Here is a 57671-nt window from a genome sequence, read left to right as displayed (position 1 = left end):
CGGCATTCGCTCTTCGCCGATACGCTGGAAGGGATTTCGGACGTCGTTTCCGAAGCCGGTCTCGGCCTCTTCGTATCGTCGAGCGCCTACCGGTCCGATGTCGAGGAAAGCCAGATACGCTCGATCCTCGAACGACGCCCGGATGCGCTGATGCTGACCGGCCTCACCCACACCAAGGCCGCACGCGATCTCCTGCGCGGCTTTGGCATACCGGTCGTCGAGACCTGGGAGACGGGCGACGATCCGGTCGACATGGCCGTTGGCTACTCGAACCGCGAGGCGGCGCACGCCATGACGGCGGAACTCATCCGGTCCGGCTATCGCCGCATCGCCTTCGTCAACGGCCCCGCCGAAAACAACGAACGAGCCCGCCATCGCGCCGAAGGCTATCTTGCAGCGATGAAGGAGGCCGGCCTGTCGGCTCCGCCCATCCATGTCGTTCACGACGAGGCGGCGATCCGGCCGGAGACAGGAGCAAAGGCAATCAGGGTTCTGCGCCAGCAGAGCGACATCGATGCGGTGTTCTTCACCAGCGACATCTTCGCCGTCGGCGCCATCCTCGCTTGCCGGGAGCTCGGCATAGACGTGCCCGCCCAGCTCGGCATTGCCGGCTTTCACGACCTTGACGTCGGGCGCGTCGTGTCCCCTACGCTGACGACCGTCCAGGTGCCGGCCATGGAGATGGGCCGCAAGGCCGGCCACATGATCCTCGCCCGCCTCGCCGGCAAACGCCTGGCGACGCACCGACAGGATCTGGGCTTCAGCATCATCTCGCGCGAAAGCACGCGACGCCCGCACTGAACAGGCCGCGACCCGTCGGCAAGCGTCGTGGTCAGCTTGACAGTCAATCTAGTTACCGGTAACATTCCTCATCCGATACTGCCATCGGGAGCGCGCCGTCGTTCGGCGCTTATGGGAGGAAGCCAATGTTCAGAAAATCGTTCCTGGCAGCCGCAGGGGCGGCTGTTTTCGTGACGACGTGCGCGATCGCGCAGGATAAGCCGACCATCGGTCTGATCCAGATCGACCTTTCCAACCCGTTTCATCTTGGTGAGGTGGAAGGCGCCAAGGAGGCTGCACGCCGTGCCGGCTTCGAACTGGTTATCACCAGCGGCGAAGGCGACGTGACCAAGCAGATCCAGGCGATGGAGAATCTCATCAACCAGGGCGTCGACGCCATCTCCATCAACTTCATCGATGCCGCCGCATTCGGGCCGACCATGGCGAAGGCCGCCACAGCCGAAATCCCGGTGATCTGCCTTCACTCCAAGATCGACGGTTGCGCCGCGACCCTCGGCTTCGACGAGCGCTACACCGGCAAGATCGTCGGCGAATACGCCGTCGAGTTGCTGAAGCAGCGCTACAATGGCGAGGCCAAGGGCGAGGTCGCAAACCTTCAGGGCCTGCTCGGCCAGGGCCTCAACACCGACCGCTCCGGCGGTTTCACCGACGTCATGGCCGCATATCCCGACATAAAAGTCGTCGCGCAGGAGCCGACCGGTTGGGACCCGACCAAGGCCGTCTCCATCACCGAGAACTGGATGACCGCCTATCCGAGCCTCGATCTCATCTACGGCAACAGCGACAGCCTCACCGTTCCGGCCGCCGGCGTCATCGAACGCGTCGGCAAGCAGGACCAGGTGATGCTCGTCTCCGTCGACGGGACCGAGCCTGGCCTGAAAGCCGTCAAGGACGGCGTGATGAAGAGCACCGTGCTGCTGGCGCCGCAATATTCGGGCTTCTGGAAGGCATATTTCCCCTTCCTCGTCGCCACCAAGGCCGACGACCGCAAGGAAGTGCTGATCCAGGGCGTTCTGGTGACTGGCGACAATGTCGACGCAGCGCTGAAGCTCGCGGCCGACCAGGTATCCTCGATGCAGACCTTCCCCTTCGAGAAGCCGCTGGCGGAAATCGTCTCGACCTATTGATCCACTCCGGGCGCCTGCGGACTCCGACAGTCCGTGGGCGCCCGATCAGACGCAGCCAGACATGACAACGAACAGTGCACCGACCAAAGACGCAGCGCCGCCGCTCCTCGGAATACGCGGGCTCGAAAAGCGTTTTCCCGGCGTCGTCGCGCTTGACGATGTGTCGCTGGATCTCGCCGCCGGCGAGGTTCACGGGTTGATCGGTCAGAATGGCGCCGGCAAATCGACCCTCATCAACATCCTGTCTGGAATGCTGCCGGCGGACGCGGGTACCGTGCGCCTCGACGGCGCACCGGTGACGATCCGCGATCCTCGTCATGCGCTCTCGCTGGGCGTTGCCACCGTCTACCAGGAACTCAGCCTCCTGCCCAATCTGACCGTCGCGCAGAACCTCGTGCTGGGACGCGAGCCTTCCAGGCGTGGCCTGCTCGATGCCGGGGAGATGAAGGCGCGAACGCAAGAGGCTCTCGGCCGCCTCGGGCTGGACATCGCGCCGCAAACGATCGTCAGCAACCTGTCGCTCGCCGAGCGGCAGATGATCGAGATCGCCAAGGCGCTCGCCTCGAACCCCAAGATCCTCATCCTCGATGAACCGACCGCACCGCTCGGCCAGCGTGAATCGGAACAACTCTTCACGGCAATCAGGCGCCTGCGAAAGCAGGGCGTCGCGCTTCTCTACGTCTCGCATCGTTTCGCCGAGGTGCTCGAACTCTGCGATGTCGCGACCGTGCTGCGCAACGGCCGCAAGATCGTCACGACCAGCCTGGCGGGCTGGTCGGAGGCGAGGCTTACAGACGCCATGATCGGCGCGCAGACCGAACGATACGTCGCATCGGCGCGGACGACGGCCCAAACCGCGCTCGCAGCCGACAATCTCCGCCTTGGGCACCGCGTGCGCGGCGTCTCGCTTGACGTGCGCCGGGGCGAGATCGTCGCGCTGACCGGCTTGCTCGGCGCCGGCCAGAACGAGATCGCCCGCATCCTCGGCGGCGATCTGCGCGCCGATGGCGGCACGCTTCTGAAGGACGGAAAGCCGATCGCGCTGCGCAACCCGAGCGATGCGGTCGCCGCGAAAATCGCCCTGCTTACCGACGAACGGAAGCACGAGGGCATCCTGCCCAACCTGCCGCTGCGCGAGAACATCGCCGTGGCCTCGCTCGGCGATCGCCGTGGACCGGCCGGGGTGGTCGATGCCGCCAGGGAGCGCCGCGAGGTGCAGCGCGTGGTCAGTGATTTCGGCGTCGTCGCCACATCGATCGAAGTTCCCATTCGTACGCTTTCCGGCGGCAACCAGCAGAAGGCACTGATCGCGCGCTGGGATCTCGCCGACGCCGACGTGTTCGTGCTCATCGAGCCGACGCGCGGCGTCGATGTCGGCGCCCGTGCGGACATCTACCGCCGCCTCGATACGCTCGCGCGCAGCGGCAAGGCGGTCATCGTCGTCTCCAGCGACGTTCCGGAAGTGCTCACGCTGGCCGATCGCATCCTGGTGGTGCGCGATGGTGTCATCGCCGCCGAAACAATGCCGGCCGCTGTCGACGAGGAACGGCTCAATCTGATGATCCAGGGAGCGGCAGCGGCATGACGGCTTCGCTCACCAGCCGGGCAAACGCCGACAAGGCAAGCGCCGGCAAAAAACCACCCTCCTGGGGATCCTTCTTTGCCCGCAACGCGATGCTCGTCGCGGCAATCATTCTGTTCCTCGCCTTCGTCGCGACCTCGCCCGTCTTCGGCACATCCGGAAATGCGGCGAACATACTGAGACAATCGGCTTCCGTGCTCGTCCTCGGCCTCGCCATGACGATAGTCGTCCTCATCGGCGGGATCGATCTTTCGGTCGGCTCGGTGGTGCTGGCATCGGCGACGATCGCCGGCATCGTGCTCGCCGAAGGGCTGCATCCGGTGTTTGCCATCGTCGCCGGCATCGGCGTCGGCGCGATTGTCGGCGCCATCAACGCCGCGATGATCGAAGGGCTGCGCATAAGTCCGGTCATCGTCACGCTGGGCACCATGATCGCCGTGCGCGGGTTCAGCCTTGTCTGGCTTGGCCGCTACAATTCCTGGGTCGAGATCAAGGGACCGCTGTTCTCCGATCTCGCGCGACGCACCGTGATGGGCGTGCCGCTCGATGCACTGCTGGCGTTGGCGCTGGCGGCAACCGTCTGGTTCGTTCTGACCCGCACGACACTCGGCCGCGCCTGGCATGCTACCGGAGACGCGCCGGTCGCCGCGCGCCTCGCCGGCCTGCGCGTCCGCTGGCTGCGCACCGGCGCCTATGTGGCATGCGGCGCGCTCGCGGGTGCGGCCGGCGTGCTCGTTGCAGCACGCACCGGCCTCATCAGCCCCTCGATCGGCCAGGGACTGGAATTCTTCGCCATCGCCGTCGTGGCGCTCGGCGCGGGCGGACTTCCTGCCGGCCGCGTTCGGGTGTCCCAGACCGTGATCGGCACGCTCATCCTGATCATGATCTTCAACTACATGACCATTCGCGGCGTGCCGGGCACATGGCAGACGACCGTGACCGGCTTGCTGCTCCTCGGCGCAATGGTCGCCGGCCGCTTCCTGCAGCGCGATGCAGCCAGCGACGTCGCCACCGGCGAGGCCATCTCGGACGAATATGCCCGCATGTCGCCGACAGGCGCATGGCTGACGCGCAGTGCGCTCGCCATAGCGACCATCGTGCTCGCCATAGTCTTCGCGCTCATCAATCCGCGCTTCGCCATCTGGCCCAACGTCGTCGCCATCGTCGAGCAGAACGCGACGCTCGCAATCGTGGCGGTCGGCGCGATGATCGGCATCGTATCGCGTTCGGTGGACATCTCGCCGGGTTCGGTGATCGCGCTCGGCGCCGTGGCGGCGGCACTCGCCGCGCAAGCCGGAGTGCCGCTACCGCTCGCCCTTCTTGCCGGCATCCTCACCTGCCTCGCGGTCTATGCGCTGAATGGCGTCATCGTCGGCCGCCTGGGTCTCGATCCCCTGATCGTGACGCTTGCCGCATGGATCTGGGCGCGCGGCCTCGCCGTATCGCTGACCGACGCCACGACCATCGGCTTCGACATGCGCTTCGTGATGCTGATGAACACGCCGCTGGCATTCGGCTTCACCCTATCAGTGCCGCTGATCGGGCTTGCCTTCCTCGCCGGCTGGATCATCCTGAGGCGCATGCCGCTCGGCATCCGCATCTATGCTGCGGGTGGCGATCCGCGCATGCTGCGGCAGGCCGGCGTCAACGAGAGCCGTCTGCGCGTCACCATTCTCCTAGCCATGGGCTTCTTCACCGCCGCGGGCATGCTGGTAATGCTCGGCCGTCTCGGCGCGGCTGCACCAACCGCAGGCTTCGGACTGGAACTCGACGCGATTGTTGCCGTCATCCTCGGCGGCGCTTCGTTCCGCGGCGGCACGGGGCGGCTGCGCGATACGGCGATCGGCGTGCTCTTCCTCGCCATCCTCAACAACGGCCTCTCCGGCCTGCAGATGGGGGACGCACAATTCTTCCTGATCAAGGGCACGATCATTCTCGCCGCCCTTACCCTGCGTGCGGCGGCGCAAGGCTTCTTCTCGCGGAGGGCGTTGGCATGAAGAGCTGGCCCGCCATCGATTTCGGCCACACATCCTATGACGCGGCCTTCACGCGCGGCGACGTCTACGGCGTCGTGCCGGATGCGGAACGCGCAAAAAGGCGTCCACTCACCGTCGCTGTTGCCGGTGCAGGCGGGGTGGCGCAGGCGAAATGGATCCCCGCCATCCGCCACCTGCAGACCAAAGGAGAGCCTGTCGCGGTGACGGCGATCGCCGATCCACGCGCCGAGGTCGCCGAAAAAGCGGCAGCACTCGCAGGTTCCGCCGCGTTCGCCGATGTCGCGGCAATGCTCGACGCCAGGCGACCAGACATCCTACTGGTGCTGGCTACCGACGCCGCGCATGTGCCGATCGCCACCCAGGCGATCGAGCTTGGCATTCCCTGCTTGATCGAGAAGCCGCTGGCGCGCAACTTCACGGAGGCGACAGACCTGGTGCGCAACGCGGAGCAGGCAGGTGTGCTGCTCGCTTCGGTCGCCAACAAGCGCTTCTCGCCACCCTATGCAATGGCAAAGGCCCTGATCGAGGCCGGCGCGCTGAAATCGACGCCAAGCGTCTTCACCGGGAAATTCACGCTCGGCTATCCCTATGTCGATCTTCTCGAGGGCGGTACGGTCCACCTCCTCGATCTCGTGCAGTGGTTCATGGGACCGGTGTCGAAGCTGCACGCCCGCGGCATCCGCTGCGACGATGGCGGTCTGCTCAGCGCCGTCGTGTCCTTCGCCTTCGCGTCGGGAGCGATCGGCTCGCTGACGACGAGCGCGGCCGCCATGAGCTTCAAGCCTTGGGAGCGCGTCGAGATCATCGGCCGCAACGCCTTCCTGGTCGTCGACGACCAGATCGAGACGACGCTCTACGATGACGAGACAGGCCCCGCCAAGAGTTGGCGGCCGGTCGTGCCTAACACCTTGATGTTCGACGAGGCATTCGGCGGCTACGCCGGGCTGTTGGAAAACGTGCTCGATGCGGTGCGCGGCCTCGCCCCGCTTGCCACGCCGGCGAAAGACGGCGCCGCGGCCGTCGGACTGATCGAGGCCATCCGCCGGTCGCTCGCCGAGGACCGCGACGTCGATATTGCTGCTGAAGGGCTGGCGCCATGAAGATCAAGAAGCTCGAGACATTCCTGGCGAATGCCGGCCAACGGAACTATCTCTTCGTCCGGCTCACCACCGACACCGGAATTACCGGTATCGGCGAGGCCACGCTTGAATGGCAGGAGAAGGCCGTCGAGGTGCTGGTCAACGAATGGGTCGCCTCGCGCATCATCGGCAAGGACCCCTTCGACATCGAGCAGGTCGTCGGCGACATGATCCGCGACCAGTACCAGGGCGGCTCGACCGTGATGACGGCGATCTCCGCCGCCGAGATCGCCATGTGGGACATCATCGGCAAGGCGACCGGCCAGCCGGTCTATCGCCTGATCGGCGGATGCGCCAAACGCGAGCTCCATGCCTATGCCAACGGCTGGTACGGCGGCTGCGAGACGCCGGCCGACTTCGCTGCCCGTGCGAGCCAGGTCGCGGCGCGCGGCTACGGCGCCATGAAGTTCGATCCTTTCGCGACGGCATGGAAGCAGCTCGACCGAAACGAGGAAGAACACGCGGTGGCCGTCGTCGAGGCAGTCGCCGGCGCGATCGGGCCCGATGTCGGAATGATGATCGAGATCCACGGCCGCCTCGGCGTCAGCGACGCGGTGCGCTTCATCGATCGCCTGAACGGCAAGCGGATCTTGTGGTGCGAGGAGCCGGTGGCGCCGGAGAGCGTCGAACTGCTGCGCGAAGTGAAGGAGCGCACCCGCCTGCCGATCTCCTCAGGCGAACGGCTATACACGCTCGCCGACTTCGCCCGGCTCATCAATCTGCGCGCCGTCGACGTCGTGCAGATGGACGTCGCCCATTGCGGCGGCATCACCATGGCGAAAAAGATCGCGGCGATGGCCGCCGCGCAGGATATTGGCATCTCGCCGCACAGCTCGGTCGGCCCGGTCGCCTTCGCGGCAGCGCTGCATGTCGCCTGGTCTACGCCGAACATGCTCATGCTGGAGAGTTTCGGTGAGTTCGACGTCGACTGGCGCAGCGATCTCGTCAGCGGCTGGAACCCGCTGCAGAACGGCAGGCTTTCGCTGCCTGAAGCGCCCGGCCTCGGCATCGAGCTCGACGAGCGAGCGATCGCGGAACATCCCTACAGGCCGCTGGCGTTTCCTTCGCTTTGGGACGCCTCATGGCGCGACGAATTCACCGGCACCGCCAAGCTTGCCCGCATCAAGTGACCGCAGGACAGACATGACAGAGAGAAACGAACAAAGGACGGCGCTCGTCACCGGCGCAGGCGGCGGCATGGGGCGCGAGATCGCCCATCAACTCATCGCGCGCGGAGTGCGTGTAGCCATCGCCGATATCAATGCCGCCGGCCTCGCCGAGACTGCCGCGGCTGGCGACGGCGTTGCGCATCTTCCCGGCGACCTGACCAGGGAAGGCGCAGCAGAAACGGCCGTCAGCGCCGTCGCCGAGCGCTGGGGCAGGATCGACATCCTCGTCAACAATGCCGGCTACGGCGTCATCGAGCCGTTCCTCGAGATGACGCTCAAATCATGGGAGCGGACGCTGGGCATCAACGTCACGGCGCTCGCCATGCTGACCGTCGCCGCCGGGAACGCGATGAAAGCGGCCGGCCGCGGCCGCATCGTCAACATCACCTCGCCTGCCTCGCGCATGGCGCTGCCCAACTACGCCGCCTATTCGGCGAGCAAGGCCGCCGTCGATTCCATTACGCGGGCCGCTGCGGTGGCGCTGGCGCCACACGGCGTGCTCGTCAACTCGCTCGCACCGGGCATGATGGACACGGAGATGCAGCGTTCGACCGAAGCAACGATGGCGCGCATGGAGGGCCGCGACGATTTCGAGACCTTCCTCGCGGAGCGCACGCGGCGCATTCCGCTCGGCCGTCGCGCCGAGATCGCGGAGGTTGCCGCGGCGGTGGTTTGGCTGGCGCTCGATGCTCCCGATTATCTGGTTGCCGAGCGGCTCAACATGAGCGGCGGCCTGGACAAGGACTGATTATGACACGCATTCCCAACCATCCACCGGCCAAGGCCGACATCGCCGCCCTGAAGGCGCGCGCCAAGCACATGAGGAACCACATGCTGGTCATGGCGCGCGGGCCGGGCCAGGGCTATATCGGGCAAGGTCTCGGCATAGCCGACGTTCTCGCCGCGATCTATTTCCACGAGTTGCGCTGGTCGCCCGAAAACCTCACCGATCCGAACCGCGACCGCTTCCTGCTGTCGACCGGCCACTATTCCATCGCCCTCTGGGCGGCGCTGGCCGAAGCCGGCATCTTTCCGCTCGAGGAGCTGCCGACCTACGGTGCCGACGACAGCCGGCTCCAGATGTCGACGCTCGACACGACGCCCGGCGTCGAGATCATCGGCGGCTCGCTCGGCCACGGTCTCGGCCAGGGCGTCGGCATGGCACTCGGGTTGCGCCTCCAAAACTCTAGCGCACGCATCTTCTGCGAGCTTTCCGATGGCGAGTTGCAGGAAGGCTCAACCTGGGAAGCGGCGATGGCCGGCAGCAACTTCCGACTCGACAACCTCGTCGCGCTGATCGACTGCAACGGCATCCAGGCCGACGGCGCGATCGTCATCGACATCGAGCCGGTCGCCGACAAGTGGCGCGCCTTCGGCTGGCAGGTGCAGGAGATCGACGGCAACGACATGGCCGCTGTCGTCGCCGCCTTGGAGCAAGCGCGGGCGACGGAAGGCAGGCCACACGCGATTGTGCTTCGCACGAAGCCCGGCAAGGGCGTGCCGACATTGGAACAGCGAGAGAAGGCGCATTTCGTGCGCGTCGAGCCGGAGGAATGGGACGCGCTCATCCTCGAACTGGAAGGTCAGCCCTGATGACGACCGCACGTACTTACTCCAAGGCCATGGGCGTCGACGAGGCGCTCGACGCGCGGCCTGTCGTCGACGCACCGTTCGGCACCGCACTGATCGACGTGCAGAAGCACCGCGGCGACATCGTCGGCCTCACCGCCGATCTCGGCAAATACACCGACATCCTGCCGTTTCGCGACGCCTATCCCGACCGCTTCTTCAATGTCGGCATGGCCGAGCAGAACCTCGTCGCGGTCGCGGCGGGGCTTGCTCGCACAGGCACCGTCCCCTTCGCCACCACCTATGGCGTCTTCGCCACCCGTCGCGCCTACGATTTCATCGCGATCGCTTGCGCCCACAGCAATGTCAACGTCAAGATCATCGCCGGTCTGCCCGGCCTGACGACAGGCTATGGTGGCACCCACCAGGCGATCGAGGACACGGCGCTGATGTGCATGATCCCGAACCTGGTGGTCATAGATCCATGCGACGCGACCGACATCTCGCAAATCACCCACGCCATCGCGGATTATGACGGTCCTGTCTATGTGCGGCTCCTGCGCGGCAAGGTTCCCCGGGTGCTCGACCCCAAGACATACAGCTTCGTCATCGGCAAGGCCTCGGTGCTTCGCGAAGGCGCGGATGTCGGCATCATTTCGACCGGCTTGATGACCGAACATGCCATCGACGCGGCCAACGCGCTCAATGCCGAGGACATCTCGGCCGGCGTACTCCACACGCCGACGCTGAAGCCGTTCGATGCCGACTCCGTCGCCGAGTTCGCATCGAAACACGACGCGATCGTCACGGCCGAGAACCATGTCATCACCGGAGGACTGGCGACCCAGGTACGCGAGGCGCTCTACAAGGCCGGCATCGCACGGCCGCTGATGCCGGTCGGCATCGCCGACACGTTCGTCGAACTCGGCGCCTCGCCGACCCTGATGGTACGCAGCGGGCTCACGAGCGACGGCATCGTCGCCCAAGCGCATGCCGCCCTGCGCCTGAAGAGGTCCTGATCCGAGGCCAAAAGAAAGCGCCTGTCCGCTGAGGCGGACAGGCGCGGCTTTCCCGAAAGAAGACGAATATACGATCAGAAGGTGGGCAGAGGCTTCAGGTCATCGCCAGTCCATTTCTGGGCGATGGCGTTGAGTTCGCCATTCGTCTTGATCGAATAGACAAAGGTGTCGAGCCATTGACGCAGGTCTTCCTGGCCGCGCCGCATGCCGATACCGAAATGGTTCTCGACCAGCGTGATCTTGGACTCGAACTCCTTCTCCGCCTTGCCGCGGTTGAGCACGATCAGCGCCGTCGTGCTGCTGCCCAGCGCATCCACCTGACCGGTGACGAGAGCCTGGATTGAGGTCGCTTCGTCGTCGAAGCGCATGATCTCCACGTCGGGCAGCTCTTTCTTCGTCAGCAGTATGTCCGGGATGGTGCCGCGCGGCACGCCGACCTTCAACCCCTTGAGGTCGTCGAAGGAAGCGATCTGCTTGTCCTTGCGTGCAGTGATGATCGTACCGACGCCCGCATAGGGATCGGAGAACCACACCTGCAGCGCGCGCTCCGGCGTGATCGAGAACAGCGAGATCACCAGGTCGACGCGGTTGGTAAGCAGATAGGGAATGCGGTTGGTCGAGGTGACCGGCACCAGCTCGAGCTCGACGCCCATGTATTTCGCCACGAGGCGAGCCACGTCTACGTCATAGCCGTCGGGCTGGCCATCGGTTCCGGTGATCCCGAATGGCGCGCTGGTCGGATCGACGGCGATCGCGATCTTGCCCTTCGAGATGATGTCGTCGACGCTCTGCGCCTGGGCAGCGCCGACCAGGCTCAATGATGCCAATACGAATACTGCCAGCCACTTCATGATTTCCTCCCTATGGGCTTGCCAATGCCCTGGGACTGTGCATGTTATCGGTAACAAGTCAAGATAATGCTTCCTAGGACGAACATTCCGGTGCTGGATTATACGTTCCAGTTTGGCACGGTCTGGCGTGAGTGGCCGTTGCTCGTCGATGGGCTGCTCCTGACCGTCAAACTGTCCATTTTCTCGATGGTGTTCGGGATGATCGTCGCCACGGCCGGCGCCTTCGGCTCGGTCTACGGGCCGCGTCCCCTGAAGGCCGCGATACGGGTCTACGTCGAGTTCATCCGCAACACGCCCTTCCTTGTCCAGGTGTTCGTCGTCTATCTCGGGCTGCCCAGCCTCGGCATCCGGCTGCAGGCAGATCACGCCGCCATCCTCGCCATGACCATCAATGTCGGCGCCTACGGCACCGAGATTATCCGCGCCGGCATAGAATCCATTTCCAAGGGCCAGATAGAAGCGGCCAAGGTGCTTGGGTTGCGACCGTTCCTGATCTTCCGGCTGGTCATCTTCAAGCAGGCGCTGATCGCGATCTATCCGGCGCTGACCAGTCAGTTCATCCTGTTGATGCTTGGCACCAGTATCGTCTCGGCGATCGCAGTCGAGGAACTGACTGCCACCGCCAACACCATCCAGAGCCGCACGTTTCGTACCTTCGAAGTCTATTTCGTCGTCACGCTGATCTACATCGCCCTGTCGCTCGTTTTCCGGACGGCCTTCCACATGATCTATGCGCGCTGGATCCGCGTAAGATGATCCGCGATTTCTCCACCGGGGATCTCGTCCTGCTGCTGCTTGCCGCGCGGTGGACGATCGTGCTTTCGCTGATCGCCTTCGCGGGTGGATCGGTGATGGGGCTGCTGATAGCCCTTGCCCGGACCTCCCGGATGAAAGCGCTGCGTCACGCGGCGAGCGGATACATCGAGCTGTTCCAGGATACGCCACTCCTGATGCAGCTCTTCATCGTCTTCTTCGGCGCCAACATCATCGGCCTGCAGATCAGCGCCTGGACGGCGGCGGCCGTTGGTCTGACGCTCTACGGCAGCGCGTTCCTCGGCGAGATCTGGCGCGGCTGCATAGAGGCCGTTCCCGCGGGGCAGTCGGAGGCGGCAAGGTCGCTGGGGCTCCGTCAATGGCAGACGAACCTGCTCGTCGTGCTACCGCAGGCGTTGCGCCTGGCGATCCCGCCGACCATCGGTTTTCTGGTGCAGTTGATCAAGAACACGTCCCTCGCCTCGATCATCGGCTTCACCGAGCTCACCCGCACCGGACAACTGATCAACAACGCCACCTATCAGCCGCTGACCGTGTTCATCATCGTCTCGCTGATCTATTTCGCACTGTGTTGGCCGTTGTCGCTCGCCAGCCGCCGGCTCGAAATCCGACTTGCCCGACGGGGCTAGCTTGCCCGGAGGCCGGCAGCGCCGGACTATTCAGCCACGCTCAACCTGTTGATCGACATCATCACCGAAATCGGGGGGACTACTATGTCATCGTGGCAGAGAGCCTGGACTCCTCCACCGTGCGCGGCTCGCTCCAATATCCTAAGCTTCGCTACTGATCGACGTCGACGTTTCGTGAGAATGAGACGGCGCCTCTGAAAATCAGACTGTTAGTAGGTGGCCCTGCCGCCTGAAAGATCGAAGACGGAGGCGGTCGTGAAGGAGTTTTCCTTCGAGACCAGCCAGGCCACCATGCCCGCCGCCTCGTCCACCTCGAGAAAACGGCCGCGTGGAATCTTCTGGAGCATGTAGTCGATGTGCTCCTGGCTCATCTGGTCGAAGATCGACGTACGCGCCGCCGCGGGCGTTATGCAGTTGACCGCGATGTCGAAGCCTGCCAGTTCCTTGCCGAGCGACTTGGTCAGGCCGATCACCGCGGCCTTCGAGGCCGAATAGGCTGAGGCGTTTGGGTTACCCTCCTTGCCGGCGATCGAGGCAATATTGACGATGCGGCCGTAGTCGCGTGCCTTCATCCCCGGCACCACGGCGCGGTTTACGTGGAAGGTGCCGTGCAGATTGATGTCGATCACCCGCCGCCAATCGGCGAGCGGATAGGCGTCGAGCGTATGGTTCGGTCCGGCGATGCCTGCGGAGTTGACCAGGATCGAGATCGGCCCGGCCTCTTCCTCGGCCTTGGCGACAGCCTGGATCACCGCGTCCGCGTCCGTGATGTCGACCACGACGCTTGACGCCGACTGCCCAATCGACGCGGCCGCCGCCGCCAGTTCTTTACCGTTGACGTCCCAAAGGCATACCCTTGCGCCCGATGCGGCGATACGTCTGGCGATGGCGAGGCCGAGACCCTGCGCGCCGCCGGTGACGACGGCTGTCTGACCGGTGAGATCGATCTTGTTCATAAGCGATGTTCTTTCCAATTGTCCGACAGGCGCGACGTTTGCCGCACCCGTCCTGTCAACATTGCCTGGTCTCAGGCTGCGGTCATGCCAATCGCTTGCCGCTCTCGGGGTCGAAGAAGTGCAGGTAGTTGCCCGGCAGGCTGACGGATGCGCCATTTGTGGGCAGCGGCACGTCTTCGGGAAACGCCACCGTCATCTCGGTAGCGCCGATACGGCCGTGGATGATCTTCTGGGCGCCCAGTTCTTCCACCAGCACGATCTCGAACGGCAGGCTGTTCTCCGATTTGCTGGCCGAGAGCTTGATGCGTTCGGGGCGTATGCCGAGCACGACATCGCCCTGCAGCTGCCGTTCGACGGATAGGCGGTCGCCCGACGGGAAAACGAGCGCATTGCCGTCCGTCCTGACGCGAACCAGGTTCATCGCAGGCGAGCCAATGAAGGTCGCCACGAAGATGCTGGCAGGCGTTTCGTAGATTTCCAGCGGCTTGCCGATCTGCTCGATCATGCCGTGATTGAGCACCACGATGCGGTCGGACATCGTCATCGCCTCGACCTGGTCGTGGGTGACGTAGAGCGTCGTGATGCCGAGGCGCTGCTGCAACTGCCGGATTTCGACGCGCATGTGGTTGCGCAGCTTGGCGTCGAGGTTGGACAGCGGCTCGTCGAACAGGAACGCCGCCGGCTCGCGCATGATGGCGCGGCCCATCGCGACGCGCTGCTGCTGGCCGCCGGAGAGTTGCGCCGGACGGCGCTGCAGCAGCTGCTGGATCTGCAGAAGCTCCGACACTTCGGTCACGCGCTTGCGGATCTCGTCTTCCGGCCGCTTGCGGATGCGCAGCCCGTAGGCGAGGTTCTCGAAGACGCTCTTGTGCGGGTAGAGAGCGTAGTTCTGGAACACCATCGCGATGTCGCGATCCTTTGGCTCCAGGGCCGTCACGTTGCGTCCGGCGATGACGACGTCGCCGCTGGTGAGTTCCTCCAGCCCGGCGACGATGCGCAGGATGGTCGACTTGCCGCAACCCGACGGACCGAGAAGACTGATGAACTCGCGGTCCTCGGCATGCAGCGAGAAGCCGGGAATGACTTCCAGGTCGCCAAACTTCTTCCTGAGATTCCTGATGTCGATGCTAGCCATGAAACCTAGTCCTTGATGGCGCCCATGGACATGCCACGGACCATGTATCTTTGGGCGAGGAACGAGAAGATCAGCACCGGCATGACCAGGACCATTCCGGCCGCCGCGACGTAGTTCCAGCCGACTTCCGTCCAGGTGATGAATTCGGGAATAGCGACCGGCAGCGTCTTAGCCTGCGACTTGGTGAGGATCAGTGCGAACAGGAACTCGTTCCACGAGAAGATGATGCAGAAGATCGCCACCGCCAGAATGCTCGGCCGCAACACTGGCAGCAGGATGTCGCGGATGGCGCCGAGCTGCGACTGCCCATCGACCATCGCCGCCTCCTCGAGCTGGACAGGCACCGCCTTGATGAAGCCCGTCATCATCCAGACCACGAAAGGCAGGTTGAACGAGGTGTAGGCGATGATCAGGCCGATCTTGCTGTCGAGCAGGTTGAGGTTGTTGAAGATCATGAAGATCGGCAGGGCCGCGACGATCGGCGGAAACATGCGGATCGACAGGATGTAGAACGCCAGGTCGTCGCGGCCGCGGAAGCGATAGCGGGCAAGCGCGTAGGCCGCGATGGTGCCGAAGACGAGCGAGAAGACCGTGCTGCCGACCGACACGATCAGCGTGTTCATCAGCATGTGCAGGATCGGCTTGGTCTCGAAGATGAAGCGGTAGGACTCCAGCGTCGGCGTGAACCAGAAGGTGCTCGAGACGCCGGCATAGATCTGCAGCTGCGTCTTGAAGGAGGACACGACCAGATAGGCGATCGGCAGCAGCGTGAACACGCCGTAGAGCGCGAGGATGAAGTAGCAGACGATCCAGTAGAGGCGGCTTTTCGGGGCCATGCGCGTCAATCCTCCCTGGGGCCGGCCATGAAACGGCCGAGCACCTTCGTCATGATGATGATGATGACGAGCATGGAGAGCGCCACGATCGCTCCCTGATGCATGAAGAAGTATTCGAACGAGGAACGGAAGGCCATCACGGCGAGCGTTTCGGTCACCCGTCCGGGGCCGCCGTTCGTCATGATGTAGATCGTGTCGAAGGTCCGGTTGAAGGCGTCGATCATGCGGATCAGCACGGCGATCACGATGACCGGCTTCATCATGGGCAGCATGATGTCGCGGAAGATCTGGAAGCGGCTGGCGCCATCCACCTGCGCCGCCTCGAACGGAGAAGTGGGCAGCGCCCGCATGCCGGCAAGCATCAGCAACAGCATGAACGGCGTCCACTGCCAGACGTCGGCGATGATGATGCCGACCAACGCGGTCGAGGGCTCGTTGAGGATGGAGTAGTTGACGACGCCCATGGCCTTGAGCAGGCCGGCGATCAGTCCGAACTCACCGTTGAAGAGGAAGCGCCAGATCGTGCCTACCACGACGGGGGTGAGCATCATCGGCATGAGGAAGAACGGGAAGATGAAATCCCGGCCGGTGAAGTTGTTGTAGAAAAAATAGGCCAGCATGAGGCCCAATACGAATTCGATCGACACCACGGTCACCACCAGGATGAGCGTGGTCGCGAACGACTCCCAGTACTCGGGCGATTCCAGGAACACCTCGCGCAGATTGTCCTGCAGCGACCAGCCGGACAGCATCGGATTGGTCAGGATGACGGTGTGGGTCGCGAGATAGAGGGAATAGATGAGGGGAAACAGCGTCACGGAAAGCAGGATGAGCAGCGTCGGCGACAGGAAGTACAGCGGCCTCAATCGGCGGTGCAGCGGCGCGCGGTAGACTTGTTCACCAGACATGGAGCTGTTCCGTTTGATGGACCGCGGACGGACGATCCAGGACTCGACGGTGGAGAGGATCGATCCGGCGCGAACGCCGCGCCGGATCGAAGGGAGGACGCTGCGGCGTCTTAGAGCAGCTCGACCTTCGGAGTGCCCTTGAAGTTCGAGGTGACGGACTTCGGATACTCCTGGTCACCCTTGTAGAAGCCGTACTGGCGCATCAGCTTGGCGACGTCCTTGTCCGCCTTCACGATCGCTTCGTCGACGCCGATCTTGCCGATCATGCAGTCCTGGAAGGCGATGGCGACAGTGTCTTCCCACTGGCGCTCGTTGGCGATCTTCGGAGCGTCCCACAGCTTCTTGCCGACGAGCTTGGTCGACTCCAGCAGGATCGGGAAGTGCCCGTAGCGGTCCGGATATTTCTCCAGAAGGCTGATGCGCGAGGGCGCTGCGTCGCCCATCTGCAGCAGCTTCTCCTGGATCGCCGGCGAGGACAGCCACTGCGAGAACAGATAGGCTGCTTCCTTGTTGGCCGACGACTTGGCCATGCCGAGGCCGAAGGAGGCTAGCCGCGTGTAGCCGCCGGTGACCTCGCCGTTCGGCGCCGGAGTATCGAAGCCCGTCGGCGGCCAGGCATAGGCGTTCTTGCCCGCGACCTTGGACTGCTTGGGGTCTTCCTGGACCGCGAAGATCATCGCCCAGTTGAGGTTCATGGCGATGTTGCCCTGCGAGTAGGCCGCCGAAGCCTCGCCCAGCTCGAAGTCGAGCGAGCCGGGAGGCGTGAGCTTGTTCTGGTAGATGTCGCGGATGAGCTGCATCGCTTTCTTGGCGGCCTCGAAATTCTCCGCAGGCTGCGAGAAGGTCGGATGCAGGTAGTCGTCGAACACGGTGCCGCCCATCGACAGGAAGGGTATGGTCACCATCTCCATCATGGCCGTGCGCTGGCCGTGGATGACGTAGCCGTAGCGGTCATCCTTGGAGAAGTGCGCGGCCTGGTCGTAGAGTTCCTTCCAGGTGGCGGGAGCCTTGAAGCCGGCCTCCTCGTACCAGTCCTTGCGATAAGCCAGGATGGGGAAGGTGTTCATGTTGGAGAACATGTACACTTGGTCGAGGTAGCTGTTCGTCTTCTGGCACTCGGGCGAAAGATCGTTGTAGTTGAAGGTGGGATCCATGAGCTCGGCGTTCGCCATGAACTCCGTCAGCGGCTCCATGTAGGGGGCGTAGCCCGGGAACCAGATCGAATCGATGTTGTAGAGATCGTATTCGTCCGAGCCGGTCGCCAGGAGCTGCATATGCTTGCCTACGGCTTCGCCGTACTGGACCGTGTCGAGATGGACCTTGATGCCGGTTTCCTTCTCGAAGTCCGGAATCAGGTCACGCATGAAGTCGTTGTGCGGATAACCGGCAAGGTTGGAGACGCGCACGGTCGCGCCGGCATAAGGCTTGGCAGCCTCGGCGAGGCTCCAGCCTTCCGCATGGGCGATGCGCGGGCGTACCAGTCCGCCGCCCACGCCGGCCGCGGCAAAGCCGGCCGCAAGCAGCGTCGAATTCCTCAGGAACTCGCGGCGGCTCGTGGACACCTCCTCCACAAAGCCGAGCCTGTTGGCAAGCGACTTGCCAAAGGCGTTCATCATGTCTTTCGCGTCACGATTCATTACTTCCTCCCAGTTAGGTGGTTCAGCCTAGTTCACTCAAAGGTCATGGTGCCGAGGTCGATCAGCTCGACCTTGTATCCGTCCGGATCCTCGATGAAGGCGATGTGCGTGGTGCCGTGCATCATCGGTCCCGGCTTGCGCGGGATCTTCGCGCCCTCGGCCTCGAGCTGCTCGCAGATGCCGTAGATGTCGTGCACGCCCAGCGCGATGTGCCCGTAGGCGGTGCCGAGTTCGTAGCCCTCGGGCTTGTCCCAGTTGTAGGTGAGTTCGATCACCGCATTGTCCTTCTCCGGCCCGTAGCCGACGAAGGCGAGCGTGAACTTGCCCTCCGGGAATTCGTTGCGGCGCAACAGCTTCATCCCCAGAAGCCGCGTGTAGAAATCGATCGATTTGTCGAGATCCTTCACGCGCAGCATCGTGTGCATGAGCTGGAATTTCGATCCGTCCATCCTATTGTCTCCTTCCGGTCAGGGCGCTTGGCGCCCGGATTGAACCAAACTGCAGCCGCCACCCTCGCGCCGCGCGGCGACGAGCATCCGGCACATCTCCCCGTTGGCGTGCGCATTCGTGCTGACGCCGCGGATTTCCCGCAGGTGCGCCGGCAGATCGTCGACGGGGCGACCGCGAATGTCGGACACGACGAGGTCTGACTCACCATCTCCCAGGCCGATCTTCTGGCGTTTTGCGAGATAGGCCTGCCAGGCTTCGGCGAGTTCGCCGCCGGTCTGGCGGCACAGGCCACCAACCTCGGCGATGCCGACGCCCAGCAGATAGGCGTCCTCCAGGCCCGCGCGGCGCAGCAACCTGACGAGCGTGCCCTGCCGCATGAGAAAGGCCTTTTCGTCGAAGCTGCGACGCAGTTCATCGAGCCCGGAGCGGGCCTGCGGGAACACCTCCTCGAAGGGCAGTCCGCCATTGACGCCACGGTTGATCTCGTCGGCGGCAAAATGCTCGACGAGCTGCATCCTGAAGGACGCTGGCCAGCCCAGCGCCATCACGGCGGCGCGCATGTCCTGCGCCATCAGGAAGACGAAGTTCGCCGGACACCAGAAGGTGGGCAGCCGCACCGTTACCGTCACGGCGTCGTCCTCGACATCGACAGCCATGATGAAGTCGAGCGCCGCCACCGTCTCGTCGATTTCCGGATCGCGGACAGCGGAGATGGCCGCCAGCACCTCCTGCTGGCGCGGCGAGACCGGCATCGCCGGACCGCCTGCAACCGGTTGGGCAACAGTAGACGCCATGGCTTACGCCTTCGAAAGCTGGAACTCGTCGGGAACTTCGATGCCGTAAAGCTTGGCGGCATTCAGCCCCATGATCTTGCGCTTCACGTCGAGCGTCAGTTGCGTGCCGGCCTCGTGCGCGGTCTCGTCGTCGAACTCGAACTCCATGAACTTCTCGACGATCCATTTCGGGCTGGTGATCGCATAGTCCGAGCCGAACAGCAGACGGTCGGGCCCGACCCAGAACAGCAGGTCGCTCAGCATGCGAGCGAAGAACTTCGGGCGGGCGTGCAGATAGGACGGGATCAGCGCGAGGCCGCCATACACGTTCGGCTCCTGACCGGCCACGAAGCAGAAGTCGTCGATGCGCGGCATGCCGCAATGGTCGATGACGAAGTTCAGGTCGGGGAAATTCGTCGCCACCACGCAGACATCGCGAACGTCGAAGGCATCGTAGTCCAGCGGGTGCGTCGTCGGACCCTTGTGGATGTGGACGTTCTTGATGCCGAGCGAACGGCACTTCTCCATGTATGGCGCGACGAAATCGTCCTTCATGGAGTAACCGCGTGAGACCCCGTTCCACTCGGCCGTGTAGAGCTTCACGCCCTGGAACTTGTAGGTCTCGAAATCCTCCTCGAGCTTGTCGAGCCCCATCTGCCCTTCGCGCGGATCGCAGCGGCCGTTGAGCACGACCTTCTCCGGGTGCAGGTCCTTGAGCGTCGCGCAGAGCTCGGTCGTATTGAAGCCGTTGATATAGAAATCGCGCAGGTAGACCGGCAGCATGACGGCCATGTCGCAATAGCCGTCTTCGAACAGATCCTTCGCGGCTCCGGCGGCGCCGTAATAGTTGAACCGGTCGGCGTCCCATCGCTGGTTTGCAGGCGTCAGCGCGACATGCGCACCGTAGAAGGTGTCGATGAACGTCTGGCCATAGTGATTACGCCGGTTCTGCGGGCGCGCGTCCCAGACGTGAACATGCGAGTCGATGACGAAAATCTTCTCGCCATTCTCCGTGACGTACATGCGCTGCTCCTCCCTGACGAACGACGTTTGTCCCGCCTTGATCCGACTTTCTGGCTTGCCAGAGTTGTTGGGTCATTCTATTGTTGGACAACCCTACATATGCGGAACGCGTCGAGCGTGTCAACCGCGAACCGGAGGAACGATGCCCAACTTTTCAGTCGCTGCGGACCGCGGCCGGGCTGCCCTGCTAGCCTCGCTTTCGACGGCTGTCGGGGCAGAGCAGATGGTGGCTCCGGAGGCTACTGCGAAATATGATGTCGACTGGACGGGCGATCATTCGGGACGGGCGCTCGCCGTCGTGCGGCCGCGCGATGTCGATCAGGTCGCGGCCGTCGTCCGCTGGTGTCGGGAGCATCGGGTGCCTCTGGTGCCGCAGGGCGGCAACACCGGGCTGGTGGCGGGGGCGACGCCCTCGGAGGACGGCGGTGAGGTCGTGGTCAGCCTCGAACTGATGAAGGCGATCAGGCAGATAGACGCGCTCAACGGCGTGGCGATCGTCGAAGCCGGCTGCGTACTGGACGACTTCAAGGCCGCCGTCAGCAAGGTCGGCGCCTTCTTCCCGCTGTCGATCGGTTCGCAGGGCACCTGCCAGATTGGCGGCGCCATCTCGACCAATGCCGGCGGCATAAATGTCGTCCGCTACGGTATGGCGCGCTCTTTCGTCATGGGGCTGGAAGTAGTCCTTCCGGACGGGCAGATCCTGCGTGACCTGCGGGGCCTGCACAAGAACAACACCGGCTACGATCTCAAGCAGCTCTTCATCGGCGCGGAAGGCACGCTCGGGATCATCACCGCCGCGGCCCTCAAGATACAGCCCAGCCTCAGCCGCGTTGAAACCATGTTCGTGGCTACGGCCTCCGTGCCCGAGACCATCGCGCTCTTTCACCGCATGCGCCAGGACGCCGGCGATCTCATCACCGCCTTCGAGCTGATGCTGTCCACGTCGGTACGGCGCGTTTGCGCAACGGAAGAAGGAGTATATGATCCCTTCTCGACGGCGTATCCGGCCTACGCGATCGTAGAGATGTCGAGTTGTGGCGGGCCGCCGCTCAGGGCTTGGCTGGAGACCTATCTCGCGGGGTTGATGGAGGAGGGTCTGCTGCTCGACGGGGTGATCGCGCAAAGCAGCGCGCAGGCTGCCAACATCTGGCGGCTGCGTGAAGGCATTGTGGAAAGCCAGGCGAGGCTTGGCGCGTATCTGAGGACCGACGTGTCCACCCCGATATCGGCCGTGGCCGAGTTCATCGCGCGTGGCACGGATCTGGTCGAAGCGCTGGTTCCCGCCGCTCAGGTCCACCCCTATGGCCATGTCGGCGACGGTAACCTCCACTTCAACGTGATACGGCCGGAAGCCATGACTCCCGAGTCCTTCAAGCCGCAGATCAAGCGCATCGAGGAAGCGCTCTTTGAACTGGTCGACGACCTCGGCGGCAGCATCAGCGCGGAGCACGGGATCGGCGTCGCCAAGCGGGCCGCGTTCCAGCGACGCGTCGGCGATGTTCCGCGTGATCTGATGCTCAAGCTGAAGAAGGTCTTCGACCCCGACAACATCATGAATCCCGGCCGGATACTCTGCGAGAGATAGCAGCATGTCGTTCAAGGCAGCCCAGATAAGCCGCACGCCCTACCTTCCCGACCGGATCGCGGAACAGGTCAAGCAAGAGATCACCGAAGGTCATCTGGAGCCGGGAGATCGGCTGCCGACCGAACAATCGCTCGCCGAAACCTACGGCGTCAGCCGCAACGTGGTGCGCGAGGCGATCGCCAGGCTGCGCAATGAGGGGATCGTGGAATCCCGGCAGGGGATAGGCGCCTTCGTCGCTCTGAAGCCCAGGCCGGTGCTCCGCCTCGACCACAGCAACAGCCTGACGTCGCTCGCGCGCCATCAGAGCCTGTTCGAACTGCGCACGACGCTCGAGGTCCGCGCCGCGCAACTGGCCGCCGTCCGCTGCACGCCGGAAGACATGCGCGAGATAGAGCGGGCCTACACCGAGATGGAACGCACGATGAGCTGGGGCAAGGACGGCGTCGAATTCGACATCGCCTTCCACAGGGCCATCGCGGGAGCCACCGACAATCCTTTCATGCTGGAGACGATCGCCTTCATCGCCGAACATCTCAGGGAGAGCATCGAGCTTACGCGCACCTTCAGCGACATCAACGAGGTCAACGCCGTAACCATCCAGGAGCATCTCGACATCCTGAATGCGATCCGCAACCGGGATCCGGTGGCTGCCGGGCAGGCCATGAGCACTCATCTGACGAACGCGGCGGGGCGCATCGGAATTCCCTCGGAAGACTAGAAATCATCAAGGACAGTCAGTCGGCTGGGCGGGACGCGGTGCGTCACGCAAAGGAGGAGTCATGTATCTGAAGAAATTCGCACTGGACGGACGAACCGCCGTGGTGACGGGGGCGGGCCAAGGCATAGGCCTTGCCTGCGCAGAGGCATTGAGCGAGGCGGGCGCCGCGGTCGTGCTGACTGACATCAGCGAGGAGCGCTGCGAAAACGGCCGGCTTGCACTGGAGGCGCGCGGCCATCGCGTGGAGACCCGCGTGCTCGACGTGACCGACAGCGCGTCCGTAGACCATGTAGCGGAAGCGTTGGCCGCCTCGGGCCGCAGCGCCGACATCCTTGTCTGCAACGCCGGCATCGCGCAGGCAGGTCTCCCGGTCGAATTGATGAGCGATGCCGATTGGCTGCGCATGATCGACATCAACCTGACAGGTGTCTTCCGCTGCTGCCGATCGTTCGGGCGGCTGATGCTGGAAAAAGGCAGCGGGACTATCGTCAATGTCGGTTCGATGTCCGGCACCATCGTGAACCGGCCGCAGGCGCAGAGCCATTACAACACCGCCAAGGCCGGCGTTCATCACCTGACCCGCTCGATGGCCGCCGAATGGGCGACGCGCAGCGTGCGCGTCAATGCCGTGGCGCCGACCTACATCGACACGCCGCTGCTCGAATTCGCCCGCCAGGACACGGCCCTGTTCAACGAATGGCTTGACCAGACGCCGATGCACCGCGTCGGTCGGGTGGACGAGATCGCCTCCGTCGTCCTTTTTCTGGCCTCGGATGCGTCCAGCCTGCTGACCGGATCGATCGTCGCCGCCGACGGCGGTTACACCTGCTGGTGAGACGCAGGCCTTTCTGGCGACGTCGACGATTGTTCAGCCTAGCGTGAAGCTTCAGCGGAGGAAGATATGGGAGAAGTGACAACAGAGCATCGCGCCCTGCCGAGGACGATGCGGGCCGTGGTCTGCCACGGCCCCGAAGACTACCGGCTCGAGGAACTGCCGGTACCGGCTGCCGGGCCGGGAGAGGTGCTGGCCCGCATACACTATGCCGGCATCTGCGCCAGCGACCTGAAATGCTATCTCGGCGCGCCCATGTTCTGGGGTACGCCCGACGCCCCCGGCGGTTACTGCCAGCCGCCGATCACCGCCGGTCATGAGTTCATCGCCGAGGTCGTGGGACTGGGCGAAGGAGCCGGGCCGAAATACGGGCTGGAGATCGGCGATCGGGTCATTTCCGAGCAGATCGTCCCATGCCGCCAATGCCGCTTCTGCCGCAACGGCCAGCACTGGATGTGCGACATCAACGACGTCTACGGCTTCCGCCAGAACACGCCGGGCGCCTGGGCCGACTACATGCTGTTTCCGGCCAACGCCATAAACTACAAGGTGCCCAATACGATTCCGCCGGATCACGCCGCCTTCATCGAGCCCCTCGCCTGCGCGATCCACGCGGTCCAGCAAGGCAACATCCAGTTGCAGGACACGGTGGTCATCGCGGGCTGCGGTCCCCTTGGCCTCGGCATGGTGGCCGCGACGAAACTAAAGGGCGCGGCACGCATCGTCGCGATCGACCTGCATGACGACCGCCTCGCCGCCGCGCGCCAGGTCGGCGCGGATGTCGGCCTGAACCCGCGCGCCGAAGATGTGGTCAAGGCCGTCAAGGAGATGACCGAAGGCTATGGCTGCGACGTCTATATCGAGGCGACGGGCAATCCGGCCGGCGTCGGACAGGGGCTCGAGATGATCCGCAAGCTCGGCACTTTCGTGGAGTTCAGCTTGTTCACCCAGCCGGCGACCGTGGACTGGACCATCATCGGCGATCGCAAGGAACTGACCATTCGCGGCTCGCATCTGAGCCCGCATTGCTATCCGATCGCGATCCGGATGCTGGAAGAGAAGCTGCTGCCGATGGACGACATCATCACCCACAGGATCCCGCTCGAGGATTTCCAGGCGGGCATCTCCATGGTCAAGTCGGGTGCAAGCTCCGTCAAAGTTCTTTTCGACCTCTCGCTGTAGCGCGCCAAATGGACCTGCGGAAGAGCAAGCGGGCGTCTACGAGTGCCGACCCTCACCCTCTTCGACCATCTAGGCTAAGCCAGAAGCCGCTCCGTCGCTCACGAGATTGTTGAAGTCATCGAAAAACTGCTTGGCGAGCTTCTTGGCTGTGGAATCGAGCAGACGCGCGCCAAGCTGGGCAATCTTGCCGCCTACCTCGGTGTTGACGTCGTAGCGGAGGACCGTTGCGTCCGGACCGTCCGCATCCAGCCTGACCAGCGCGGTACCCTTAGCGAAGCCGGCGATACCCCCCTTTCCCTCGCCCGTGATAGTGTAGCCCTCGGGTGCGACTACATCGCTGAATGTCACGCGGCCGCTGAACTTGGCTTTGATGGGTCCCACCTTGAGGACGATTTGTCCGGTCATACTGTCCGCCGAATCCTGCACCAATTCCTGACAGCCGGGAATGACTTCACGCAAGACATTGGCGTCATTCAGAGCCCGCCAGACTGTCTCGCGGTCCTTCGGTATTCTCACCGAGTCCTTGAGCTCCATCTCATGACCTTTCGATTGACGTTTTTGGTTTGGCTGCCCGAGGAATATTCACTAAGGCGACCGCGCGAGACGATGCGCCGTTTGTCCTTGACGAAAGCGCATGTGGTTCCTCACCGCCGGGTGGGACGAGGATTTTTCCCCAGGGCGCCCTGTAACGCTCTAACTCATTCGACCCGCCAGGCTACAGCTCGCTCTTGGGCACGCTGAATAGTTCGGCCCAGCAGCCGCGGTATCAGCATCAGTTTGTAATCCGCAGTGCCTCGCACATCGTCCATTGGCGCTGCTGCGTCACACAGAATCCTGCCTGCGTCCTGGACATCGGATTCATCAAGGGACGTTTGCACCAATCGCTGCTCTGCCGCTGCCGCGCGTACCGGCGTCGGACCGCATGACCCAAGCGCGATACGCACGCTCTCACAGCGGCCATGACGCAGGCTCAGCGCCAGGGCGACGGATACCGTTGCGAAATCGCCACTGGCACGTGTGAACTTCTCGTACACGCTGACGGCGTCTGCCGGCGCAGGCGGAAACGTTATGGCAGTCACCAATTCGTCCGGCTCAATTGACGTTGTCATGAAGTCGACGAAGAACTCCGCCGCTGGGATCTCGCGAATCCCCGATGGCCCGGTAACCACGACTGTGGCGTCCGTCGCGATGAGAACGGCGGGATAATCGGCTGCAGGATCGGCATGGCAGATCGATCCTCCGATAGTGCCCATTGTCCGGATCGCTGGATGCGCGATGCACCCTGCTGCCTCACGCACGACTTCCAGTCCACCGCCAAACAGTTCGGACTGTGCCACGGTTCGGTGAGTGACCATGGCCCCGACGACGACGGTTCCGTCGGGCCGCTGCGTGATCCCTTTCAACTCGTCAATTCGCTGAAGGCTGACCAACGCGGGAGGTCTGAACAACGGCCCCATATTCATGCCGGCGACCAGCGTCTGCCCGCCGGCGAGGCAGCAAGCATCCGGGACCGACGCTAGAACTGCAACCGCTTCGGCAATCGTGCGCGGTTCATAGAACTCCACAGGCTCTGCCATCCGTCATCCCCGATATTCAACGTCAGAGGAACTTACATCGCCCTTCCCCTGGATGAACTTCAGGAGAATCGATTCGAACAAGGGGGGGTTCTCGATGTACGGCGTGTGAGCAACCTGCCGCATCATCGCAACGCGCGAATGCGGCAACCGTTCGTGAGCATTGTAGGCGATCCGTGGCGGTGCGATTTTGTCGTTCTCGCCCCAGATCATCAGCAACGGAAACCTGCTGTCCAAACTCACGAGATCGTCCAGGACCAGGTCATCGTTGAAGCCGGACGAGAGATAATCCCCGAACTTGCCGAGGCTAGCCCCCGCGCCGGGCGACGTATTGATCAGCATGTCTTCCCGCACCAGTTCATCGGTCACGAAACGAGGATCGGTGAACACGGACAGGAGGCGTTGGCGTATGGCATTGACGCTCATATCGGTGAGGCCGGCACGGATCGCCGCAACTTTCTCGGCAGGCAGAGCTTCGAGCCCCATGCTGCAGACCATCACCAGATTCTCCACGCGATCCGGCTCCTCTTTCGCGACCGCTGCCAGGACATGACCGCCGAGCGAGGTTCCGACCAATGATGCGCGCTCTATGCCGAGCCGGTTCATGAGGTCGATTACGAAATCCCGATAGCCGGAGACCGAGTGGTTGGATGCCAGCCTTTTCTCGGCGAACCCGTGCCCAGGCAGATCGGGTGCGAACACCCGATAACCTTGAGCCGCCATGCTGGTGACCGTGTTTTGCCACCGGTCCGCACGCGAGGTAAATCCGTGCAGCAGGAGCACCGCCGGGCCAGTGTCGCCAGCAGTGAGTACCCTGGTTGTGATACCGCCAGCCTCAAACGGATAAACGATCATGAGACTAGGCCTCTTCCTCTTCAAGCGAGAAGGTCGTGGCCTGAGCGCGAACGGCTTCGGCATCGAAGTCGTTGAATCGCGATACCAGGGCGTCCGAGAAATAAATCGATGGGTCACGCTTGGTTCCGATCGACTTCGTCTGGAGCAGGAAGTCCTGCCACTTCGTCATTTCATCGACGGAAATAGCACCCCAACGCGGGTCCGGCATTGCGTCGACGCGATGTCCGGCAAGACGGATCCGAAGCGCGGCCAGTTCACGCTTGAAAACCCGAGCCGGGTCCTCGCCTGCGGCTGGGCCGGATTCCGGATAACGCTTCCAAAGCAGCTTGATGGCTTCTTCTGGGTTGGTCAGCGCAAACAGCGTCGACTTGGCCATGGCACGCCCCAGCGCACCGAACGCATCCGGCCGTGCCTCCAGGTTTTCATCCCGTGCGTTGAAGCATGAGGAAGGGGTAAGGGGATCGATAACCGAAGACGGCAAAAGTCGCAGCGGAACGCCCTCCGCCTCCATCAGGCCTGCTAGGACGTCAAGCTGCCAAACCGCGTCCACCTCGCCGTCACGAATGGCCTTCGCCATCCGCGGCGCATCGAGCTGCGATCCGGGCAGGGGAACGAAGGAAACGTCTTTGTCTGGATCTACCGATGCTCCGATCAACGCGGCGCTCGCAAACTGGCGCAGTTCCGGGTCGTCGTAGTGGAGCCCGATCGTCTTGCCTCGCAGGTCGCTCAGCGACTTGGTCGCGCTGTCACGCGCTACCGAGAAGGCGCGGTTCTGCGTTCGCACAAAGGCATAATAAGGACGGAGTCCGATTCCGCGTTCGCGAGCGAGCAAGGTGAAAACAACGTTCACAAACGTCGTGTCACCGCGCCCCGCAATAACACCTTCGACTGCATTCTTCGGTGACCCGACGCACTCGATGCGCAAATCCAGCCCTTCGTCATCTGAATAGCCAAGCGCTTTCGCCAGCCAGATAGGGGCGAAATTTGTCGTCGGATGCGGAACGGGAGCCAACAGCTTCAGTTCACCGAGTGCATAAGCCATACTAACCTCCTGGTATTGATAAACAAAAAGACGCGAACGAGCTTAGGACCCGCGATCGAGCAAGCAGCGCAGAACGCGTTCGCTTGTGATTGGAAGCTGACGCACACGGACGTTCACGGCGTGCTCGACTGCGTTCCCAACTGCGGGGGCGATACCGATGACAGGCGGCTCCCCGATCCCCTTCACTCCAAACGGATGTGTCGGTTCCGGATTTTCGATAACAATCGCGTGGATATTCTCGGGCGCATCCAGCGAGCAGGGAATTTTGTAGTCCATGAAGCTCGGATTGGTGAGCTGGCCGTCACTCCACACCAACTCTTCCATGAGCGCGAAGCCGATGCCCTGGACCAGGCCACCCTCGATCTGCCCTTCCACCGCCTGACGATTGACGGCGCGGCCGACATCGTGCGCCGACCAGGCCTCGACAACTTCGACCTTGCCGGTGACCTCATCCACTTCCGTTTCGACGACTTGCGCACCAAAAACATAGGTGCCGATCGCCGCGAGCGACATCATGCCTTTGTTGATGGTGAGCTCGGTGTCCGGCTCCTCCACGCGAAAGACGTAGGAACCGCGGCCGATGATCGGGCCGCCCGCCTTGAAATGAGCACGGCGAGAGCAGTCCGCGAACGATACGAAACGCTCCTTCACGCCCTTGATCGCGACGCGCCCGCCAGGAACCAGCTCAACGTCCTCGACCGAGCATTCCAAAAGCTCCGCGGCATGCGGGAAAAGCTGGCTGACGATGTCGTCCGTTGCTTGCGCGATCACCTGTCCGAGCATGTAGGTAATACGGCTGGCATTGGTGCCGGAGTTGAATGGCGTGGCGTCAGTGTCCGCCTGCACGATATTGACGGAGTCGACCGGAAGCCTCAGCGCGGCGGCGCACATCTGCGCGATCGCGGTATCTGAGCCCTGGCCGATATCGACCGCGCCGGTGGCGATCGTCACCGTTCCATCATCGAGTAGTCGGACGATGGCGCTGGTCGAGAGATAGGCGCAGGTATAGACGACGCTGCTGACCCCGAGACCGCGGCGTTTGCCGCTCTTGGATGTCGGGGCCTCGGCCAACGCAGCGCGGCGAGCATCCCAATTGGATTCGGAGCGCACACGCTGCAGACATTCGCCGATCGATGCCGAACCTATCGGATGTTTGCCAAGCCAGCTGTCGCCCTGTTGCAGCACATTCCTCAACCGCAAGTCGATCGGATCGAGCGAGAGTTTCCTGGCCAGCTCGTCGATTTGAGATTCGCAGGCGAATGTCGCCTGCGCGTTGCCAACTCCGCGGAAGGCCGCAGCCCGCAGCTTGTTTGTGTACAGGACCCGGCCGTCGAATCTCAGATGCGGAACACGGTACGGCCCGCGCAGAAAGTGCAGGACCATGTGCATGGCGGCCGGACTGTCGTCGGCATAGGCGCCGCCATCCATCACGACGCTGCCTGTCCGAACCAAGATAGTGCCATCACGCCGCGCGCCGGTCTTGAGATGGATCCGCGCAGGATGACGCGAGCGCATCATCATCATGTCTTCCTGGCGCGACAGCACGACCTTCACCGCACGGCCGGTCTCTCTGGCAAGAAGTGCGGCGATGATCTGAACACCCGGCTCGGATTTTCCGCCGAAGCCGCCGCCGACGTACGGGCTGATGGAGCGCACCTTGGCCCGCGGCAGGTCGAGCGCCTCTGCGATGCATATCTGGGTGCGAAACACGCTCTGGGTCGACGACCACACGGTGACACGACCGAGGCCGTCGACATCGGCGACTGCGGCCACCGGCTCCATATAGGCGTGGTACTGCGCCTGAGTTTCATAAACCCCCTCGACGACCACGTCCGCCTCAGCCCAGGCTTCATCGGGGTCGCCGGACAGAACCTGCGCAATCGATATGGCGTTGCCGTCGGCAATGCAGTCGAAGTTCTTTGGATATGCCGCGAATGTCTCGTGGACTATGGCGGCATCCGGCATCATGGCCTCGTCCGGGGTAAAAACACCGGGGAGATCCTCGTATTCTACTTGGATCAACTCAGCAGCCGCCAGAGCCGTCTCGCGGTCGATGGCAGCCACGGCGGCAACTGGCTCACCGATGTAGCGCACCTTGTCGATCGCCAGCGCCGTCTCGTCGGCTATCATCAGGCCGAAGCGCTTGCGAGGGATATCGGCTCCGGTCATGACCGCCCGGACACCGGGCAAAGCCCGCGCAGCACTGACGTCGTACGACTTGATGCGTGCATGCGCGCTGGTGCTCATCAACACTGCGCCATGCAACATGTTTGGGAACGCCAGGTCTGCCGTATAGCGTGCGACGCCAGTCGCCTTCGCAGAGGCCTCGAGCCGCGGCATGGATGCGCCTAGTTCGGATACCTGGCTCACGTCGCACTCTCCTGGATCGGCAGGCGGGATGCAGCGAGCGCAACTGCATCCAAGATCTTGGCGTAGCCGGTGCAGCGGCACAAATTGCCGGACAGCTCTTCGCGAATCTCCTGCCGGTCAGGCGATGGCTTCCGCATCAGAAGCGCTGTCGCCGACATGATCATGCCAGACGTACAGAAGCCGCATTGCACCGCGCCAGTCTCCACAAAAGCCTGCTGGACGACGGACAGCACAGGGTCGGTTTTCCCACCCTCGACCGTGAGGATGTCGCGACCGTCTACGACCATGGCCAAAGCCAGACAGGCCCGAATGGGCATGCCATCGCAAAGAACCGTGCATGCGCCGCAAATACCCTGATTACAGCCACATTTCGTGCCGGTCAGATGCAGGTCCTCGCGCAACACATTGAGCAGCGTTTGCGCGCCGGTCACGGAAACCTCTTGCGGATCCCCGTTGACCACAAATGAAGTCAGCGTGGTTCTGGCATTGATCGTCATAGCTCGCCGGTCACTCCCGCCCCAAATAAAGATCGGCCATCCGGGTGTCCGCAAGCAGATCGGCAGCTGGCCCGGCCATCACGATATTGCCGCTGTCGAGGATGTAGCCGCGCGTGCTGACGGCAAGGGCCTGGCGTGCGCGCTGTTCGACGATCAGGACCGCCACGCCGATGTCCGGCAACTGACGCACCATGGTGAAAACCTGAGTGGCCAGCGCAGGCGACAGCGCCGCGGTTGGTTCGTCCATGACGATCAGACTCGGCTTCGACATAAGCGCGCGCGCCAGCGCGAGTTGCTGTCGCTCGCCGCCCGAAAGAGACGACGCCCGGGCACGGCGGCGCTGGGCGAGAACCGGGAACAGATCAAAGATCTCAGTCGATCTCCCGGGAAAGTCCCGAACGCCTTCGACGACCTTGAGGTTCTCCAGCACCGTCAGCGACGAAAACACGTTGGCGACTTGCGGCACATAGCTGATCCCAAGCCGCACTCGGTCTTCCGCCGCATAGTCGAACAGGTTGTGGCCTAGAAACGTCATCGTGCCGCGACAGCGCGGCATCAAGCCCATGATTGTCTTGATGATCGTCGACTTTCCCGCACCATTCGTACCGGCAACCGCGACGATTTCGCGCTCGTCGACGTCGATGTCGATATTCGAGACGATATTGACGTCCTGGTAGGCAGCGCTCACGCCACGAAGCTCGAGGTACGTCATAGCGCACCTCCCATATAAGCGTGCTGCACCTCCTGAATGGCCAGAACCTCGTCGGGAGCACCGTGCGCGAGAACGGACCCTTGAACCAGAACATACATTTCCGAGACGATCCGAGACAGCGCCTGAATGTTGTGCTCGATGACCAAGAAGCCGATCCCCTTCTGGTTTAGCTCAACGATACGCTCGCTGATCTCGCCAAACAGAACCGGATTGACCCCGGCAAATGGCTCGTCGAGGAGGATGAGGCTTGGCTTGACCATCAGGGCGCGGCCGAGTTCGAGCAGCTTCCGCTGGCCACCTGACAAGCGGCCCGCCAGGTTGTCGGCAACCTTGTCGAGCTTGAGAAACTTCAGAAGTTCTTCGACGCGCTCCCGGATCGCATCCTGCTCGCGCCGGACCCGTGCGCCCCCGACAAGAGTCCCGATAAGCGTCTGGCCGTACTGGTTGGCTGCCGCGACTATTAGGTTGTCGCGGACTGTCAGATGCTGGAACGGGCGCGCCACCTGGAAGGTTCGCACCAGCCCAAGCTCTGCCCGCGCCTGCGGCCGCATATCGGTCAACGTCTTGTCCTCGAGCACGATCGAGCCGCTGTCAGGCTGAACCGATCCGCCGATCACCGCAAACAATGTACTCTTGCCGGCGCCGTTAGGTCCGATGATGCCAACGCGTGCGCCTGCCGGAACGGACAGCGAGACATCTTTCAGGATTTCCAGCTTGCCGTACGACTTGTTGATGGAACTAACCGTAAGGGTCACGACTGCATCCTCGTGCCCATGATCCCTTGCGGGCGAAACCGCATGAAGAGAACCAGCGCCAGCCCAATGAACACGAGGCGCAGGCTGGCCATCTCCACTCCTATGGAGCCCGGGAAAGCGTCATCGATGAAGCGCGTTCCCTCAAACAAGCCGATCAGGATCGCAGCGCCGATGAAAGAGCCCGGCAAACTGCCGACGCCGCCCATGATCATCGCCATCCAGACATAGAATGTGACAATGGGAACAAACTGATCGGGGACTATGTAGGAGATGTAGTGGCCGTAAAGCGCCCCGGCCAAGCCAGCAATCCCGGCGCCAATCATGAATATCTGGATCCGAGGCCCGGTGGGATACTTGCCGAGCGCGGACGCGGCAACTTCATCGTCCCGGATCGCTTCGACCAGACGGCCGAAGGGACCGTGGGCGAGCCTCATGATCAAAGCCAGGACGGCAAGATTGCAGGCCAGAACGATACCGAGAAAGGCCAATCCTTGTGCGTTCGGACCGAGCGATGAAAACGGTTGCGGAATGCCAGGAAGTCCCTGCACACCGTTCGTCAGCCAGCTTTCGCTGGTCACGACTATACGCACGACCTCGGCGAAACCGAGAGTAACGATTGCCAGATAGTCTTCGCGCAACCGAGTTGCGAGCACGCCGAGCGGCCATGCTGAAAGAGACGCCAGCACGATGGCGCCCAGGACGCCGAGCAGGATCGGATAGCCGGCAATCGCGATGAGGGCGGATGTATAAGCGCCAATCGCGAAAAACCCGACTACACCGAAGTTGATCAGCCCCATGAAACCGTAATGCAGGTTCAGGCACTGCGTCAGCAGCGTGTAAACGCCGACAATGATGAGAATGGCGAGGAGATAGCTGAGCACGACGTCAACGCACCTCTTCCAGCGACCCGAACAGGCCTTGCGGACGCACGATCAACAATACCAGCAGGACTAGGAACGACACGGCGATCTTGTACGTGAAGCCCACGAATGGCGAGGCAACCTCCTGTGCTACGCCCAGCGCAATCCCTGCCAGCACCGCGCCAATCGGGCTGCCGAGGCCTCCCAGGATCATGGCGGTAAAGCTCGGCAACAGCAGAAGCCAACCAGTCTCCGGCATGACCACGGTCTTGATGCCGAGAATGATTCCAGCAATCGCGGAGACGGCGCCAACAATCCCCCACAACGGGATCATCACGCTTTCGGCTCGGATACCGCTTGCGCGCGCCAGATCGCGATTGTCGGCGACGGCCCGCATGCGGCGACCGATGGGCGTCAGGAACAGGATGGCAAATGTTGCGACTACGCTGAGAAGCGCCACCACCGCAAGCCAGAGGTCGCTCGCCTGTATGATGACTCCGTAGATGACGTAAGGTTCGACCAGCGGGATCTGAAAGACGAACTGCTCATGGCCCGCGAAAAACGACAATATACCGCGGGTGAACAGCGCCAGTCCGATCGAGGTCAGCAGAAGCGCCACCATCCCGCGGCCCCGCAGGTAGCGGAAGACGAACCAGTAATAGGCCATAGACAATATCGTGCAGGCCGCAATGGCAGCCGAGCCTTGCAACAAGGTATTTCGGCTGCCTAGCACTTGGACGCCGATTCCGGCGTAGGCGCCAACCGTGATCATGTCCCCGGTTGCCGCGTTGGGAAACCGGGCGACGGCGTAGACCAAAGTCAAGGCCAGCGCAGCGAGGCCGATCACGAGCCCCAGCACGATACCGTTGACAACAAGATTGAAATACATGGTTAGCATCGCAGGAACACTCTCGAACGGGGCGCCCTAGCGCTACTTCAGAACACGCACTTGCTGGACTTCGCCATTGCTGACGACAGACAATTTGAACAAGGCCTCCACGTCGCCCTTGTCATCGAAGTCAAGCGGGCCGGACGCACCCTCGTAGTTGATCTTCTCGCCCTCCTTCAGGAGCCTTTTACCCTCGGCGAAAGACGACACGGTCTGACCGGGCGGGCTGCTCACCTCCCGGAGAGCATTGGCGATAACGGTATTGTCGTCGGAACCCCCAGCAGCCTCGAAGGCCAGCGCCAGGCTTTGGACCATGTCGTAGGCGCAGGACGCGTAGTAATTGCCACTCGGATCGGAGCCGACGGCATCCTCGAACCGTTTTGCGAAAGCTGAGTAGGCTGGCGTGCCGTGTGCCGACACGTAGTCTGCGGACATGATGCCTTCCGACCCCGGACCGATGGCCTCGATAAGCTTCGGCGTCACCGCCCAGGCAGGCGCCATGAACTTGACGTTTGCGCCTGACTGGATGGCTTCGCGCACGATGATCGTCATGTCCGGCAAGAAGCTGCCGAGGATCAGAACTTCCGGCTTTCCGACAACCGCCTGTTGAATTTCAGATCGATAGCTCGGCTGGTCCGGCTGGTAGATGACCTCGGACACCACCTCTACCCCGGCAGCCTCAAGCGCTTTCCGAGCGCCCTCAGCCACCTCGCGGCCCGAAGCATTGTTGATTCCCATGATCGCGATGCGCTTGAAGCCCTGCGCGATAGCGCCTTGAGCCAGGCTCACGCCGGTGCGCTCGCTCGGCGCCGAAAACCGAAAGATCAGCCCCGCCTTGTTTGCCTGAGCCAAAGCGCTCGTTCCGGCATTCGTCATGTGAATGATGCCCGCGGAATCCAGCATCGGCGCAACCGCCAGCGTTACCGCCGAGGACCAGGTTCCGAGCACGGCCCGAACTTCGTTGATTTCAACGAGCTTTTTGGCAGCGAGAAAGCCGGCCGCAGGCGAGGTTTCCGAGTCTTCTGAAATGACCTCGAACATGCGTCCAGCCGCGCCGCCAGCGGCGTTCACGTCCTGTGCGGAAAACAGGATCGCCTTCTGCATGCTGGATCCGTACGGGCTACCGGCACCGGTGACGGGATTCAGCGCACCTATCCGGATTGGATCGGCCGCCGAAGCCCTGATCGGGATGGAGGATGCTATGCCGATAGCACCGATGGATTGGATGACGTGCCGACGAGATATGATCAAGATTTCCTCCCGAGAAATGATCAAAGCTAATTTTCGAAAATGGACTGCCCAACCGTGTCTGCAGATTGCCCTCCCGGGTGGTCGACGCAAAAATCGAACGAAAACCACTCGGCGCGCGTAACCATGTGACCAAGCAGAACCGGCTGCCCGTCGACGTCGATCGGCGCATATTTGATGGACAGCATCGGCGTCCCAATTGGCGACTCCAGAGTCGCCTCTTGCTGCTCCGTGAGCGAGCAGGCCTCGAGCCGGTACCAGATGGTGCTGTATGCGATCCGATTCCTTTCAAGGCTCGGCATCACGAAGTCGCTACCCAGGTCCTGCCGGAGCACTTCGCCAACGGCGCGGGGTAGAAACGTCACATCGAGACCGATCGGCCGATTGTCCGCCAGAACGACCTTTTCATGCCGGTAAACCACGCTCTCGCGTGGGAGCTTGAGCACCTCGAGCACCTCGGCATCCGGAACCAGCAAGGTAAACGAGAGTTCGCGAAGCCCGGGCTCGACGCCGGCAAGCAACATGTGGTCGCCAAGCGACTTGATGAACGGAGGATTCATTGGACGATTGATTCTCGCCCGGTTCGAGACGAATACGCCGACCCCCTGCTGGCCGCTCAACAGCCCCTCTATTTCAAGATCTCGCAGCGCGCGCCGGACGGTAATGCTGCTCACCTTGAATTCGCTGATCAGGCGGTTGCTCGTCGGAATCCTCGATCCGGGCGCATATTCGCCCGACCGGATACGAGCCCGGATGACCGACTTCACATTCTCATAACGTTTACTCATGTCCGGCTGTCCGCTCCGAGAAAGGCATCTAGACATACTTTGTATGCTTTGTATACAAAGTTTTTTCAAACAATGCATTTTGTCGATGCGACGGTTTGGAACGTGAGTGCACCTAGTGTTGGAAGGACTGCTGAGCGGATCGCCGACCTGATCGGCTCCATCGGCCATAAGCGTGAGGGGGCGAGCGCAATCGCGGCCACCGCATCGGGGAAGGTCATGATGAATTATGATGCGGAATACGACAATCGCGTTCGCGTTCCAGGATACGCGGATATCTTCGCCCGGTGGCGACGGCAGGCCGCAGATTATCGCGTCGCGTGCAGCTCAGCGGAAGTCGGCCTTTCCTACGGATCATCGCCACGGCAAACGCTCGATATATTTCCCGCCCTGAACTGCGCGGCGGATCCGCCCGTTGCTTTGTTCATTCATGGCGGCTGGTGGCGTTCGCTGGAGCCTGAAACCTTCAGCCATATGGCGATGGGTCCCAATGCCAATGGCGTTACTGTGGGGGTCGCCGGATACGACCTCGTGCCCCAGGTCTCGATCGGGGATATTGTCACCCAGATGCGAGCGGCTTGCCTGCATCTCTGGCGTCGCTACCGGAAACGAATTGCAGTTTACGGACATTCGGCAGGCGGCCATCTTAGTGCCTGTATGATTGCGACCGACTGGACCCTGCTCGATCCGTCGGTACCGCGCGATTTGGTTCACTCGGCCTATTCGATATCCGGCGTGTTCGATCTGCGTCCGGTGATGCATACGTCCATGAACACCGACTTCAAGCTCGACGATCACAGTGCGCTGGCCCTGTCTCCGATTCGCTGGAAACCGCCGCGCGGCGCAGTACTCGACGCAGTGGTCGGGGCGCTGGAATCCAGCGAGTTTTTACGGCAGAGCAAAGCTATCGTGGACACATGGTCCCCGCGCACGGAAATGCGTTACGATGAAATCCCTGGGACCGATCATTTCACGGTTCTCGATGCTTTCGCCGACCCGGCAAGCAGGATGACACGTCGTGTCTGTGAACTTGCCAGCCGGCCGCTTTAAACGGTCGGCGGCAGCGAAGGGCCAGGTCGCCCCGAAAATCCTGGCGTGGAAGCTGTCCTACCCAGGTCGCGCTTCGTCGCAAGCTTGGTGATTGCTGCCGATTGTGCTGCAAAATCTGAGATGGATTTCGCTGTACGAGGGGTCTGCTCGTTCAGAAGGCGGCGGAGCCCCTCGACCTCTGCCCCCATGGTGAAGCGCCCGGTGGGACGTGCTATGACATCCTCGTCACGCGGCCCACCTGTCGTGGTGCGCGGTAATGCCGAAGCGTTTGGCTAAGCCGGTCATGATCAAGCCCGCACCCGCTATCGTGGGATAGGAAAGGCTTAAGCCACCCTTCCAGATGAAGCTACCTCGCCGGGGCACTACGCCAGCGACAACGAAAACCGTCATGGCCGCTCACGTTTATCGCAGTTGACTCATCGCCTGACCGCAGGTCTATTGAACAGGAGTGCACAGGTTCACTGGACAGGTACGCTTATGGCACGTCGAACGACCCAGTCGTCTCCCGGGGTGGCCAAGCCCGAGCGGATCGCCACGGTGCTCGAGCAGGAGATACGCTCCGGCGCGATCGGCTACGGCGAACGGCTGCAAAGCGAGAGCGAGCTCGTCCAGCGCTTTTCGGTCAGCCGCAATACCGTGCGAAAAGGTCTCGGAGAGTTGTCGAGCCGCGGCTTGATCACAACCAAGGTCGGCATCGGCTCCTTCGTCACTTTCGACGGCAAGATGGTCGACGACGCGATCGGCTGGTCCAAGGCGCTGGCCGATGCCGGAGCCAATGCGGAAGTCCGTACGCTGCGGCTCGAAGTGATCGAAGATGCTGCCCTTGCAGAGCGTCTCGGCGTCGCAAACCCAGCCTTCATCGCGCTCGACCGCGTGCGCAGCAATGCCAGCGACGGCCATGCCATTTCCATCGAGCGCTCCCGCCTGCCGCTCTCGGCTGAACTGGAGGAGATTCCCCTGAAGGGGCTGCGCGAAGGCTCGCTGCACAAGACGTTGCGCCGCGCGGGGCTGGTCCCCGACCATGGCGAGGAATGGGTCGACATCGAAATGCTGACGGTCGAGGACGCGGCCGTTCTCGGCTGCGTTGCAGGCGCGCCTTTCCTGCGCACGCGCCGCCTGACACGGACATCCGACGGGCGACCCATCGAATACGTGACCAGCCTGCTCAACCCCGCGCATTTCGCGCTTTACCTGGAGTTCTGAGTCATGCCCGGGAGGGAGGCTGCAAAGGACCGGGCGATAGCGGCGCTGCTCGGCGGCGCCCTGGGCGACGCGCTGGGCATGCCGACGCAATTGCTTTCTCCGGTGGAGATCCGACATGCCTACGGTTTCGTAGATCGTTTCGTTACGCCGTCCGCTGACCATCCTGTGTCGAAGGGGCTGCCCGCAGGAACCATCACCGACGACACCGAACAGGCGCTTCTGCTTGGACGCATACTCGTGGAATCGGGGCAGAGTTTCGATCACCGGCGCTGGGTCAATGCGCTGGTCGACTGGGAACGTGACGTCAAGGCGCGCGGCAGCTACGACCTGCTTGGCCCGTCTACCAAGCGAGCCATAGACGCCATCAACGACGGCATTGCGCCTGAGGAGGCGGGCCGCGGGGGCGATACAAACGGTGCTGCGATGCGGATCGCACCGGTGGGCATCATGATGCCCATGGAGCCGCTGGACGCTCTGGTCGCCAAGGTGGCCGAAACCTGCCGGTCGACACACAATACTTCGGTTGCCATCGCCACCGCCTCCGCGGTGGCGGCAGCTATCAGCTTCGGAATTGCCGGAGGAAGCTGGCACAAGGCTGTGGAACACGCCGCCGAAGCCGCCTCGCTCGGGGCGAAGCTGGGCTACGGGCCTGCCGGCGCCAACGTCCCCGACCGCATCGGCCGGGCGTGCGAGATCGTGCACGGCAGATCGGAGCAGGAGGCAATCCGGCTCATAGCCGAACAGGTCGGGACCGGTGTGGCTGCGCTGGAATCGGTACCGGCCGCTTTCGCCGTTCTCAAGGTTGCCGAAGGAGACCCTTGGCGGGCGGCGGTCGTCGCAGCGAATCTCGGCGGCGACACCGACACGATCGGAGCTATCGCAGCCGGAATGGCCGGCGCCTGCGCCGGCACGCCCGGCCTGCCCTTAGGCAAGGTCGCACAATTGAAGGGAATAGATATCGACCAGGTGAAGGCGCTTGCCGCCGACCTTGTGGCTGCAAGGTTCGACTGGGCCGGCGGGAAGGAGGCGGCATGACCCGTCTTGTCCACGCCGGCAGCGCTGTCGTCGACTATGTCTACCGTCTCGACGCCCTGCCCTCCCCGGGAACCGAGAAGACGGCAACAAGCCATGCCAGGATTGCAGGCGGCGGCTTCAACCTGATGGTTGCCGGACGTCGCACGGGTATGGAGGTGGCCTTCGCGGGAAGGCTCGGCAGCGGTCCGGATGGCGATTTTCTGCGAGCTGCACTGGCGGCCGAAAACATAGATATGCTGTTGCCGCCGGCAGATAGCCTGGATAGCGGCAACTCGATCGTTCTGGTGACCGACGATGCCGAACGGACCTTCGTCTCCTGGCCGGGCGCAGAGAGCGTGCTTGGCGCAACCGACCTTGTCCCGGTCGTGCTTCGACCCGATGACTGGGTGTTCACCTCCGGTTACACGCTGAGCTATCCCGGCAGCAGGGAGGCCCTAGCGAGCTGGATCGAAACGTTGCCGAACGGCATTCCGTTCGTGTTCGATCCCACACCAGTCGTCCTGGAGATCCCGCAGCCGATCCTGGGCCGCGTTCTTGCGCAAACGACCTGGCTCAGCTGCAATGCAACCGAGGCGGCCGCCATCGCCGGAACTGACGAGATCGCCGCCAATGCTGCGCTGCTGATGGACCGCCACTGCCCGAAAGCAGCAGGTGTGGTCATCCGAAACGGCAAGGCCGGCGCATTGATCCGGCTTCGTGACGGGTCGTCGGCTACCGTGCCCGGTTTCAGCGTGAACGCCATCGATACGAATGGCGCCGGCGATACTCACATCGGCGCCTTCGTCAGCGCGCTGTCCCGCGGCGAGGAGCCCTCAACCGCCGTCCGCTATGCCAACGCCGCAGCCGCGATATCGGTCACCCGACCGGGGGGATCGTCAGCGCCGACCCATGCCGAAATCCTGGCCTTCATCGCGAGCCGCGAGGATACGGCCACGAGCCTGATGACTGCCTGAACCAAGAAACGAACAGAGAGGAACCAAGATGAAAAGATCGACCAGACTTCTGACCGTGACTGCCCTGCTCGCCTCGGCGTTGACCGTTTCGGCAAGTGCGGCAGAACTGCACGTCTTGAACTGGAAGGGGTACGGCGCGGACGAGCCCTGGGCCATCGAGGCGTTCGAAAAGGCGACCGGCCACAAGGTCGTCAACGACTTCTTCAATTCAGAGCAGGAGATGCTTACCAAGCTCAGGACCAACCCCGGTCTTTATGACGTCGTCATGATCAACGCCGCTTTCACCGGCCAGGCAATCGACGAGAATCTGATTCAGCCCATAGACACCTCCAAGATCCCGAATGCCGCCGACATCAGCGCCGAAAAAGCGCAGTCGCCCATGCTGAACCGCGACGGCAAGACGTTCGGGGTGCCATGGGTGTGGGGACTGACGGCGCTCGCAATCAACGACAAGTCCTTCGACACGCCACCGACCAGCATTTCCGTCATGTGGGATGAGGCGCGCAAGGGCCGTGTCATCATCCGCGACGACGCCGTCGAAGCCATCCAGTTCGGCGCTATCGCCAGCGGGCAGAACATCAACGACATAAAGGACATGGAGGCCGTGAAGGCCAAGCTGACCTCGCTGATGCCGCAGATCCGGACTTTCTGGAGTTCGGAGAACGACTGGAACCAGATGGTTGCCTCGAACCAGATCGATGTCGGCACCTATTGGTCCGGCTCTGCCGACCGCGCCAAGACCCAGTTCAAGCTGCCGGTGTCTCTCGTCATCCCTGAGGAAGGCGCGGTCGCCTGGCTCGATGCATTTTCCGTTCCTGTGGGTTCGGACAACGTCGAAGGGGCGGAAGCCTTCATCAACTACATGATAGACCCTGAATTCTACGTGGAGTGGGTCACCAAGGTGGGGGCTCCGGTTTCCGCCAACGACAAGGCGCTCGCCGCGCTGCCGGAAGACAGCTTCAACCGCGCCGTCATGGGCAGCCCGGAAGTGGCAAAACGCATCCAGTTCCAGGCTCCGATCACCGATGAGCAGCGTGAATCCTATCTCGCCGTCTGGCAGGAACTGAAGGTGAATGTGAAGTAGGCCGGCACGATCGCTGCTGCCTGGGGGAGGATAAAAAGGTGACGTCAGCGCAGGCAGCGAGGAAAGGCATCCGTCCCGCCCTGCCTCTGCTGGCGCCTGCCTATCTGTGGCTGACGGTGGCTATTTTCCTGCCGCTGTCAGCCATGGCATTTTTCTCCTTCATGACGGACCTGCCGATGGCCGGCAGGGAGTGGTCCCTGACCCTGAAAAATTACGCGGCGTTCTTCTCGACGTCGCTCTACCTGACGCTGCTCTGGTCATCGCTCCGCCTCGGCCTCGAGGTGACGGCATGGTGTTTGGTCATCGGGTTTCCGGCCGCTTACGTTCTTGCGAAAGTCCTGAAGGGGCGGGCACGCGAGGCGATCTTCCTCCTCGTCATCCTGCCCTTCTGGTCGAACGGACTGGTTCGCATCTTCTCCTGGGCGATGGTGTTGCGCGAGGGCGGTATCCTCGACACGGCGCTCAACGCAGTCCTTCCTTTCACAGTCAGCATCGACCTGATGTATTCCTACCCGGCGGTCATCATCGGCCTGGTCCACTCCTATGTGCCTTACATGGTGCTGACCTGCTACCTGACGCTTCAGGCAATCGACGACTCGCTCATAGAGGCGGCGCGTTCACTGGGCGCCTCCCGGCGACAGGTTTTGCGGCGGCTGATCCTGCCCCTGGCCATGCCGGGAATAGTGGCTGGCGCGGTGCTGATCTTCGTTCCGGTCGTCGGCTCTTTCATGGAACCCCGCATTCTCGGCGGACGCACGGGAACCTTCTATGGAACCGTGATCGAGGATCAGTTCGTCGCGGTCTTCAACTGGCCGCTGGGCGCAGCCCTCTCCTTCATCCTGCTTGCAGTTGTCCTGCTCATCCTGGCTGCTTCCGCACCCATCCTGAGGAGAGCTCAGCAATGAAGCTGACGGGTTGGCTCGAAGGTGTCGGTCGTTTCTATGTCGGGCTCCTTCTCGCCTTCCTCTATTTGCCGATCGTCATCATGGCGCTGATGTCGTTCAACGCGTCCCCTTTCTACCAGCTGCCCTTCGAGTGGACGACGCATTGGTATTCTGACCTTTCACGCAACAACCAGCTTCTGACGGCAACGTTGAACAGCCTCCGGATCGCGGTCATGACCACCGTCATTGCAACGATCCTCGGCACGGCCGCCTCCATTGCGCTCTACCGTTACGATTTTCGGGGAAAGAGAATTCTTCAGGTCCTGCTCTTTCCACCGATCGCCATCCCGTGGCTCATCACCGGAACGGCGATGCTCATCTTCTTCTATGGGATAGGCATCGGGCGCGGTCTGCATGCGATCCTGCTCGGCCACGTGGCCCTGGCGCTGCCCTACGTGATCGTCGTCGTGTCGGCACGGCTTCAAACCTTTGCGCCGGAACTCGAGGAAGCGGCGCGCTCGCTCGGAGCCAGCCAATGGCAGGTAACCCGACGCGTTACGCTGCCGTGGATCATGCCGGGCGTGATCGCCGGTGCGCTGTTTGCGTTCGCCGTGTCGTTCGACCAGTTCGTGGTGTCATACTTCCTGGCAACGCCGGGTCAGGGCACGTTGCCGGTCGAGATCTACGCGGCCATCCGCAAGGGCTTTACGCCGGAGATCAACGCGGTCTCCACCATCATCATCGTGGTATCGATGGGACTGATGCTCGTCACCGCCCGCTTCTTCAAATTCGGCGGAGACAGGTGATGGCCGAGGTCCGGGTTGAAAACGTCTCTCGCAGCTTCGGCGCTCACAAGGCGCTCGACGATGTGTCGATCGCCTTTCCCGATGGCGGATTCTACGCTTTGCTCGGGCCGTCCGGCAGTGGAAAAACCACGCTGCTCAGACAGATCGCCGGCTTTGACTTTCCCGATTCGGGCCGCATCGTGATCGATGGCAAAGGTGTCGAGCGCGTTCCGGTGGAAAAGCGGCGCATCGGCATGGTGTTCCAGAACTACGCTCTGTTTCCAAATATGAGTGTGACTGACAACGTCGCTTTCGGACTTTCCGTGCGCGGCGTATCCCGCGCCGAGATTGCCGGGGAAGTGCAGCGCGCACTGGATCTCGTGCAGTTGGGTGGTCTCGGCGAGCGGCGCCCGCATCAGTTGTCCGGCGGCCAGCGCCAGCGCGTCGCGCTCGCACGCGCCATTGTCATCCGGCCTCAGGTACTGCTTCTCGACGAGCCGCTCTCTGCACTGGACAAGGCGCTGCGGGTGGACATGCAAGTCGAGCTGAAGCGTATCCAGCGCGAGGTCGGCATCACCACGATCTTCGTCACCCACGACCAGGAGGAAGCGCTCACCATGAGCGACCGCATCGGTATCCTGCGGGAGGGACGACTGGTGCAGGAAGGGTCGCCGGAGGAAATCTACGACCATCCCGTCAGCGAATTCGCCGCGACCTTTCTCGGCGACGCCAATATTCTGCGCGGGGAGGCGACGGAGACAGGCATCCGGCTCGGCGATGGAACAGAGATCGCGACGCGGCTGAACTCGATGGTGCGGATGACGGGCAAGGTGAGTTGCGCCGTCCGACCGGAACGCATCACGATCCTCCCGGCTTCGGCGGCCGCTTCCACTACAGGCAATCGTCTCGCCGGCCGCGTATCGAAGCGGATCTTCGCGGGGGATTCGAGCACTTATTTCGTCGAGCGGGACGGTCAGACGATCAAGGTGCTGGTGCAGAACGCGGGCCAGATCCCGTTCGACGAGGGGCAGGACATCGTTCTTACCTGGTCACCCGAAAGTACCGTCCTTATCCGCACGTAATGGCGGCGCCCTTATCGCCGGCAGCCTCGTTGTCTAGCTCCCCCTTTCCGACCCGCTCCAACCCTTCCTGCCGAGACGCCTAGCGGCTTGAAGCAAACGGCTACACCGTTGCGCCGGTATTGACGTCGTTTTGCAGCAGGTCTACTGGTACATATACCGGACCAGTAGACCTGTGGGTGGCCGGGAGGAGCAATGGATCTACGCTCGATTCTGACCGACGACGGCGCCACACTGAATGGCGTGCCGAAACAGTCCATGAAGGACTTCGTCGTCCAGAAGATCGCGACCCTGATCGCAACCGGCATCCTCGATGTCGGCGATCCGCTGCCGAGCGAGCGCGAGTTGGCGGCGGCTTTGTCGGTCAGCCGCGAAACGGTACGCGGCGCCATACTCATCCTCTCGACACGGGGCATCCTGTCCGTCACCCAGGGTACGCGAACGGTTGTCGCGGCCACCGATGTCGGGGACCTCGCGGTTCAGTCGGCCCGTTATCGCGACATCTCCGGATACAGCCTGGACGACGTGCACGAGGCGCGCCTGCTGATCGAGGATCAGGTGGCGCGGGCTGCCGCCATTCGCATCGAACCTGCGACGATCGAGACCCTGCGCAGATCGATCGAGGCGCAGGAAGCGGCGATCGACGATCCCGTCCGCTTCCTCATCTGCGACCGCGAGTTCCATACGGCCATCTATCGGGCGGGCGGCAATGCCGCGCTCGCCGACATGGCGGCCGATCTCTATTCGTATCTTCTCGACCACCGAAGACGCGCGGTGGCTCAACCCATGAGCATCGCGACGAGCATAGCCGACCACCGCGCCATCCTCGGCGGGCTCGAGGCCGGCGATCCCGAAGCGGCCGCGAGGGCCTTCGCCGTTCACGAAACGCGCATCTACACCACCACCAAGCAGCTTTTCATGCAGTCCGCCCGGAAGGGTTAGGGGGCACTGCCTATAAACCGTGCAGCACAACAGGGAGGAGTTTCCATGCTGACAAGACGCCTTTTTGCCACCGCAGCCATCGCCGGCGTTGCCGCGCTGACCGGTCTCGCCGGTACAGCGAGCACCGCTCTCGCGCAGTCCAAGGAGCTGGTCTATCTGACCCCCGGCCTTGATCTCGCCTTCTGGCGTTATCTGTCCAAGGGCATCGAGAATGTCGCCGCCGAGGGCGGCTACACCTATCAGGCGCTGGATTCGGGCAACAACGCCCAGACCCAGCTCAAGAACGCCAAGGACGCCATCGCCCGCGGCGTCGCCGGCATCATCATCTCGCCGACGGACAGCTCCACGGCGCCCGCCGTGCTCGACCTCGCCAAGCAGGCCAACATCCCCGTGGTGATCGCCGACATCGGCACCGACAGCGGCGACTACGTGTCCTTCATCATCTCCGACAACTACCAGGGCGCCAACGGTGTCGGCAAAGCCCTGGCCGAGGCGATGAAGGCTGCCGGCAAGGAAGACGGCAGCGTCGGCATCGTCGGCATCAGCCAGGCGCGCCTCAACGGCCAGGCCCGCACCAAGGGCTTCAAGGACGCGCTGACGGAAGCCGGCATCACCAAGGAAGCCGGCCTGCAGCAGATGCAGACCTACACCGCCGACGAGACCTTCAAGTTCACACAGGACATGACCACCGCGAATCCCGACATGAAGGGCATGTTCATCCAGACCGACGGTCCGACGCTCGGTGCCCTTCAGGCGATCAAGTCCGCGCGCCTCACCGGCGAAGTGCTCGTCGCCGGCTTCGACGGCGTCCCCGAGTTCGTCCCGCTGCTTCAGTCGGGCGAGCTGGTCGTTTCGGGCATGCAGCAGCCTTACCTGATGGGCCAGGAATCGGCCCGCGCCATGCTCGCGCATCTCGATGGCAAGACTCCGGAGAAGGAGATTCTGGTGCCGATCAAGATCGTCACCAGCAAGAACATCGAGCAGGAGCTCCCGGTCATCAAGGAAACCGTTTTCGCCAACGAGATGTGATGGCGAAGCGCCTTTGACCTGAACTTGTCCGGGGACAATTGTCCCCGGACGCATTTTCTGGAATTCCTTTGCAGATGGCCGACAGCGAGACCCAGGAGCCCCTGCTCGAAGCCCGTGGCGTCACGCGCCTCTTCGGCAACGCGTATGCGCTCAAGGATGCAGCGATTACGCTGCGCCGGCATGAGATCTGCGGGCTGCTCGGCGCGAACGGCGCCGGCAAGTCGACGCTGTCCAGGATCGTCTGCGGACATTTGTCGCCCTCGTCGGGCGAGATACTCTTCAAGGGCGCTCCGCTGGCCGTCGGCTCGGCGCGCGACGCGCTGCGCTCCGGCATCGCCCTCGTCGCCCAGGAAACCAGCCTGGCGCCCGACATGAGCGTGCTGGAGAACATCTTCCTGCCGAGCTATGCGATGCCCGGCCGACTGTCCTTCGGCCAGTTGCGGCAGAAGGCGCAGGCCATCCTGTCGGAGCTCGGCCACGACCACGTTCTGCCGCTCGACATGGAGGTGCGCAGGCTCTCGGCGGCGCAGCGCCAGCTCGTCGAGATAGCGAAGGCGCTGGCCCTCAATGCCGAACTCGTCATCTTCGACGAGCCGACGGCCTCATTGTCGCCGACCGAGGTCGTCCGGCTGTTCGATATCATGGCGCGGCTGAAAAACAGCGGAAAGGCGCTCGCCTTCGTCTCCCATCGGCTTGAGGAAGTATTCGCCATCACCGATCGCGTCACGATCCTGCGTGAAGGCAAGACCGTGGCGGAGGGCGTGCCCACGGCAGGGCTCACGCAGGCCGACATCATCCGCCACATGGTCGGGCGCGACATCGGCAATGTGTACCGCAAGGCGTCGTCGGCAGCTGCGAACGAGCAGCCGGTGGCTCTCGAGGTGATCGGGCTCAACGCCCCGCCGACCGTGCGCGACGTCTCCTTGACGGTGCGCAAGGGCGAAATACTCGGCCTCGGCGGCCTCGTCGGAGCCGGACGCTCGGAGAGCGCCGAAGCGATATTCGGACTGCGCCATCGCAGCGGCGGGCGGGTGCTGGTCGGCGGCAAGGAAATCCCGCCCAACAACCCCATCGCAGCGATCCGCGCCGGTCTCGGCATGGTGGCGGAGGACCGGCGCGCCCAGAACATCGTGCCCGACATGACGGTCGGCGAAAATCTCTTCCTCGCGCAGATGGGCAAGCACAAGGGCTTCGGCCGCGGCCACTCGGCGCGGCGCAAGCAGGCCCGCGACCTGATTGCGCGGCTCGGCCTTCCCGACGACCGCATGGATGCGAACCTGCTGCACTTCTCTGGTGGCATGCAGCAGAAGGTCATCATCGCGCGCTGGCTGCTGATCGAGCCCGAAGTGCTCATTCTCGACGAGCCGACCAAGGGTGTCGACATCGGAACGCGCCAGGCGATCTATGAGTTGCTGCGCGAGGTCGCCGAACGGGGCATAGCCGTCGTGGTGATCTCCTCGGACTTCGAGGAGCTTCTGGGCATCTGCGAGCGGGTCGTCGTGGTGAGCGACGGCTATACGATCGCCGACCTGCCTGCCTCGCGTTTGAGCGAGGAAAGCCTGACGCTGCTCGCTGCGCCGCGAAGCTCGGCAGAGCGCAACGCCGCATTCCTGCGCGATCTCGTTACCAGCCATGGCGGCACCGCGTTCTGGGGCCTCATCGATGAAGACCGGTTCGTCTGCCTCTCCGTCGCCACAGGCAAAGGCGATGCTCCGATGGGGCTGGCGGCCGGGCATGTCTACCTCGCGCACGAGACGGCGATCCCTCTCGCCCTCGAACGGCGCAAGCCCGGCATGGTGACCGAGGAGGACGGCCGGTCCACCCTGCTCACGCGGCTCTCCAACCGCCGGGGCCACGATCTCGGCTGGATCGGCCTCAGCCTGCCCTCCGGGTCGAAGCTGCCGGACGCCGACGCCCTGTCAGCCCGCATGGCGGGCTTGTTCGAAACACCTCAAGACGACGAGATCGACGCATGAGCGCGCCCAACCGGTCCTTTGCGATGCCCAAATTCGCCAGCACGCTGGAGTTCCGGATGCTCGGCCTTGCCGTGGTGCTTGCGGTGATCCTGTCCTTCATCTCGCCGCACTTCTTCACCGAGCGGAACATGTTCAACATCCTCGACCAGTCGGTGGTGCTGGGCATCGTGGCGGTCGGCATGACCCTGGTGATCCTGACAGGCGGCATCGACCTTTCCGTGGGGTCTGTCGCGGGCCTGACAGGCATCGTGCTCGCGCTGCTCCTGAAGGAGTTCCCGATACCCGTGGCGATCGTGCTTGCGATCGGCTGCGGCGCGCTGATCGGGCTTTTCTCCGGCGTCCTCATCGCGGTGTTCGGGCTTGCGCCTTTCGTGGTGACGCTGGGCGTCATGGCGATGGGGCGCAGCCTCGCCTACATCGTCTCCGGCCAACGCTCGATCTCGGGACTGCCATTGGGCTTGCAGGACATCGTCTACACGACGGTGCTCGGCATCCCCACCAACGTCATCTTCCTGATCGCACTCTACATCGCCACCTGGGCCTGGCTGACATATTCGAAGGGCGGGCGCACCATCTATGCGGTCGGCTCCAACATAGAAGCCGCCCGGGCCGCCGGCCTCAACACGCTCTTCTATTCGATCTTTCCCTATGTCGCATGCGGCGCGCTTGCGGCGACCGCGATGACCTTTTCGCTGGCTCAGATCATGTCGGCCGACCCGATCGGCGGAAACCAGCTGGAACTCGACGCAATCGCGGCCGTGGTCATCGGCGGCGCCAGCCTCTACGGCGGACGTGGCTCGATATTCGGCACGCTGATGGGCGTCCTGATCATGGTGATGATCCGCAACGGCCTCAACCTGCTCGGCGTCTCGCCGTTCTGGCAGGGCACCGCCATTGGCGCCATCATCATCCTCGCTTTGCTTGCCGAGCGCCTGATCACCTGGAAATCGCGCCGCGTCTGAGACTGGAAGAAAGCAGATGACACATTTCGATCCGTCCCGCGCCATCCGGCTCTACGGCACCGAGGAACCGCCGGCACAGGAACGGCTGCTCAGTGCAGGGCCGCTCAGCGTGCTCTTCGATGGCGCGAACCTGCGCGACATCCGCATGCATGGCGAGGAGGCGATCCGCGCGATCTCCTTCGTGGTGCGCGACAAGGACTGGGCGACGCTTATCCCCGAAATCACCGATCTGGTCGTCGAGCAGGATGCCGAGCGGTTTCGGATCGGCTACCGCGCCGGCGTCGCAAGCAAGGGCGAGACCTTCGACTACGAGGTGGCCATCGAAGGTTCCGCCGCCGGCGTGCTGACCTATTCGGGTCGCGGCGAGACCACGACCGGGCTTCTCACCAATCGAACCGGCTTCGTCGTCCTGCATCCGATAGAGGGCGTGAGCGGCTCGACAGCCACGATCACGCATACGAGCGGCGAAACGGTCGAAACCCGGTTCCCGGTCGAGATCGACCCGGTGCAGCCGATGATGGATCTGCGCGAGATCTCGCACCGCACTCCAGGCGGGCAGGAGGTCAGTTGCCTGATGGAGGGCGACGCCTTCGAGATGGAGGATCAGCGCAACTGGACCGACGCCTCATACAAGACCTATGTCCGCCCCCTCGCCCTGCCCTGGCCGTACAGGATCGAGCCCGGCGAGGTTCTCGAACAGAAGATCACCCTGAACATCAAGGGCCCTCCCAAGGCTCCATCGTGTCAGGACGGCGACCTCGCCGTCCTGACACTGGGTGAGGCGGAAGGCACGGTGCCCGCTCTCGGCGTCGGGCTGCAACCGGAGGATGCTCCGGCGGCGTTGCAGCAGGCCGAAACGCTTCGCCGGCTCGGCATTTCCCATGTCATCTGCCATCACGACCCCAGGCGCGGCCACGATGCCGCAACGCTGTCCAGGCAGGTCGAGGCAGCCGCCGCGATGGGGGCCGAACCCTGGCTCGAAGCCGTCGTCGAACACGTTGACGATGGCGGCGCCATCAGGGAAATCGCCGCCCTCGGCAAGATTGCAGCCGGGCTCGATCATCCCTTCACGACGGTCCTTGTGTCACCCGCGCCCGATCTCAAATGCACGTTGCCGGGCAGCGTCTGGCCGCCTGCCCCCGACGCAGCCAAGCTCTATGCCGCCACGCGCACGGCATTCCCGAAATCCCGCATCGGCGGCGGCATGTTCAGCTTCTTCACCGAGCTGAACCGCAAGCGCCCGCCGACCGAGGCTCTCGATCTCGTGACATTCACGACGGCGGCAATCTTCCACGCCGGCGACGACCGCTCCCTGATGGAGACGCTGGAATGCCTGCCGCACATCGTGCGGACCGTGCCGGTCATCGCCAACGGGCTGCCCTGGTCGGTGGGACCCTCGGCGATCGGCTTGCGCGATAATCCCTACGGCGAAGCGCCGGTCGCCAATCCCGGCAACATCCGGCAGGCGGTCAACTTCAACGACCCGCGCCAGCGCGGCATCATGGGCGCGGCCTGGAACCTCGGTTATTTCGCCGCCTTCGCCGAAGGTGGCGCTGAAGCCATTGCGCTTGGCGGTGCTGTCGGGCCGTTCGGCGTGCTTTCCGTGCCGACGCCATTTCCGCAGCCATGGTTCGAAGGCAAGGGCGAACTCTATCCCGTCTGGCACGTCGTGCAGGGCCTGGCGAAACTCCGGGGCCGCCCGATCCGCCCGCTACGATCCTCTATTGCCGGGGCAGTGCGGGGACTCGCGGCGGTCATGGAAGGCGGCACAGAACTGTGGCTCTGCAACCCCTCGCCGAGCGCGCTGGATGTGCGTCTCCCCGAGGGCTTCGCGGCCACCGCGGTGCTCGACGCGTCGTCCTTCGTCGCGGCATCCCGTCAACCGAATCTGCTCGACCGGTTGACGCCTGTCGGGACGCGAACGCTGTCGCTCGACGCCTACGCGGTGCTACGCGCCTTCAAGCCGGCTTGATGCGAGATCGCGAGCCCATCCCAGAAAAGAACGGAACAGCCATGCATATTCTCATCATCGGTGCGGGCGGAATGATCGGCCGCAAACTCGCGGCGGAGCTTGCGCGCACCGGGTCGCTCGGTGGCCGCAAGATCGACCGGATGACGCTGGCCGATGTAACGAAACCGCTCATTCCGACCGGCGACATCAGCGCCGTAGAATCCATCGCCGCCGACATTTCCGCTCCCGGTGCAGCGACCGACCTCGCCGCGCGCCGCGCCGATGTGATCTTCCATCTCGCCGCGATCGTATCGGGCGAAGCCGAGCGCGATTTCGAGAAAGGCTACCGGATCAACCTGGACGGCACGCGCCTTCTTTTCGAAGCGATCCGCCTTGAAGGAGCTGGGCAAAAATATGTCCCGCGGCTGGTCTTCACCTCTTCGGTCGCAGTCTACGGCGCGCCTTTGCCGGACCCCATTCCCGATGACTACATCCTCGCCCCGCTGACCAGCTACGGCACCCAGAAGGCGATATCCGAGCTCCTGCTCGCGGACTATTCGCGCCGCGGCTTCCTTGACGGCGTCGGCATACGCCTGCCGACCATCGTCATCCGGCCGGGCGCGCCCAACGCGGCGGCCTCGGGCTTCTTTTCCGGCATACTGCGCGAGCCGCTTGCCGGCCAGCGCTCCGTGCTGCCGGTGAAGGAGACGGTCAAGCACTGGCTGGCGAGCCCGCGCTCGGCAGTGGCCTTTCTCATCCATGCCGCAACGCTCGACACATCGCCGCTGGGCGCGCGGCGTACACTGAACATGCCGGGCGTCGCGGCCACCGTGTCCGATCAGCTTGCCGCCCTTCGCCGCGTCGCCGGCGCGGAGGCAGAGGCCCTGATCGACCGCAGACCAGACACGGCGATCGAGGCCATCATCGCCGGTTGGCCGAAGTCCTTTTCGCCCGAGCAAGCCAGCAGCCTGGGCTTCGTCGCCGAGAGCACCGTCGATGAACTGATCGAGGTCTATCTGACCGACGACGCCCCAAAGCTCGCGCCTGATCGCCAGCCATGAACCGCCTGTCCTCCCGCGGGCTGAAAAGGGGAAAGTTCTGATGCTTCTCGGCTGTATCGGCGACGATTTCACCGGCTCGTCGGACCTCGCCAACACCCTGGCCAAGGGGGGCATGCGCACGGTTCAATACAACGGCGTCCCCGCGACGGATGCCGATGCCTCGGTCGAGGCGGGGGTCGTTGCGCTGAAGACGAGGACGATACCCGCCGAGGAGGCCGTGAAGCAGTCGCTGGCGGCGCTGGAGTGGCTTCGGCGCCAGGGCTGCCGCCAGTATCTCTTCAAATATTGCTCGACATTCGATTCTACCCCCGAAGGCAATATCGGCCCCGTGCTCGACGCCCTCAGCGAGGCACTTGGAGCACCCCACGCGATCGTCTGCCCGGCGTTTCCGGCGACCGGCCGCTCGATCTATCAGGGCCATCTCTTCGTCAACGACCGTCTGTTGAGCGAATCCGGCATGGAGAAGCATCCGCTGACGCCGATGACAGATCCCGACTTGAGGCGCTGGCTCGCCCGGCAAACCGCACAAGGGATCGGTCATGTCCCCTACGGCATCGTCGCGGAGGGAAGCGCCGCGATCAGGCACGCGCTTGATGTCTCCAACAGCGGTTCCCGCTACATCGTCGTCGACGCCATCCTGGACAAGGACCTCACCGCCATCGGCGAGGCTGCCCAGGCGGATATCCTGCTCAGCGGCGGATCGGGAATCGCGCTCGGGCTTCCGGCCAATTTTCGCCGGGCCGGGCTGATCGGCACGGCGGCTACGCATTGGATGGGCACACAAGGACCGGCGGCCGCGCTTTGCGGCTCGTGCTCGACCATGAGCCGGCGCCAGATCGCCGAGCACAGGAAAAGCCACCCGGCGCGCGTAGTCGAGGTGGACGCAGTCGTGGACGGCACGGCCGATCCGGTGGACTATGCTGACTGGGCGATCGCCCAGCAGCAGCACGGCGTGCCGCTCATCTTCTCGTCGGCCGAGCCCGAAGCCGTTGCCGCCGCTCAGGATCGTCACGGTAAGGAGCGCGTCGCGACTGCGGTCGAAGGGTTTTTTGGTGCGTTGGCCCGCCAGCTTTCGTCGCGGGGCGTGCGCCGGCTGGTCACTGCAGGCGGCGAGACGTCGGGGGCCGTCGTGTCGGCGCTCGGCATTTCGTCCTTCGAGATCGGACCGGAGATCGACCCCGGCGTTCCGGCGCTGAAGGCCGGCGACCGGGACATGGCGCTCGCCCTGAAATCTGGCAATTTCGGCTCGGCGGACTTCTTCGAAAAGGCGGCCGGCGTTCTCCTGGGAGAGGCACGATGAGCGATGAAGCAAGGCTGAGGGAGCAGATCTGCAGCATCGCTGCGTCCATGTTTGCGCGCGGCCTCACTGCCGGAAGCTCGGGCAACATCTCGGCCCGTCTCGGCGACGGTCGGCTGCTCGTCACGCCGACCGGATCGTCCTTCGGCGCGCTCGACCCGGCCCGTCTGTCGCTGTTCGACGCGGGCGGCCGGTTCGTGGACGGCGACAAGCCGACGAAGGAGATGCCGCTGCATTCGGCGTTCTACGAGACGCGCGGCGCGCGCACCGGCGCGGTCGTCCATCTCCATTCGAGCCATTCGGTCGCCGTCTCGCTTCTGCCCGACATCGATCCGGACAGCGTCTTCAGGCCGCTGACCGCCTATTCGATCATGCGGCTCGGCAAGGTGAAGCTGCTGCCCTATATCCGGCCCGGCGACCCGGCGATGGGAGACGCCGTTCGCGGCCTCGCAGGCAAGCGGTCGGCGGTGTTGCTCGCCCATCACGGGCCTGTCGTCGCCGGCAAGGATCTCGAAGCGGCGGCCTACGCCATGGAGGAACTCGAGGAGACCGCGAAGCTCACCCTGCTCACCCAGGGCATGCGGCCCAGGATCCTCGCAGAGGACCAGATTCGCGAGCTGGTCGAACATTTCGATGTCGAGTGGGACGACTGATGCAATTCTCCGCCAATCTGGGATTTCTGTTCCGCGACCTCACGCTGCCGGATGCGATCCGCGCGGCGAAACGGCACGGCTTCGCGGCCGTCGAACTGCACTGGCCCTACGACACCGACGCATCGGTGGTGGCGGAAGCGCTCGCCGAAACCGGCCTGCCGCTGCTCGGCATCAACACCGCGCGGGGCGACGTCGCAGCCGGAGACTTCGGGCTTTCCGCCCTGCCGGGACGCCAAACAGAGGCGCGCGCGGCGATCGACCAGGCGGTCGAATGGGCCCTCGCCACGAACTGCCGCAACATCCATGTCATGGCCGGCAAGGCGGCCGGCGACGAGGCTTTCGCGACCTTCACGGGCAATTTGCGCTACGCGACGGAAGCGGCTGCGCCGCACCGCATCGGCCTCTTGATCGAGCCGCTCAACCCGCGCGACGCGCCGGGCTATTTTCTCGCCGATCTTCCCACCGCCCTGCGCGTGATCGATGCCACGGAGGGCGCGGCGAAGGTGATGTTCGACTGCTACCACATGCAGATCATTCAGGGCGACCTGCTCGATACGGCGACGAAATATGCCGACAGGATCGGCCATATCCAGTTCGCCGCCGTTCCGGACCGCAGCGAGCCCGACCATGGCGAGGTCGACTATGGCTGGCTGCTGCGGGCGATCGCCGACGCAGGCTATTCCGCCCCGTTCGGCGCCGAATATCGCCCCGCCACCAATTCCTTCGCCTGGATGGAGCGTTTCCAACCCTGATCCCAGAGAGCGCCTGCATCTTGCAGTGACAGGCGAGCGTCAGGCATTCACCTCGGATAGTCGGACGAGGACGACACGTACTGGACAGCCAGCTTGATAAGCTCGGGAAGGTTGCGTGCCCCGAGCTTCGCCTTGAGCTGCGAACTTGTGTTTACGACGGTTTTGTAGCTGACGCCGAGGTCGCTTGCGATCTGCGCATAGGGTTTGCCCTCGGCAAGCAAGGCAAGCGTATGCAGCTCGCGGGAAGTCGTTTCCGCCAACGGACTTTGGGTTCCCGAACTTCCGAGCATCGCGACCTGCGTCGCGATCTCCTGCCCAAGATATGGCTTGTGACGACGAACCGCCTCGAAGGCCTCCAGGAAATCACGCGGGCCAGCGTCTTTCAGCACATATCCTGTCGCACCGGCCTTCAGCGCACGACTGACGACGACCGGATCGCTATGCATGCTGAACGCCAGGATCGGCGTCCGCTTGTCGTGAAGCCGCATGCGCCGGATCAGCTCGAGGCCGCCAAGCCCCCCGCTCTTCAACGCCAGGTCGACGACAATGACGTCGGGCTTGCTGCGTCTGAACTGACGGTAGCCGTCGGCCACGGTGTCCGCCTCCAGCACGTCCCGGACACCAGCGTCCTGCAAGACGCGCCGGCATCCCTGCAGGACGATAGGATGGTCATCGATAAGCAGGACTGTCGTCACGACCGGGCAGCCTTCAGGCTCTGTCGTTGGGAATCCGTCGGGCCGCCGCCGTCGACCGGTATCCGGACGGTCAGACAAGTCCCCTCGCCTTCGGAATTCGGGCCTATCCGGATGCTGCCGTCGAGCGCATGCACCCTCTCCTCCATGCTGGTCAGACCCAGGCCCCGCCCATCGCCGGGCGACGTTCCCATGCCATCGTCGGAAATCGTGAGAAGAAGCAACGCCCGGCTGCCATCGTTGCCCGTTCGGGGGTCGGCCGGAACCTCCCTCAGGTCGATCTCCAGATTGTTCGCGCGAGCGTGCCGCAATGCGTTGGTCACCCCTTCCTGCACGCAACGGTAGATGGTGATATTGACGGCGTCATTGTACCTCGCCGCCAGATTGTCGGCCGCCAGCGTGATCTTGGGCACCGGGCCATGCCGCTGGAATTCCGATATCAAGCCGCCGAGAACCTCCGAAAGCGGAAGATGGTCCAAGGCCATCGGCCTCAGCCTGTCGAGAAGCCGGCGGTTCATGAGCTGGATCTCGTCGGTAATCGTCTCGATCGTGGCGACCCGCTCACGCACGATCCTTCCGGCTTCCGCGGGCAGGCGCGGCGCCAGCATTCCGAGCGAAGCAGCGTCAGCCTTTATTCCAAACAGGCAGGGACCCAGCTCGTCGTGAAGCTCCGACGCAAGCTGGCGGCGCTCGTCATCCTGAACCGTCAAAAGACGACGATTGAGCTGCCGGTTCTCGGATCGCGCCAGGTCGAGCCGAACGGCGAGCGCATTGAAGCGATCGGTGATTTCAGCAAGCGGCTGGATGGCGGGACGGGAAAGGCGATGGCGAAACTCCCCCTGCTCCAGCTCCCGAAGGCCTGTCGCCACATCCGCCAGGGGGCGCAGCAAGCGGCCGAACGCGAAATGAAGCAGGACAAGCACCGTGCCGCCAAGCAGCAGCGCGACAATCAGGAGGTCCTTGGTTTCCCGCCATACTTCCGAAATCTCGTCCGCGGCGTGGCCGACGATGACAACGGATCCTATGTGGCGGCCTTCCCATATGATCTGCATCTCCCGCCGCATGTCTTCGACGTTCACCATGGACGCAAACCATCCCGGAACCAGATCCGGCTGATCCGGGACCGGAATTGGCAGGAGGGCAGCGCGTCCGCCATCGGCGGCGCTTATCGCGAGGATACGGACATGCCGCAGCTGGCCTATCCTGGCGGGAAGTTGTCCGATCTGCGGGGAGCGTTGAAACTGCGGCTGTGCAACGAGCTCCTGAACAAGTTGCTCGGCGGTCGCCATGGCGGCCGCGACTTCTATTTCTGAAGATTTCTTCGCATTGTACACGACTATGATCGCGGCAGCGGCGCCGGCCAGCAAATACACGGCCGCGATGGTCGCAAGGATTTGTCCGCGCAACGATATCGAGCGCCAGCTCGAGTCCAAAGGCCGCCACAGCCCAAGAGTCGAGGGCGGGGCGACGGGATGGCCGGTTATGCTGTCGAACATCGACTAGTCCTTGGCTCCGGATCTGACATGGTGAGGCCGGCGTCGCCTATTCCGATTTGTGACATAAGCGCCTTGCCGCTGGCAAATCCTGCTGCCGCCTATGGAAGATGCCCCACCCGGCGCGGGAACTTTTGGCAATGAGATGGACCACAAGTTCCATAGGCGGCCGAGCCCGACCTTTGTAGCTTGGTGACGCCTGCACGCAGGCACACGCATTCAGGTCAGCAGTGTACGGTGAGCGGCCCTAACCGTGACGATCCGGACACTGCTGACGGCGATGCATCGAACAGGTGGGCACCTCCTTGACTGCCGGGATGACTGTCTCGGCAAAGGAGTGGTTATGCAGCATTTGACGGTCCGGCTCGTATCGGCATTGCTGGTACTGCTTCCGGCAGGCATTGCTGACGCTCAGACTGCCCAGCCCGAAGTCACCGAGATCCGGATAGGATATCTGCGTGCTTATGAGCCTGAGCTGGCATTGTCGGTGCTCGACGTTGCGCCGCGCGAC

General features: G+C 63.3%; 56 protein-coding genes (1 of these 56 running past the window's edge). 33 read left to right on the top strand and 23 right to left on the bottom strand.

Features of this window, described 5'->3' with window-relative positions:
* The 9 genes from D8676_RS24675 to D8676_RS24635 all read left to right on the top strand — a co-directional run.
* A protein-coding gene (locus D8676_RS24675; RefSeq protein WP_121583755.1) for a LacI family DNA-binding transcriptional regulator crosses the window boundary here: on the top strand, positions 1-801 show its 3' portion. It extends 198 nt beyond the left edge of the window; 801 of the gene's 999 nt are visible here — the last part of the coding sequence; its start codon lies off the left edge, out of view; its stop codon occupies positions 799-801.
* A 125-nt stretch (positions 802-926) separates the two neighbouring features.
* Entirely contained in the window at positions 927-1928 is a 1002-nt protein-coding gene (locus tag D8676_RS24670) for a sugar ABC transporter substrate-binding protein (protein ID WP_121583754.1), read from the top strand.
* A 61-nt stretch (positions 1929-1989) separates the two neighbouring features.
* Entirely contained in the window at positions 1990-3513 is a 1524-nt protein-coding gene (locus D8676_RS24665; protein ID WP_121583753.1) for a sugar ABC transporter ATP-binding protein, read from the top strand.
* Complete coding sequence (locus tag D8676_RS24660) at positions 3510-5507, top strand: ABC transporter permease (protein WP_121583752.1); 1998 nt, start codon at positions 3510-3512, stop codon at positions 5505-5507. Before D8676_RS24665 ends, D8676_RS24660 begins: the two co-directional genes overlap by 4 nt.
* A complete protein-coding gene (locus D8676_RS24655; protein WP_121583751.1) occupies positions 5504-6607 on the top strand; it encodes a Gfo/Idh/MocA family oxidoreductase in 1104 nt (367 codons plus the stop codon). Before D8676_RS24660 ends, D8676_RS24655 begins: the two co-directional genes overlap by 4 nt.
* Positions 6604-7776 carry a mandelate racemase/muconate lactonizing enzyme family protein gene (locus D8676_RS24650; protein ID WP_121583750.1) on the top strand — a complete coding sequence of 391 codons (1173 nt, stop codon included), beginning with the start codon at positions 6604-6606 and terminating at the stop codon, positions 7774-7776. Before D8676_RS24655 ends, D8676_RS24650 begins: the two co-directional genes overlap by 4 nt.
* A gap of 13 nt (positions 7777-7789) precedes the next feature.
* Positions 7790-8563 (top strand): SDR family oxidoreductase, encoded by a 774-nt coding sequence (locus tag D8676_RS24645; protein ID WP_121583749.1) that lies wholly within the window; start codon positions 7790-7792, stop codon positions 8561-8563.
* A 2-nt stretch (positions 8564-8565) separates the two neighbouring features.
* A complete protein-coding gene (locus tag D8676_RS24640; protein WP_210210758.1) occupies positions 8566-9408 on the top strand; it encodes a transketolase in 843 nt (280 codons plus the stop codon).
* Positions 9408-10403, top strand: coding sequence for a transketolase C-terminal domain-containing protein (locus D8676_RS24635; protein ID WP_183097236.1), 996 nt, complete (start codon positions 9408-9410; stop codon positions 10401-10403). The genes D8676_RS24640 and D8676_RS24635 overlap by 1 nt, the downstream gene beginning before the upstream one ends.
* Before the next feature lie 74 nt (positions 10404-10477).
* Here the strand turns inward: D8676_RS24635 and D8676_RS24630 are convergent, their stop codons facing one another.
* Complete coding sequence (locus D8676_RS24630) at positions 10478-11254, bottom strand: transporter substrate-binding domain-containing protein (RefSeq protein ID WP_121583747.1); 777 nt, start codon at positions 11252-11254, stop codon at positions 10478-10480.
* 93 nt (positions 11255-11347) lie between these two features.
* Here D8676_RS24630 and D8676_RS24625 point away from each other — a divergent pair, with 93 nt between their 5' ends.
* Together D8676_RS24625 and D8676_RS24620 are read left to right on the top strand one after the other, a co-directional pair.
* Positions 11348-12010 (top strand): amino acid ABC transporter permease, encoded by a 663-nt coding sequence (locus D8676_RS24625; protein ID WP_121583779.1) that lies wholly within the window; start codon positions 11348-11350, stop codon positions 12008-12010.
* Positions 12007-12657, top strand: coding sequence for an amino acid ABC transporter permease (locus D8676_RS24620; protein WP_121583746.1), 651 nt, complete (start codon positions 12007-12009; stop codon positions 12655-12657). The genes D8676_RS24625 and D8676_RS24620 overlap by 4 nt, the downstream gene beginning before the upstream one ends.
* A 209-nt stretch (positions 12658-12866) precedes the next feature.
* Here the strand turns inward: D8676_RS24620 and D8676_RS24615 are convergent, their stop codons facing one another.
* The 8 genes from D8676_RS24615 to D8676_RS24580 all read right to left on the bottom strand — a co-directional run bounded on the left by D8676_RS24615 (position 12867) and on the right by D8676_RS24580 (position 20375).
* Positions 12867-13613, bottom strand: a complete 747-nt coding sequence (locus D8676_RS24615; protein WP_121583745.1) for an SDR family NAD(P)-dependent oxidoreductase — start codon at positions 13611-13613, stop codon at positions 12867-12869.
* An 82-nt stretch (positions 13614-13695) separates the two neighbouring features.
* On the bottom strand, positions 13696-14748 hold the full coding sequence (gene ugpC, locus D8676_RS24610) for a sn-glycerol-3-phosphate ABC transporter ATP-binding protein UgpC (protein WP_121583744.1): 1053 nt from the start codon (positions 14746-14748) through the stop codon (positions 13696-13698).
* 5 nt (positions 14749-14753) lie between these two features.
* Entirely contained in the window at positions 14754-15584 is an 831-nt protein-coding gene (locus D8676_RS24605; protein WP_121583743.1) for a carbohydrate ABC transporter permease, read from the bottom strand.
* A gap of 5 nt (positions 15585-15589) precedes the next feature.
* Positions 15590-16492, bottom strand: coding sequence for a sugar ABC transporter permease (locus D8676_RS24600; protein WP_121583742.1), 903 nt, complete (start codon positions 16490-16492; stop codon positions 15590-15592).
* A 110-nt stretch (positions 16493-16602) separates the two neighbouring features.
* Positions 16603-18129, bottom strand: a complete 1527-nt coding sequence (locus D8676_RS24595; protein WP_121583741.1) for an extracellular solute-binding protein — start codon at positions 18127-18129, stop codon at positions 16603-16605.
* A gap of 32 nt (positions 18130-18161) precedes the next feature.
* Entirely contained in the window at positions 18162-18578 is a 417-nt protein-coding gene (gene gloA / locus D8676_RS24590; protein WP_121583740.1) for a lactoylglutathione lyase, read from the bottom strand.
* 18 nt (positions 18579-18596) lie between these two features.
* A complete protein-coding gene (locus tag D8676_RS24585) occupies positions 18597-19331 on the bottom strand; it encodes an iron-sulfur cluster assembly protein (RefSeq protein WP_183097235.1) in 735 nt (244 codons plus the stop codon).
* Positions 19332-19376: 45 nt separating this feature from the next.
* Positions 19377-20375 carry an amidohydrolase family protein gene (locus tag D8676_RS24580; protein WP_121583738.1) on the bottom strand — a complete coding sequence of 333 codons (999 nt, stop codon included), beginning with the start codon at positions 20373-20375 and terminating at the stop codon, positions 19377-19379.
* Positions 20376-20517: 142 nt separating this feature from the next.
* On the opposite strand from D8676_RS24580, the gene D8676_RS27110 reads away from it, so the two are divergent.
* The 4 genes from D8676_RS27110 (at position 20518) to D8676_RS24560 (ending at position 24692) form a co-directional block, all read left to right on the top strand.
* Complete coding sequence (locus tag D8676_RS27110; RefSeq protein ID WP_183097234.1) at positions 20518-21960, top strand: FAD-binding oxidoreductase; 1443 nt, start codon at positions 20518-20520, stop codon at positions 21958-21960.
* A gap of 4 nt (positions 21961-21964) precedes the next feature.
* Positions 21965-22678 carry a FadR/GntR family transcriptional regulator gene (locus tag D8676_RS24570; protein ID WP_121583737.1) on the top strand — a complete coding sequence of 238 codons (714 nt, stop codon included), beginning with the start codon at positions 21965-21967 and terminating at the stop codon, positions 22676-22678.
* A 61-nt stretch (positions 22679-22739) separates the two neighbouring features.
* Positions 22740-23513: an SDR family oxidoreductase gene (locus D8676_RS24565; protein WP_121583736.1), complete on the top strand. Its 774-nt coding sequence runs from the start codon at positions 22740-22742 to the stop codon at positions 23511-23513.
* A gap of 66 nt (positions 23514-23579) precedes the next feature.
* Complete coding sequence (locus tag D8676_RS24560) at positions 23580-24692, top strand: zinc-binding dehydrogenase (protein ID WP_121583735.1); 1113 nt, start codon at positions 23580-23582, stop codon at positions 24690-24692.
* Positions 24693-24761: 69 nt separating this feature from the next.
* Here the strand turns inward: D8676_RS24560 and D8676_RS24555 are convergent, their stop codons facing one another.
* The 12 genes from D8676_RS24555 to D8676_RS27105 form a co-directional block, all read right to left on the bottom strand.
* Positions 24762-25226, bottom strand: coding sequence for a carbon monoxide dehydrogenase subunit G (locus D8676_RS24555; protein WP_121583734.1), 465 nt, complete (start codon positions 25224-25226; stop codon positions 24762-24764).
* 164 nt (positions 25227-25390) lie between these two features.
* Complete coding sequence (locus D8676_RS24550; RefSeq protein ID WP_121583733.1) at positions 25391-26269, bottom strand: xanthine dehydrogenase family protein subunit M; 879 nt, start codon at positions 26267-26269, stop codon at positions 25391-25393.
* A 3-nt stretch (positions 26270-26272) separates the two neighbouring features.
* Positions 26273-27121 carry an alpha/beta fold hydrolase gene (locus tag D8676_RS24545; protein WP_183097233.1) on the bottom strand — a complete coding sequence of 283 codons (849 nt, stop codon included), beginning with the start codon at positions 27119-27121 and terminating at the stop codon, positions 26273-26275.
* Between the two features lie 4 nt (positions 27122-27125).
* Positions 27126-28163 (bottom strand): ABC transporter substrate-binding protein, encoded by a 1038-nt coding sequence (locus D8676_RS24540; protein ID WP_121583731.1) that lies wholly within the window; start codon positions 28161-28163, stop codon positions 27126-27128.
* 42 nt (positions 28164-28205) lie between these two features.
* The gene (locus D8676_RS24535; RefSeq protein WP_210210756.1) at positions 28206-30533 is read right to left on the bottom strand and encodes a xanthine dehydrogenase family protein molybdopterin-binding subunit; all 2328 of its coding nucleotides are present in this window, start codon (positions 30531-30533) and stop codon (positions 28206-28208) included.
* Positions 30530-31030 (bottom strand): (2Fe-2S)-binding protein, encoded by a 501-nt coding sequence (locus tag D8676_RS24530; protein ID WP_121583729.1) that lies wholly within the window; start codon positions 31028-31030, stop codon positions 30530-30532. Before D8676_RS24530 ends, D8676_RS24535 begins: the two co-directional genes overlap by 4 nt.
* Positions 31031-31040: 10 nt before the next feature.
* On the bottom strand, positions 31041-31742 hold the full coding sequence (locus D8676_RS24525; RefSeq protein ID WP_121583728.1) for an ABC transporter ATP-binding protein: 702 nt from the start codon (positions 31740-31742) through the stop codon (positions 31041-31043).
* On the bottom strand, positions 31739-32497 hold the full coding sequence (locus D8676_RS24520; RefSeq protein WP_121583727.1) for an ABC transporter ATP-binding protein: 759 nt from the start codon (positions 32495-32497) through the stop codon (positions 31739-31741). Before D8676_RS24520 ends, D8676_RS24525 begins: the two co-directional genes overlap by 4 nt.
* Positions 32494-33378, bottom strand: coding sequence for a branched-chain amino acid ABC transporter permease (locus D8676_RS24515; protein ID WP_121583726.1), 885 nt, complete (start codon positions 33376-33378; stop codon positions 32494-32496). The genes D8676_RS24520 and D8676_RS24515 overlap by 4 nt, the downstream gene beginning before the upstream one ends.
* A gap of 4 nt (positions 33379-33382) precedes the next feature.
* Complete coding sequence (locus D8676_RS24510) at positions 33383-34246, bottom strand: branched-chain amino acid ABC transporter permease (RefSeq protein WP_210210755.1); 864 nt, start codon at positions 34244-34246, stop codon at positions 33383-33385.
* A gap of 42 nt (positions 34247-34288) precedes the next feature.
* A complete protein-coding gene (locus D8676_RS24505) occupies positions 34289-35605 on the bottom strand; it encodes an ABC transporter substrate-binding protein (RefSeq protein ID WP_281034299.1) in 1317 nt (438 codons plus the stop codon).
* Positions 35524-36282 carry a GntR family transcriptional regulator gene (locus D8676_RS27105; RefSeq protein ID WP_183097231.1) on the bottom strand — a complete coding sequence of 253 codons (759 nt, stop codon included), beginning with the start codon at positions 36280-36282 and terminating at the stop codon, positions 35524-35526. Before D8676_RS27105 ends, D8676_RS24505 begins: the two co-directional genes overlap by 82 nt.
* A 72-nt stretch (positions 36283-36354) precedes the next feature.
* Between D8676_RS27105 and D8676_RS24495 the strand changes: the two genes are divergently transcribed.
* The 17 genes from D8676_RS24495 (at position 36355) to D8676_RS24415 (ending at position 54975) form a co-directional block, all read left to right on the top strand.
* Positions 36355-37329, top strand: a complete 975-nt coding sequence (locus D8676_RS24495) for an alpha/beta hydrolase (RefSeq protein WP_147448251.1) — start codon at positions 36355-36357, stop codon at positions 37327-37329.
* Positions 37330-37806: 477 nt separating this feature from the next.
* Positions 37807-38532, top strand: a complete 726-nt coding sequence (locus tag D8676_RS24490; RefSeq protein ID WP_121583722.1) for a GntR family transcriptional regulator — start codon at positions 37807-37809, stop codon at positions 38530-38532.
* Positions 38533-38535: 3 nt separating this feature from the next.
* Positions 38536-39567, top strand: a complete 1032-nt coding sequence (locus tag D8676_RS24485; RefSeq protein WP_121583721.1) for an ADP-ribosylglycohydrolase family protein — start codon at positions 38536-38538, stop codon at positions 39565-39567.
* Positions 39564-40520: a PfkB family carbohydrate kinase gene (locus tag D8676_RS24480; RefSeq protein ID WP_121583720.1), complete on the top strand. Its 957-nt coding sequence runs from the start codon at positions 39564-39566 to the stop codon at positions 40518-40520. The genes D8676_RS24485 and D8676_RS24480 overlap by 4 nt, the downstream gene beginning before the upstream one ends.
* A 28-nt stretch (positions 40521-40548) precedes the next feature.
* Positions 40549-41604, top strand: coding sequence for an ABC transporter substrate-binding protein (locus D8676_RS24475; RefSeq protein WP_121583719.1), 1056 nt, complete (start codon positions 40549-40551; stop codon positions 41602-41604).
* A gap of 38 nt (positions 41605-41642) precedes the next feature.
* Complete coding sequence (locus D8676_RS24470; RefSeq protein WP_121583718.1) at positions 41643-42509, top strand: ABC transporter permease; 867 nt, start codon at positions 41643-41645, stop codon at positions 42507-42509.
* Complete coding sequence (locus D8676_RS24465; RefSeq protein ID WP_121583717.1) at positions 42506-43294, top strand: ABC transporter permease; 789 nt, start codon at positions 42506-42508, stop codon at positions 43292-43294. The genes D8676_RS24470 and D8676_RS24465 overlap by 4 nt, the downstream gene beginning before the upstream one ends.
* Positions 43294-44355 (top strand): ABC transporter ATP-binding protein, encoded by a 1062-nt coding sequence (locus D8676_RS24460; RefSeq protein WP_121583716.1) that lies wholly within the window; start codon positions 43294-43296, stop codon positions 44353-44355. The genes D8676_RS24465 and D8676_RS24460 overlap by 1 nt, the downstream gene beginning before the upstream one ends.
* 192 nt (positions 44356-44547) lie before the next feature.
* Positions 44548-45294, top strand: a complete 747-nt coding sequence (locus D8676_RS24455; protein ID WP_121583715.1) for an FCD domain-containing protein — start codon at positions 44548-44550, stop codon at positions 45292-45294.
* Positions 45295-45339: 45 nt separating this feature from the next.
* Positions 45340-46323, top strand: coding sequence for a substrate-binding domain-containing protein (locus D8676_RS24450; protein WP_121583714.1), 984 nt, complete (start codon positions 45340-45342; stop codon positions 46321-46323).
* 74 nt (positions 46324-46397) lie between these two features.
* On the top strand, positions 46398-48299 hold the full coding sequence (locus tag D8676_RS24445) for a sugar ABC transporter ATP-binding protein (protein ID WP_121583713.1): 1902 nt from the start codon (positions 46398-46400) through the stop codon (positions 48297-48299).
* Entirely contained in the window at positions 48296-49261 is a 966-nt protein-coding gene (locus D8676_RS24440) for an ABC transporter permease (protein WP_121583712.1), read from the top strand. Before D8676_RS24445 ends, D8676_RS24440 begins: the two co-directional genes overlap by 4 nt.
* A gap of 16 nt (positions 49262-49277) precedes the next feature.
* On the top strand, positions 49278-51233 hold the full coding sequence (locus D8676_RS24435; RefSeq protein WP_121583711.1) for a hypothetical protein: 1956 nt from the start codon (positions 49278-49280) through the stop codon (positions 51231-51233).
* 41 nt (positions 51234-51274) lie between these two features.
* Positions 51275-52273, top strand: a complete 999-nt coding sequence (gene denD / locus D8676_RS24430) for a D-erythronate dehydrogenase (protein WP_121583710.1) — start codon at positions 51275-51277, stop codon at positions 52271-52273.
* Positions 52274-52313: 40 nt separating this feature from the next.
* Positions 52314-53573 (top strand): 3-oxo-tetronate kinase, encoded by a 1260-nt coding sequence (gene otnK / locus D8676_RS24425; RefSeq protein ID WP_121583709.1) that lies wholly within the window; start codon positions 52314-52316, stop codon positions 53571-53573.
* Positions 53570-54223: a 3-oxo-tetronate 4-phosphate decarboxylase gene (gene otnC / locus D8676_RS24420; protein ID WP_121583708.1), complete on the top strand. Its 654-nt coding sequence runs from the start codon at positions 53570-53572 to the stop codon at positions 54221-54223. Before otnK ends, otnC begins: the two co-directional genes overlap by 4 nt.
* Complete coding sequence (locus D8676_RS24415) at positions 54223-54975, top strand: TIM barrel protein (RefSeq protein ID WP_121583707.1); 753 nt, start codon at positions 54223-54225, stop codon at positions 54973-54975. The genes otnC and D8676_RS24415 overlap by 1 nt, the downstream gene beginning before the upstream one ends.
* Before the next feature lie 47 nt (positions 54976-55022).
* Here D8676_RS24415 and D8676_RS24410 read toward each other — a convergent pair whose 3' ends face one another.
* Together D8676_RS24410 and D8676_RS24405 are read right to left on the bottom strand one after the other, a co-directional pair.
* Positions 55023-55670, bottom strand: a complete 648-nt coding sequence (locus tag D8676_RS24410) for a response regulator transcription factor (protein ID WP_121583706.1) — start codon at positions 55668-55670, stop codon at positions 55023-55025.
* On the bottom strand, positions 55667-56956 hold the full coding sequence (locus tag D8676_RS24405) for an ATP-binding protein (RefSeq protein ID WP_183097230.1): 1290 nt from the start codon (positions 56954-56956) through the stop codon (positions 55667-55669). The genes D8676_RS24410 and D8676_RS24405 overlap by 4 nt, the downstream gene beginning before the upstream one ends.
* Here D8676_RS24405 and D8676_RS27485 point away from each other — a divergent pair.
* Positions 56955-57170 carry a hypothetical protein gene (locus D8676_RS27485; protein ID WP_183097229.1) on the top strand — a complete coding sequence of 72 codons (216 nt, stop codon included), beginning with the start codon at positions 56955-56957 and terminating at the stop codon, positions 57168-57170. The two genes, D8676_RS24405 and D8676_RS27485, sit on opposite strands and share 2 nt — an antisense overlap.
* The last annotated feature ends 501 nt before the right edge of the window (positions 57171-57671 follow it).

It is taken from the genome of Mesorhizobium sp. YM1C-6-2, from assembly GCF_003666685.1.
Lineage (GTDB): Bacteria > Pseudomonadota > Alphaproteobacteria > Rhizobiales > Rhizobiaceae > Mesorhizobium_K.
Note: the sequence above shows the minus strand (reverse complement) of the source record. Positions and strands in the feature narration are given on the sequence as shown.

Bases quoted from the DNA above. Each gene is read 5' to 3' on its own strand.
- D8676_RS24670 (WP_121583754.1), top strand. From the start codon at position 927: ATGTTCAGAAAATCGTTCCTGGCAGCCGCAGGGGCGGCTGTTTTCGTG.
- D8676_RS24665 (WP_121583753.1), top strand. From the start codon at position 1,990: ATGACAACGAACAGTGCACCGACCAAAGACGCAGCGCCGCCGCTCCTC.
- D8676_RS24660 (WP_121583752.1), top strand. From the start codon at position 3,510: ATGACGGCTTCGCTCACCAGCCGGGCAAACGCCGACAAGGCAAGCGCC.
- D8676_RS24655 (WP_121583751.1), top strand. From the start codon at position 5,504: ATGAAGAGCTGGCCCGCCATCGATTTCGGCCACACATCCTATGACGCG.
- D8676_RS24650 (WP_121583750.1), top strand. From the start codon at position 6,604: ATGAAGATCAAGAAGCTCGAGACATTCCTGGCGAATGCCGGCCAACGG.
- D8676_RS24645 (WP_121583749.1), top strand. From the start codon at position 7,790: ATGACAGAGAGAAACGAACAAAGGACGGCGCTCGTCACCGGCGCAGGC.
- D8676_RS24640 (WP_210210758.1), top strand. From the start codon at position 8,566: ATGACACGCATTCCCAACCATCCACCGGCCAAGGCCGACATCGCCGCC.
- D8676_RS24635 (WP_183097236.1), top strand. From the start codon at position 9,408: ATGACGACCGCACGTACTTACTCCAAGGCCATGGGCGTCGACGAGGCG.
- D8676_RS24630 (WP_121583747.1), bottom strand. From the start codon at position 11,254: ATGAAGTGGCTGGCAGTATTCGTATTGGCATCATTGAGCCTGGTCGGC.
- D8676_RS24620 (WP_121583746.1), top strand. From the start codon at position 12,007: ATGATCCGCGATTTCTCCACCGGGGATCTCGTCCTGCTGCTGCTTGCC.
- D8676_RS24615 (WP_121583745.1), bottom strand. From the start codon at position 13,613: ATGAACAAGATCGATCTCACCGGTCAGACAGCCGTCGTCACCGGCGGC.
- ugpC (WP_121583744.1), bottom strand. From the start codon at position 14,748: ATGGCTAGCATCGACATCAGGAATCTCAGGAAGAAGTTTGGCGACCTG.
- D8676_RS24605 (WP_121583743.1), bottom strand. From the start codon at position 15,584: ATGGCCCCGAAAAGCCGCCTCTACTGGATCGTCTGCTACTTCATCCTC.
- D8676_RS24600 (WP_121583742.1), bottom strand. From the start codon at position 16,492: ATGTCTGGTGAACAAGTCTACCGCGCGCCGCTGCACCGCCGATTGAGG.
- D8676_RS24595 (WP_121583741.1), bottom strand. From the start codon at position 18,129: ATGAATCGTGACGCGAAAGACATGATGAACGCCTTTGGCAAGTCGCTT.
- gloA (WP_121583740.1), bottom strand. From the start codon at position 18,578: ATGGACGGATCGAAATTCCAGCTCATGCACACGATGCTGCGCGTGAAG.
- D8676_RS24585 (WP_183097235.1), bottom strand. From the start codon at position 19,331: ATGCCGGTCTCGCCGCGCCAGCAGGAGGTGCTGGCGGCCATCTCCGCT.
- D8676_RS24580 (WP_121583738.1), bottom strand. From the start codon at position 20,375: ATGTACGTCACGGAGAATGGCGAGAAGATTTTCGTCATCGACTCGCAT.
- D8676_RS27110 (WP_183097234.1), top strand. From the start codon at position 20,518: ATGCCCAACTTTTCAGTCGCTGCGGACCGCGGCCGGGCTGCCCTGCTA.
- D8676_RS24570 (WP_121583737.1), top strand. From the start codon at position 21,965: ATGTCGTTCAAGGCAGCCCAGATAAGCCGCACGCCCTACCTTCCCGAC.
- D8676_RS24565 (WP_121583736.1), top strand. From the start codon at position 22,740: ATGTATCTGAAGAAATTCGCACTGGACGGACGAACCGCCGTGGTGACG.
- D8676_RS24560 (WP_121583735.1), top strand. From the start codon at position 23,580: ATGGGAGAAGTGACAACAGAGCATCGCGCCCTGCCGAGGACGATGCGG.
- D8676_RS24555 (WP_121583734.1), bottom strand. From the start codon at position 25,226: ATGGAGCTCAAGGACTCGGTGAGAATACCGAAGGACCGCGAGACAGTC.
- D8676_RS24550 (WP_121583733.1), bottom strand. From the start codon at position 26,269: ATGGCAGAGCCTGTGGAGTTCTATGAACCGCGCACGATTGCCGAAGCG.
- D8676_RS24545 (WP_183097233.1), bottom strand. From the start codon at position 27,121: ATGATCGTTTATCCGTTTGAGGCTGGCGGTATCACAACCAGGGTACTC.
- D8676_RS24540 (WP_121583731.1), bottom strand. From the start codon at position 28,163: ATGGCTTATGCACTCGGTGAACTGAAGCTGTTGGCTCCCGTTCCGCAT.
- D8676_RS24530 (WP_121583729.1), bottom strand. From the start codon at position 31,030: ATGACGATCAATGCCAGAACCACGCTGACTTCATTTGTGGTCAACGGG.
- D8676_RS24525 (WP_121583728.1), bottom strand. From the start codon at position 31,742: ATGACGTACCTCGAGCTTCGTGGCGTGAGCGCTGCCTACCAGGACGTC.
- D8676_RS24510 (WP_210210755.1), bottom strand. From the start codon at position 34,246: ATGTATTTCAATCTTGTTGTCAACGGTATCGTGCTGGGGCTCGTGATC.
- D8676_RS27105 (WP_183097231.1), bottom strand. From the start codon at position 36,282: ATGAGTAAACGTTATGAGAATGTGAAGTCGGTCATCCGGGCTCGTATC.
- D8676_RS24495 (WP_147448251.1), top strand. From the start codon at position 36,355: ATGCATTTTGTCGATGCGACGGTTTGGAACGTGAGTGCACCTAGTGTT.
- D8676_RS24490 (WP_121583722.1), top strand. From the start codon at position 37,807: ATGGCACGTCGAACGACCCAGTCGTCTCCCGGGGTGGCCAAGCCCGAG.
- D8676_RS24485 (WP_121583721.1), top strand. From the start codon at position 38,536: ATGCCCGGGAGGGAGGCTGCAAAGGACCGGGCGATAGCGGCGCTGCTC.
- D8676_RS24480 (WP_121583720.1), top strand. From the start codon at position 39,564: ATGACCCGTCTTGTCCACGCCGGCAGCGCTGTCGTCGACTATGTCTAC.
- D8676_RS24475 (WP_121583719.1), top strand. From the start codon at position 40,549: ATGAAAAGATCGACCAGACTTCTGACCGTGACTGCCCTGCTCGCCTCG.
- D8676_RS24465 (WP_121583717.1), top strand. From the start codon at position 42,506: ATGAAGCTGACGGGTTGGCTCGAAGGTGTCGGTCGTTTCTATGTCGGG.
- D8676_RS24460 (WP_121583716.1), top strand. From the start codon at position 43,294: ATGGCCGAGGTCCGGGTTGAAAACGTCTCTCGCAGCTTCGGCGCTCAC.
- D8676_RS24455 (WP_121583715.1), top strand. From the start codon at position 44,548: ATGGATCTACGCTCGATTCTGACCGACGACGGCGCCACACTGAATGGC.
- D8676_RS24450 (WP_121583714.1), top strand. From the start codon at position 45,340: ATGCTGACAAGACGCCTTTTTGCCACCGCAGCCATCGCCGGCGTTGCC.
- D8676_RS24445 (WP_121583713.1), top strand. From the start codon at position 46,398: ATGGCCGACAGCGAGACCCAGGAGCCCCTGCTCGAAGCCCGTGGCGTC.
- D8676_RS24440 (WP_121583712.1), top strand. From the start codon at position 48,296: ATGAGCGCGCCCAACCGGTCCTTTGCGATGCCCAAATTCGCCAGCACG.
- D8676_RS24435 (WP_121583711.1), top strand. From the start codon at position 49,278: ATGACACATTTCGATCCGTCCCGCGCCATCCGGCTCTACGGCACCGAG.
- denD (WP_121583710.1), top strand. From the start codon at position 51,275: ATGCATATTCTCATCATCGGTGCGGGCGGAATGATCGGCCGCAAACTC.
- otnK (WP_121583709.1), top strand. From the start codon at position 52,314: ATGCTTCTCGGCTGTATCGGCGACGATTTCACCGGCTCGTCGGACCTC.
- otnC (WP_121583708.1), top strand. From the start codon at position 53,570: ATGAGCGATGAAGCAAGGCTGAGGGAGCAGATCTGCAGCATCGCTGCG.
- D8676_RS24415 (WP_121583707.1), top strand. From the start codon at position 54,223: ATGCAATTCTCCGCCAATCTGGGATTTCTGTTCCGCGACCTCACGCTG.
- D8676_RS27485 (WP_183097229.1), top strand. From the start codon at position 56,955: ATGGCGGCCGCGACTTCTATTTCTGAAGATTTCTTCGCATTGTACACG.
- D8676_RS24405 (WP_183097230.1), bottom strand. From the start codon at position 56,956: ATGGCGACCGCCGAGCAACTTGTTCAGGAGCTCGTTGCACAGCCGCAG.